General features: G+C 62.0%; 49 protein-coding genes, 1 tRNA gene, 1 other RNA gene and 1 pseudogene (2 of these 52 cut by a window edge). 25 read left to right on the forward strand and 27 right to left on the reverse strand.

The features are described from left to right. On the reverse strand, nt 1–82 hold the start of the coding sequence (gene aceE, locus NQ050_RS03805) for a pyruvate dehydrogenase (acetyl-transferring), homodimeric type (protein ID WP_257037957.1). Its footprint begins 2651 nt before the window's first position; 82 of the gene's 2733 nt are visible here — the first part of the coding sequence; the start codon lies at nt 80–82; the stop codon falls past the left edge of the window. A 166-nt stretch (nt 83–248) separates the two neighbouring features. Between aceE and NQ050_RS03810 the strand changes: the two genes are divergently transcribed. From NQ050_RS03810 to NQ050_RS03820, 3 genes are all read left to right on the forward strand, one after another. Next, nucleotides 249–674, forward strand: coding sequence for a DUF3052 domain-containing protein (locus tag NQ050_RS03810; protein WP_257037958.1), 426 nt, complete (start codon nt 249–251; stop codon nt 672–674). 91 nt (nt 675–765) lie between these two features. Further along, nucleotides 766–838 (forward strand) — tRNA-Val (locus tag NQ050_RS03815). 47 nt (nt 839–885) lie between these two features. Beyond that, nucleotides 886–1770, forward strand: coding sequence for a CobD/CbiB family cobalamin biosynthesis protein (locus NQ050_RS03820; RefSeq protein ID WP_257037959.1), 885 nt, complete (start codon nt 886–888; stop codon nt 1768–1770). On the opposite strand, the gene NQ050_RS03825 is transcribed toward NQ050_RS03820, so the two are convergent. Genes NQ050_RS03825 through NQ050_RS03835 form a run of 3 tightly spaced genes read right to left on the reverse strand, consistent with a single transcriptional unit; the run spans nt 1767 to nt 3833 of the window. Continuing rightward, nucleotides 1767–2660 carry an SURF1 family protein gene (locus NQ050_RS03825; protein WP_257037960.1) on the reverse strand — a complete coding sequence of 298 codons (894 nt, stop codon included), beginning with the start codon at nt 2658–2660 and terminating at the stop codon, nt 1767–1769. The two genes, NQ050_RS03820 and NQ050_RS03825, sit on opposite strands and share 4 nt — an antisense overlap. A 23-nt stretch (nt 2661–2683) precedes the next feature. Beyond that, a complete protein-coding gene (locus NQ050_RS03830; protein ID WP_257037961.1) occupies nt 2684–3190 on the reverse strand; it encodes a low molecular weight protein-tyrosine-phosphatase in 507 nt (168 codons plus the stop codon). Next, entirely contained in the window at nt 3171–3833 is a 663-nt protein-coding gene (locus tag NQ050_RS03835; protein WP_257037962.1) for an HAD hydrolase-like protein, read from the reverse strand. Before NQ050_RS03835 ends, NQ050_RS03830 begins: the two co-directional genes overlap by 20 nt. A gap of 496 nt (nt 3834–4329) precedes the next feature. Between NQ050_RS03835 and NQ050_RS03840 the strand changes: the two genes are divergently transcribed. From NQ050_RS03840 to NQ050_RS03865, 6 genes and pseudogenes are all read left to right on the forward strand, one after another. Continuing rightward, nucleotides 4330–5409, forward strand: coding sequence for an aminotransferase class I/II-fold pyridoxal phosphate-dependent enzyme (locus NQ050_RS03840; protein WP_257037963.1), 1080 nt, complete (start codon nt 4330–4332; stop codon nt 5407–5409). Nucleotides 5410–5417: 8 nt separating this feature from the next. Next, complete coding sequence (locus NQ050_RS03845) at nt 5418–6560, forward strand: Nif3-like dinuclear metal center hexameric protein (RefSeq protein WP_257037964.1); 1143 nt, start codon at nt 5418–5420, stop codon at nt 6558–6560. A 41-nt stretch (nt 6561–6601) separates the two neighbouring features. Continuing rightward, on the forward strand, nt 6602–7327 hold the full coding sequence (locus NQ050_RS03850; RefSeq protein ID WP_257037965.1) for a zinc ribbon domain-containing protein: 726 nt from the start codon (nt 6602–6604) through the stop codon (nt 7325–7327). Between the two features lie 9 nt (nt 7328–7336). Beyond that, complete coding sequence (locus tag NQ050_RS03855) at nt 7337–8494, forward strand: bifunctional RNase H/acid phosphatase (RefSeq protein ID WP_257037966.1); 1158 nt, start codon at nt 7337–7339, stop codon at nt 8492–8494. 9 nt (nt 8495–8503) lie between these two features. Next, an RNA gene (gene rnpB / locus NQ050_RS03860) (RNase P RNA component class A) lies at nt 8504–8907 on the forward strand. A gap of 47 nt (nt 8908–8954) precedes the next feature. Further along, nucleotides 8955–10357: pseudogene (locus tag NQ050_RS03865) on the forward strand (RNB domain-containing ribonuclease); the annotation flags it as partial. Here the strand turns inward: NQ050_RS03865 and NQ050_RS03870 are convergent. Further along, nucleotides 10354–11667, reverse strand: coding sequence for a galactokinase family protein (locus tag NQ050_RS03870; RefSeq protein ID WP_257037968.1), 1314 nt, complete (start codon nt 11665–11667; stop codon nt 10354–10356). The pseudogene NQ050_RS03865 and the gene NQ050_RS03870 sit on opposite strands and share 4 nt — an antisense overlap. Nucleotides 11668–11850: 183 nt before the next feature. Between NQ050_RS03870 and NQ050_RS03875 the strand changes: the two genes are divergently transcribed. Further along, nucleotides 11851–12030, forward strand: coding sequence for a hypothetical protein (locus tag NQ050_RS03875; protein WP_257037969.1), 180 nt, complete (start codon nt 11851–11853; stop codon nt 12028–12030). 9 nt (nt 12031–12039) lie between these two features. Here NQ050_RS03875 and NQ050_RS03880 read toward each other — a convergent pair whose 3' ends face one another. Beyond that, entirely contained in the window at nt 12040–13845 is a 1806-nt protein-coding gene (locus tag NQ050_RS03880) for a CYTH and CHAD domain-containing protein (RefSeq protein ID WP_257037970.1), read from the reverse strand. A gap of 134 nt (nt 13846–13979) precedes the next feature. Here NQ050_RS03880 and glnA (NQ050_RS03885) point away from each other — a divergent pair, with 134 nt between their 5' ends. The 3 genes from glnA (NQ050_RS03885) to NQ050_RS03895 all read left to right on the forward strand — a co-directional run bounded on the left by glnA (NQ050_RS03885) (nt 13980) and on the right by NQ050_RS03895 (nt 18923). Further along, nucleotides 13980–15320, forward strand: a complete 1341-nt coding sequence (gene glnA, locus NQ050_RS03885) for a type I glutamate--ammonia ligase (protein WP_257037971.1) — start codon at nt 13980–13982, stop codon at nt 15318–15320. Nucleotides 15321–15372: 52 nt separating this feature from the next. Continuing rightward, nucleotides 15373–18522 carry a bifunctional [glutamine synthetase] adenylyltransferase/[glutamine synthetase]-adenylyl-L-tyrosine phosphorylase gene (locus NQ050_RS03890; RefSeq protein WP_257037973.1) on the forward strand — a complete coding sequence of 1050 codons (3150 nt, stop codon included), beginning with the start codon at nt 15373–15375 and terminating at the stop codon, nt 18520–18522. Nucleotides 18523–18623: 101 nt separating this feature from the next. Then, the gene (locus NQ050_RS03895; RefSeq protein WP_257037974.1) at nt 18624–18923 is read left to right on the forward strand and encodes a hypothetical protein; all 300 of its coding nucleotides are present in this window, start codon (nt 18624–18626) and stop codon (nt 18921–18923) included. 4 nt (nt 18924–18927) lie between these two features. On the opposite strand, the gene NQ050_RS03900 is transcribed toward NQ050_RS03895, so the two are convergent. Next, the gene (locus NQ050_RS03900) at nt 18928–20157 is read right to left on the reverse strand and encodes an MFS transporter (protein WP_257037975.1); all 1230 of its coding nucleotides are present in this window, start codon (nt 20155–20157) and stop codon (nt 18928–18930) included. Between the two features lie 19 nt (nt 20158–20176). Further along, on the reverse strand, nt 20177–20869 hold the full coding sequence (locus NQ050_RS03905; RefSeq protein WP_373456429.1) for a sortase: 693 nt from the start codon (nt 20867–20869) through the stop codon (nt 20177–20179). 226 nt (nt 20870–21095) lie between these two features. Between NQ050_RS03905 and thrC the strand changes: the two genes are divergently transcribed. Then, on the forward strand, nt 21096–22538 hold the full coding sequence (gene thrC, locus NQ050_RS03910; RefSeq protein ID WP_257037978.1) for a threonine synthase: 1443 nt from the start codon (nt 21096–21098) through the stop codon (nt 22536–22538). A 374-nt stretch (nt 22539–22912) separates the two neighbouring features. Here thrC and NQ050_RS03915 read toward each other — a convergent pair whose 3' ends face one another. Continuing rightward, nucleotides 22913–23332: a hypothetical protein gene (locus tag NQ050_RS03915; protein ID WP_257037979.1), complete on the reverse strand. Its 420-nt coding sequence runs from the start codon at nt 23330–23332 to the stop codon at nt 22913–22915. A 126-nt stretch (nt 23333–23458) separates the two neighbouring features. Here NQ050_RS03915 and NQ050_RS03920 point away from each other — a divergent pair, with 126 nt between their 5' ends. Next, entirely contained in the window at nt 23459–23995 is a 537-nt protein-coding gene (locus tag NQ050_RS03920) for an NUDIX domain-containing protein (RefSeq protein ID WP_257037980.1), read from the forward strand. An 89-nt stretch (nt 23996–24084) separates the two neighbouring features. On the opposite strand, the gene NQ050_RS03925 is transcribed toward NQ050_RS03920, so the two are convergent. Further along, nucleotides 24085–25626, reverse strand: a complete 1542-nt coding sequence (locus tag NQ050_RS03925; RefSeq protein WP_257037981.1) for a glutamate synthase subunit beta — start codon at nt 25624–25626, stop codon at nt 24085–24087. Next, nucleotides 25626–30209, reverse strand: a complete 4584-nt coding sequence (gene gltB, locus NQ050_RS03930; RefSeq protein ID WP_257037982.1) for a glutamate synthase large subunit — start codon at nt 30207–30209, stop codon at nt 25626–25628. Before gltB ends, NQ050_RS03925 begins: the two co-directional genes overlap by 1 nt. Nucleotides 30210–30517: 308 nt before the next feature. Here gltB and NQ050_RS03935 point away from each other — a divergent pair, with 308 nt between their 5' ends. Then, a complete protein-coding gene (locus tag NQ050_RS03935; protein ID WP_257037983.1) occupies nt 30518–30808 on the forward strand; it encodes a putative quinol monooxygenase in 291 nt (96 codons plus the stop codon). 9 nt (nt 30809–30817) lie between these two features. Here the strand turns inward: NQ050_RS03935 and NQ050_RS03940 are convergent, their stop codons facing one another. After that, nucleotides 30818–31240, reverse strand: coding sequence for a VOC family protein (locus NQ050_RS03940; protein ID WP_257037984.1), 423 nt, complete (start codon nt 31238–31240; stop codon nt 30818–30820). A gap of 187 nt (nt 31241–31427) precedes the next feature. Between NQ050_RS03940 and NQ050_RS03945 the strand changes: the two genes are divergently transcribed. From NQ050_RS03945 to NQ050_RS03965, 5 genes are all read left to right on the forward strand, one after another. Further along, nucleotides 31428–32780 (forward strand): Na+/H+ antiporter NhaC family protein, encoded by a 1353-nt coding sequence (locus NQ050_RS03945; RefSeq protein WP_257037985.1) that lies wholly within the window; start codon nt 31428–31430, stop codon nt 32778–32780. Between the two features lie 161 nt (nt 32781–32941). Next, entirely contained in the window at nt 32942–33151 is a 210-nt protein-coding gene (locus tag NQ050_RS03950) for a CsbD family protein (protein ID WP_257037986.1), read from the forward strand. A 208-nt stretch (nt 33152–33359) separates the two neighbouring features. Continuing rightward, nucleotides 33360–34073, forward strand: a complete 714-nt coding sequence (locus tag NQ050_RS03955) for a VIT family protein (protein ID WP_257037987.1) — start codon at nt 33360–33362, stop codon at nt 34071–34073. Nucleotides 34074–34083: 10 nt separating this feature from the next. Then, nucleotides 34084–34854 carry a class A beta-lactamase-related serine hydrolase gene (locus NQ050_RS03960; RefSeq protein WP_257037988.1) on the forward strand — a complete coding sequence of 257 codons (771 nt, stop codon included), beginning with the start codon at nt 34084–34086 and terminating at the stop codon, nt 34852–34854. A gap of 122 nt (nt 34855–34976) precedes the next feature. Beyond that, nucleotides 34977–35642, forward strand: a complete 666-nt coding sequence (locus tag NQ050_RS03965; RefSeq protein ID WP_257037989.1) for a type II CAAX endopeptidase family protein — start codon at nt 34977–34979, stop codon at nt 35640–35642. On the opposite strand, the gene NQ050_RS03970 is transcribed toward NQ050_RS03965, so the two are convergent. Next, nucleotides 35643–36503 carry a DUF1206 domain-containing protein gene (locus NQ050_RS03970; RefSeq protein ID WP_257037990.1) on the reverse strand — a complete coding sequence of 287 codons (861 nt, stop codon included), beginning with the start codon at nt 36501–36503 and terminating at the stop codon, nt 35643–35645. Between the two features lie 253 nt (nt 36504–36756). Then, nucleotides 36757–38193 carry a type I glutamate--ammonia ligase gene (gene glnA, locus NQ050_RS03975; protein ID WP_257037991.1) on the reverse strand — a complete coding sequence of 479 codons (1437 nt, stop codon included), beginning with the start codon at nt 38191–38193 and terminating at the stop codon, nt 36757–36759. A gap of 220 nt (nt 38194–38413) precedes the next feature. Between glnA (NQ050_RS03975) and NQ050_RS03980 the strand changes: the two genes are divergently transcribed. Beyond that, complete coding sequence (locus tag NQ050_RS03980) at nt 38414–38887, forward strand: RDD family protein (protein ID WP_257037992.1); 474 nt, start codon at nt 38414–38416, stop codon at nt 38885–38887. Nucleotides 38888–38902: 15 nt separating this feature from the next. On the opposite strand, the gene NQ050_RS03985 is transcribed toward NQ050_RS03980, so the two are convergent. From NQ050_RS03985 to sucB, 7 genes are all read right to left on the reverse strand, one after another. Then, a complete protein-coding gene (locus tag NQ050_RS03985) occupies nt 38903–39688 on the reverse strand; it encodes a DUF4191 domain-containing protein (RefSeq protein ID WP_257037993.1) in 786 nt (261 codons plus the stop codon). 45 nt (nt 39689–39733) lie between these two features. Next, nucleotides 39734–40792 carry a lipoyl synthase gene (lipA, locus tag NQ050_RS03990; RefSeq protein ID WP_257037994.1) on the reverse strand — a complete coding sequence of 353 codons (1059 nt, stop codon included), beginning with the start codon at nt 40790–40792 and terminating at the stop codon, nt 39734–39736. Between the two features lie 31 nt (nt 40793–40823). Then, the gene (gene lipB / locus NQ050_RS03995) at nt 40824–41585 is read right to left on the reverse strand and encodes a lipoyl(octanoyl) transferase LipB (RefSeq protein ID WP_257037995.1); all 762 of its coding nucleotides are present in this window, start codon (nt 41583–41585) and stop codon (nt 40824–40826) included. Nucleotides 41586–41639: 54 nt separating this feature from the next. Further along, nucleotides 41640–42026 (reverse strand): glycine cleavage system protein GcvH, encoded by a 387-nt coding sequence (gcvH, locus tag NQ050_RS04000; protein WP_257037996.1) that lies wholly within the window; start codon nt 42024–42026, stop codon nt 41640–41642. Nucleotides 42027–42135: 109 nt separating this feature from the next. Then, nucleotides 42136–43284, reverse strand: a complete 1149-nt coding sequence (gcvT, locus tag NQ050_RS04005; RefSeq protein WP_257037997.1) for a glycine cleavage system aminomethyltransferase GcvT — start codon at nt 43282–43284, stop codon at nt 42136–42138. Nucleotides 43285–43316: 32 nt separating this feature from the next. After that, a complete protein-coding gene (gene gcvP, locus NQ050_RS04010) occupies nt 43317–46208 on the reverse strand; it encodes an aminomethyl-transferring glycine dehydrogenase (RefSeq protein WP_257037998.1) in 2892 nt (963 codons plus the stop codon). Nucleotides 46209–46455: 247 nt separating this feature from the next. After that, nucleotides 46456–48555, reverse strand: a complete 2100-nt coding sequence (sucB, locus tag NQ050_RS04015; RefSeq protein WP_257037999.1) for a 2-oxoglutarate dehydrogenase, E2 component, dihydrolipoamide succinyltransferase — start codon at nt 48553–48555, stop codon at nt 46456–46458. Nucleotides 48556–48808: 253 nt separating this feature from the next. Here sucB and NQ050_RS04020 point away from each other — a divergent pair, with 253 nt between their 5' ends. After that, nucleotides 48809–49207: an oxidoreductase gene (locus tag NQ050_RS04020; RefSeq protein WP_257038000.1), complete on the forward strand. Its 399-nt coding sequence runs from the start codon at nt 48809–48811 to the stop codon at nt 49205–49207. A gap of 13 nt (nt 49208–49220) precedes the next feature. On the opposite strand, the gene NQ050_RS04025 is transcribed toward NQ050_RS04020, so the two are convergent. After that, nucleotides 49221–50765, reverse strand: coding sequence for a leucyl aminopeptidase (locus NQ050_RS04025; RefSeq protein WP_257038001.1), 1545 nt, complete (start codon nt 50763–50765; stop codon nt 49221–49223). 173 nt (nt 50766–50938) lie between these two features. On the opposite strand from NQ050_RS04025, the gene NQ050_RS04030 reads away from it, so the two are divergent. Next, complete coding sequence (locus NQ050_RS04030) at nt 50939–52048, forward strand: branched-chain amino acid aminotransferase (protein WP_257038002.1); 1110 nt, start codon at nt 50939–50941, stop codon at nt 52046–52048. On the opposite strand, the gene NQ050_RS04035 is transcribed toward NQ050_RS04030, so the two are convergent. The 4 genes from NQ050_RS04035 to NQ050_RS04050 form a co-directional block, all read right to left on the reverse strand. Further along, entirely contained in the window at nt 52032–52862 is an 831-nt protein-coding gene (locus tag NQ050_RS04035) for an adenosylcobinamide-GDP ribazoletransferase (protein ID WP_257038003.1), read from the reverse strand. The two genes, NQ050_RS04030 and NQ050_RS04035, sit on opposite strands and share 17 nt — an antisense overlap. After that, complete coding sequence (gene cobT, locus NQ050_RS04040) at nt 52862–53923, reverse strand: nicotinate-nucleotide--dimethylbenzimidazole phosphoribosyltransferase (protein WP_257038004.1); 1062 nt, start codon at nt 53921–53923, stop codon at nt 52862–52864. Before cobT ends, NQ050_RS04035 begins: the two co-directional genes overlap by 1 nt. An 81-nt stretch (nt 53924–54004) precedes the next feature. After that, nucleotides 54005–54550 carry a bifunctional adenosylcobinamide kinase/adenosylcobinamide-phosphate guanylyltransferase gene (locus NQ050_RS04045; protein ID WP_257038054.1) on the reverse strand — a complete coding sequence of 182 codons (546 nt, stop codon included), beginning with the start codon at nt 54548–54550 and terminating at the stop codon, nt 54005–54007. Nucleotides 54551–54568: 18 nt separating this feature from the next. Beyond that, nucleotides 54569–55264, reverse strand: coding sequence for a DUF3043 domain-containing protein (locus tag NQ050_RS04050; protein WP_257038005.1), 696 nt, complete (start codon nt 55262–55264; stop codon nt 54569–54571). Nucleotides 55265–55494: 230 nt separating this feature from the next. On the opposite strand from NQ050_RS04050, the gene NQ050_RS04055 reads away from it, so the two are divergent. Beyond that, on the forward strand, nt 55495–55839 hold the full coding sequence (locus NQ050_RS04055; RefSeq protein WP_257038006.1) for an iron-sulfur cluster assembly accessory protein: 345 nt from the start codon (nt 55495–55497) through the stop codon (nt 55837–55839). A 71-nt stretch (nt 55840–55910) separates the two neighbouring features. On the opposite strand, the gene asnB is transcribed toward NQ050_RS04055, so the two are convergent. Continuing rightward, on the reverse strand, nt 55911–57671 hold the 3' portion of the coding sequence (gene asnB, locus NQ050_RS04060; protein ID WP_257038007.1) for an asparagine synthase (glutamine-hydrolyzing). 168 nt of this gene lie beyond the right edge of the window; only the last 1761 of its 1929 coding nucleotides appear in the window; its start codon lies off the right edge, out of view; it ends in the stop codon at nt 55911–55913.

The following is a 57671-nucleotide window of genomic DNA, read 5'->3' on the forward strand; positions in this document are numbered from 1 at the left end:
CGTTGAGATAAGACGCCACGCCGTCGCGGATCATCGCGAAGTTGGTGTCTCCGGTGCGCTTTCCAAAGTTGGGATCAGCCATTCCACACCTCCAAATAGTGGTTATCTGCCCGCAGGGGTGCTGAGGGCACAGTTTCGGTATCAGTTTACGCGCGCTTGAGTGGTTTCGGTGATTCCTCCCCGAATGCATGGTTTGGGGTGCAGATTGCATGGACAAGTTGGGTTGATTCCAATATTCTTCGTTGGTGATGAACGCACAACGTAACAAGGAGAAAAGTTCGGTGGAGGACCTCGCGCATCGCTTGGGTGTGCGGGAAGGTCTGCTCGTCCAGGAAGTTGGTTGGGACGAGGATGCAGATAGCTCCATCAGTGAGGCCATCGAGGACATCATCGGCTCCGAATTGCTGGATGAGGACACTGACGAGGCCTGCGACATTGTCCTGCTGTGGTGGCGCGAGGACGACGGTGACCTGGTGGACGGTCTCGTAGATGCTGTCCGTCCGCTCGCGGATGCTGGTCGAATTTGGTTGCTGACCCCTGGTGCCGGCAGGTCAGGCGCATTGGAGCCTGGCGAGATCGCGGAGTCTGCGCAGCTCGCTGGTTTGGTGCAGACCCGCGCCGAGCGTCTTGGTAATTGGCAGGGTTCCTGCCTGGTGCAGCGCTCCGGCAAGTAGTGCACAAAAACGCCCTGAACTTTCGTTTTGTGTTTCGTCTCGGTGGCGTGTTATCTTTTCTTCAGCAGTCACGCTTGCGTGGTGCTGATGCGCGCCTTTAGCTCAGCTGGGAGAGCAGCTGGTTTACACCCAGCAGGTCGGCGGTTCGAGCCCGTCAGGGCGCACAATGTGTAGCAGAAAAGCGGTCAAACCCACAGGTTTAATCCTGGGTTTGGCCGCTGATCGCGTTTTGGGCGACCCCCTCACCCCCTGGCACCCCGTGGCCCTCTACGGAGCCTACGCCGCCTGGCTGGAGCGCAAGCTGTACGCAGACACGAAGCTGCGCGGTGCTGTGTACGTCGTTGCTGCTGTGGCTCCGCCTGTGGCCGCTGCGTGCTGGGCCGCGCGCAAGGCTCCGAATGTGGCGCTGGCTGTGAGTGTGGCGGCGGCGCTCGGCGGGACCACGCTGGAGCGCACGGGGATGAAGATGGCGGCGGCGTTGGAGTCTGCGAGGGAGCAGGAGGCGCGGGAGTTGGTGCCGTGGCTATGTTCGCGCGACCCGGCGCTGTTGGACGCCGAGGGGATGGCCAGGGCTACCGTGGAATCGCTTGCGGAGAACACTTCCGACGCCGCCATCGCCCCCATCATCTGGGCGTTCGCCGGCGCGCCCGGCGTGGTGCTGCATCGCTGCGTGAATACGCTGGATGCGATGGTCGGCTACCGTAGTGAGCGCTACCAGAACTTCGGCTTCGCAGCCGCAAAACTCGACGACGCCCTCGCCTTCATCCCCGCCCGCGCCACCGCCCTCACGCACCTCGGGATCGCCACCAGCCTCGGCCGCGGCAAGCAGGCACTCCGCGCATGGCGCCACGACGCCCCCTGCCACCCCAGCCCCAACGCAGGCCCCGTGGAAGCTACGGCGGCCGCGGCCCTCGGTGTCCAGCTCGGCGGGCGCACCGAGTACTCCTATGGGGTTGAAATGCGCCCCGTCATGGGTGCTGGTAAAAGCCCCACGATTTCCGACGTGCGCAAGGCCGTGCGTCTCAGCCGCGCAGTGCAGCTCACCGTTGGTGCGGCAGTGGCTGGCGGGATGTGGATGCGAGCCAAACGGGCCTAGAAGTTATCCCTGCGGATTTCGCGGTTGCGCAGCTTATCGCTCCTGGATTTGCCGTAGCGGCTGCGGGTGGTTTGCTGTGTGACCCGCTGGGCGTCTGCTTGGGTGGGGGCTGGGGTGCTGGCGGCGTCGGAAAGCGAAAGCTCCTCCTGCTCCTCCCGCACGCGGCGGCGTTCGCGCAGCTCAGCGTAGATGAAGTAGCCCATGCCGAGCGGTGCCATGATGCCGAAGGCGATCCACTGGAATCCGTAGGAGAGGTGGTTGCCGCGGTCGAGTTTGGGGATCGGGATGGGGTTGAGGGCGCCGGGTTGGCCCTCGGCGAGCAGGAGGTAGTCCTGGCCGAGTTCGCTGCCTGTGAGCTGGGCGATTTGCTCGGTGTTGATGCCGTATACCTGGGTGTAGCCGTCGGCTTCCATGGGGGGCGTTTGCGGCAACACTTCGTTTTTGCGGGCGTGCGCCACGATGGAGACCTCGCCCCCAGGTGCCGGCGCGATCTGGGGCGCACTGCCGGCTTCATCTGGCTCGAAACCGCGGTTGACCAGCATGACTTCCCCCGAATTGAGCTCGAAGGGTACCAAGGACTGATACGCCGGCGTGGACTCCACCGGCCGCAGGCGCAGCAACGTTTCTTGGTCGCTCAGGTAGCGGCCCGTGATTTGGACGCGCATCCACTCGTTGTCGCCTTGGATGGCGCCGGTGGTGGTGAAGATTTCCGCAAAGGCCGCTGGGTCTACCTCGAAGGCGCGTTCCACGTGGTCATTGCGCTCAACGATCTGCCGATCCTTGCCGAGTTGCCACGGCGAAAGCACCGTGAACGCCAAGTAAGAAAACGCCACGACCAGCAAAATGGTGAACACCCAGCCGGGTTTGAGGAAGACCTTCAGATTCTCCATGACCGCTTAGACTCCCTAGACCCCTAGGCCTCTTGGAGGCGCTGCTCGATCCACGCCAACAATGCCGGCATGGCCGCCTCGATCTCTTTGCGTACCTGCCGGAAGCCCTCCGGGGGACCGTAGTAGGGATCCTCCACGTCTTGGCCAACGGCGTTGGGATCAAACGACTTCAACAAGCGCACCTTCTGCGGCTCAAACCCCGAACGCAGCAGTTCACGCTGGTGCCCCTGATCCATTGCGATCACAAGATCTGCCGCCTTGTCAGCCGTGCTCACCTGGGCTGCGCGGTGCCTGGAGCCGTCGTAACCTGCGAAGCGAAGCTCCTCCACAGCCCGGCGATCCGCGCCCTCCCCAACATGCCAACCGCCGAGGCCGCAGGAGCTCACGCGCACCTGGTCCTCCAGCCCGGCGTCCTCGATTTTCGATTGCAGAATCACATCACCCATCGGTGAGCGGCAAATGTTGCCGGTGCACACGAAGACCACATGCAGTTGGGAAGCGCTAGCCGAGCTAGTCACCGAGCTGGTCACGAACAATTCCTTTCAGTTCATCCATGGACTGCGCCAAAGCATACGCCTGTTCCCACTCCTGGGGATAACCGTGGCCCCAGCGCACAAGCACAGTGCGGATGCCGTGGGCAGCAGCGCCGACGACGTCGTGGTGGCGGTCACCAATCATGAGCACCGAGCCAGTGGGGCTGCTGAGTGGATTGAGCTGTTTGAGCTGGCGCAGGACGTGCGTGATGACGTCGCTTTTTGCCTCCCTGCCGACGCTGCGATCCGCACCACCGATGACATCGAACAGGTGCGCCACCCCGAGGTGCTCAAGCATTCGACGTGCGATCACTTCGCCTTTGCTCGTGGCCGTGCACAGTGTTCTCCCTTCGCGTTTCCATTGCTCAAGCGTTTCTTCCCAGCCGGGAAACAGTGCGCAATCGCGCCAGCCGGTGGAATCGTAGCTCGCGCGGAAGGCCTTGCTTGCGGCCGTTATCTGCTCGGCGGTGAAGCCGAGGGCGGCGAAACTCTCCTCGATTGGCGGGCCCGAGACGCGGCGCAGGAATTCCTCATCGGGCAACGGATGCCCTACAGCTTCCATTGACGCCTCGAACGCCGCCCGGATGCCGGGGTAAGAGTCGATGAGCGTGCCATCGACGTCAATCAGAAGGGTGCTCATGGGTTTCAAGCATAGAAGGGGTTGGTTTTCAGGACACGTTTTGGGTTTGGCCGGTGTGGTTTGGGCAAAGGTGTCCTGTTTTCCGTTGTGGTTGGGTGTGGGCGTCGGGGTTTGGGTGGGAAGGGTTGGTTTTCAGGACACGTTTGTTTCCAGCCTGCAACGGTTTCTTCAAAGGTGTCCTGTTTTCCGTTGTGGTTGGGTGTGGGCGTTGGGTTTTGGGCGGGAAGCGTAGGTTTTCAGGACACGTTTGGGGTTTGGCCGGTGTGGTTTGGGCAAAGGTGTCCTGGTTTCCGTTGTGGTTGGGTGTGGGCGTTGGGTTTTGGGCGGGAAGCGTAGGTTTTCAGGACACGTTTTGTGTTTGGCCGGTCTGGTTTCTTCAAAGGTGTCCTGGTTTCCGTCGCAATCAGCCCCAGGCCCCAACCAAACCCCAACCAAGCCCCAAGGCCCCAAGGCCCAAGCCTGAGCCTCCGCCAACCCATGCTTTAGAATCGGCGGCATGAGTTCTCCCGATAGTGTCGCGCGCATGCGGCTACATGGTGACGTCGATGCACGGGGCATGGAGCATGACTTTGCGGTAAACGTTGCGGGGTCGCAGCCGGAGTGGCTGAAGGCCGCGATGGTGGAGGCGCTGGAGGGGATCGCGGCCTATCCGGGGGCTGAGGAGTTGCGGCGGGCGGAGGCGGCGCTGGCCAGGGTACACGGTGTGGCTGCAGAGAACGTTGTGTTGTTGGCGGGGGCGTCGGAGGGCTTTGCGCGGCTGCCGCAGCTCGCCGCTGCTCGGGGGATCGCGGCGGTGGCGGTGGCGCATCCTGGGTTTTCGGAGCCGCAGCATGTGTGTGAGGAAGCCGGCATGGACGTTGAGCTGCTTGTTCTTGATCAACCCTTCGCAAGCCTGCCTACCGGTTTCAACGCAGCGGAGAAAATGGTGGTGATCGGCAACCCCACTAATCCAACCGGGGTGGTCTTTGAGGAGGCGGCGCTCGCAGGCATTGGGGCGAAATTGCTGGTGGTCGATGAGGCTTTCCTGGACATGGTGGATTCAGTCCCTTCGCTGGCCAAGCGAGCCGCGCGCGACCCCAACATTTTGGTCCTGCGCAGCCTCACGAAGACCTGGGGTATCGCGGGTCTGCGGCTTGGGTATGCGATCGGGACGCCGGAGACCCTCGCCGAGCTCATGCGCGGGCGCAGCCATTGGCCGATGGGCACCGTGCAAATAGCGGCGGCCCTGGCAGTGGCGGAGCATGGGGAGGAGGAACTCGTCGGAATCCGCACGCGGGTAGCTGCTGAGCGCCGCGAGCAGCTCGCCCGGCTTCAGGACCTCGGGTTTGCTGAGGCGAGCCCCGGTCATCCGCAGGTACCGTTTATGCTGCTGCGCACCCCGTGGCCTCCTGAGCAGGCGGAACAGGTGCGGCAGCAGTTGCGCGCCCATGGGATCAGTGTGCGTCGCTGTGACACGTTCCCGGGGCTCGGGCGCGAATATTGGCGCCTCGCGGTGCGCTCGAAGGAGCAGGTCAGCGCCCTGATCACAGCAATCACAGTAATCACAGCAATCACAGCAATCACAAACCAACAGTAGGGACCAACATGCCAACAACAACTGTCGAACACATCCGCCGCGCGCTTGAGCAGGCGTACCCGCCGCACCTAGCAGAGAGCTGGGATGCCGTGGGGTTGATTTGCGGGGACCCCGAGGCGCCCGTGCGCAAGGTTGCGTTTGCATTAGATTGCACGCTTGAGGTCGCCGAGGCGGCTGTGGCGTGCGGCGCTGACATGTTAGTGGTGCATCATCCGTTGTTGTTGCGCGGGGTGACGTCGGTAGCTGCAGATACCCCGAAGGGGCGCGTGATCCACACCCTGATACGTGCCGGCGTGGCGCTGTTCGCGGCGCACACGAACGCGGATTCGGCGCGGCCTGGGGTCAACGACCGCCTCGCGGAGCTCGTGGGCATCAGCTCCGGGCGGCCGATCATGCCCAAGCTCGATTCCCTGGAAAAATGGGGCGTGCAGGTGCCAAAGCAGCAGGCAGAGGCGTTGAAGAGGGGGCTTTTCGACGCGGGCGGGGGCAGCATTGGGAACTACAAGGAATGCGCGTTCAGCGTGGAGGGGCGCGGCGAGTTCACCCCTTTGGAGCAAGCGGATCCCACGATCGGGCAGCAGGGGCGCCATGAGGAGGTGGCTGAGGTGCGCGTGGAGTTTGTTGCGGAGCCGAAGCGCCGCAATGCAATTCTCGCTGCACTGCGCGATGCGCACCCTTACGAGGAGCCGGCGTTCGATGTGGTGGCAATGGAGCCCACCGAAGACCTGGACACCGCGTTCGGTCTCGGCCGGGTGGGGGAGTTGCCGCAGCCCATGCGCTTTGCCGACTTTGTGCAGCAGGTCGCCGACGCCTTGCCAGAGACCGCCTGGGGCGTGCGCGCTGCGGGCGACCCTGACGCTATGGTGCATCGCATCGCTGTGTCCTCCGGTTCCGGGGATGGCTTCCTCAGCGCGGCTGCCAAGCTGGGCGTGGATGTGTATGTGACCTCTGACCTGCGCCATCACCCCGTGGACGAGCACCTGCGCGCCGGGGGACCGTTCGTGGTGGACACCGCGCACTGGGCTAGCGAGTTTCCATGGACCAGCCAGGCTTCCGAGGTGGTGGCACAGGCGTGTCCTGAGGTTGAGGTGGAGGTCCTGGGGATTCGCACCGACCCGTGGACTATTTCCGCGCACCCGCGAGTACAGTAGGAACCTAGCGTTTTTGCTTGGAGAAAGGATCACTTTAGCTCATGGCACTCACTCTTGACCCAGCCACCCAGGGGCTCTTGCTCGAGCTTGCGAACTTGACCAGGGCGCAGTCTGTGAACGTAGCCCAAAAGAAGCCACAGCAAGTGGTGTTGCTGGAGCGGCTCCAGGCTAAGCTTGCGCGGGCTGAGCAGGGTGTTTCCAGTGCGCAGATGGCCGTGGATGACATGGAGCTGGAGGTGCTGCGCATCCAGGAGGATGAGCGGAAGTTGCGGCGCCGTTTGTCGGATAGCACCCAACAGTTGCGTGCGGCCACGGACCCGGAGCTGCGCCGGGACTTGCAGCATGACGTTGCTGCGGCGACCTCGCGCATCAATAATCTCACTGGTGAAATGCAGGAGGCCCACAATGAGCTGCACGCCTTGCGCCAGAATGTGGATTTCCATGGGGCAAAGCTCGATGAGGCGCGCCGCGAGGTAGAGGCGGCGCAGCGCGCGGTCGATGCCCTGGGCGCCAATGATGAAGCACAGGAGGACCCCGCGGCGCGTATTGAGGAGCTTCGCGCGGCATTGCCAGTGGAGGCGGTTGCGGCCTTTGACGAGGAGCGCGCAATCAATGGCGTGGGCGTGGCCGAGTTCAATGGGCGTTCCTGCGGCGGTTGCTTCATTGTGTTGCCGCCTGCAGACATCAGCGCCATCAAGCGCACCCCGGCGAACGAGCTGCCCCAATGCCCCGATTGTAGCTCCTACCTGGTCTTTTCACGTTCTTAAGGTGGCGCAATGAAGTTGATGATCCAAGCCGATGGCGGCTCTCGCGGCAACCCGGGGCCGGCGGGTTCGGGCAGCGTGGTCCTCGACGCCACCGGCAAACCGCTGGCCACAGTGAGCTATGTGGTGGGCCGCGCCACCAACAACGTGGCTGAGTACCATGGCCTCCTCCAGGGCCTCATCAAGGCCCGCGAGCTGGGCGGCACAGACATTGTGGTGCGCATGGACTCCAAGCTCGTGGTGGAACAGATGGCAGGCCGCTGGAAGATCAAGCACCCGGACATGAAAGAACTCGCGCTCAAGTGCCAGGAGCTGGTGCGGCAATTCAATAGCGTGGAGTTCGAGTGGGTGCCGCGCGCGAAGAACAAGCTCGCCGACGAACTCGCCAATAAAGCCATGGACGCTCTGCTCAGCGGCGCCCCCGAAGGCGTTCTGGAGAGCAGTGAGAACGGGTCTCCTTCCGACGTCCCCGCCTCCCACTCCACCGCCTCCTCGGAGGAACAACATGAAACGTGCCCAACTACCTGGAATGGGGCAACCGGTGCGCCATTGCGGTTGATCCTTCTGCGCCACGGACAAACCGAAATGAGCGCAAAGCGCCAGTACAGTGGGCGCTCCAATCCGCCGTTGAGTGAGGTAGGGGAGCAGCAGGCGAAGGCGGCGGCGAAGGTGCTGGGCGCGCGCGGTGGCATTAACGCAGTGGTGGCCTCGCCGCTCAAGCGCTGCCAACAGACCGCGCACTACGCCGCTGAGGCCTTAGGATTTGAAGCCCAGGACGTGGAAACGCTCGAGGAACTTATTGAGCTGGACTTTGGCGCCTGGGAAGGGCTGACGTTCCAACAGGCGCATGAGCGCGACCCGGAGCTGCACACGCAATGGTTGCAGGACCCAAAGGTCGCGCCGCCAGGGGGTGAGTCTTTGCAGGCGAGCTTCCGCCGGGTCAAGCGAGGGTTTGAGCAGCTCATGGAACGCCACGCAGGGAAGAACGTGCTGGTGGTAAGCCACGTCACTCCGATCAAGTCCCTGATCCGGATGGGGCTCGGTGCGCCGGCGAGCGTGTACCACAGCTTGCACTTGGACCTCGCCTCAATTTCCATTGTGGAGTTCTACCCTGACGGTCCAACGTGCGTGCGCTGTGTGAATGATACCGCTCACTTGCGGTATTCTTAGAGCTCGGAATGAGCTGGCTGGGTGATCGCGGCTGCCCGTACCTGGTGCTGATGTGCCAGGCGGGGGTCGAGGAAAGTCCGGACTCCACAGAGCAAGGTGGTTGCTAACGGCAACCCGGGGCGACCCGCGGGATAGTGCCACAGAAAGGAAACCGCCTTGGGTTTTCCCAAGGTAAGGGTGAAAGGGTGCGGTAAGAGCGCACCAGCAGGTCAGGTGACTGGCTTGGCTAGGTAAACCCCACCTGGAGCAAGGCAGAAGGGCGTACCACACGGTATGCGTGCACATGCGTTTGAGGGCTGCTCGCCCGAGGCATGAGGGTAGCTGCTTGAGGCCTCCAGCAATGGTGGCCCTAGATGGATGATCGCCGCCGCCTTCGGGAGGCACAGAATCCGGCTTATAGGCCAGCTCATTCCCGCATACCCGCGGGCAAATGTTCCGGGGTCGTGGCATGATCGTCCCCATGAAGCTCTACGCAGCCGCGCTTGATTTTGAGCCCATTGCCCAGGAGTTTGGCGTGCAGCGCCAGGTTCCGGAGGCAGCCCGCAAGGAGGCCGAACGCCTGGCGGCCGAGGGCCTGCCACCAGCAGATCGCCGCGCCGACCATACGGACATCCCCTTTGTCACCATCGACCCACCCGGCTCCAAGGATCTGGACCAGGCGGTATTCATCAAGAAGTTGCCGGATGGCTTTAAGGTGCTGTACGCGATTGCAGACGTCGCCGCGTTCGCGGAGTTCGGCCGGGCGCCTGCGGTCCGGGCCGTGTCGTTTGAGCGGGGCCAAACCATTTACTTGCCCGACGGCGCCGCCCGGCTGCACCCCGAAGCCATTTCGGAAGGCGTGGCGAGTTTGCTCCCGCAGGAGCTGCGGCCGGTGGTGCTGTGGAGCATTGACCTGGACCTTCAAGGCGAGGTGCGGGGCGTGCAGGTGGAGCGCTCCACGATTCGTTCGCGGGCGCAACTCACCTATGAGCAGGTGGAACGCTGGTTGGGGACCGATGAGCTCCCCGAGGCGATTGTGCACCTTGAGGAGGTGGGCAAGCTACGCCAGGCTTCACATTTGCGCAGGGAGGCAATCAACCTGCGGCTGCCGGCGCAGCGCGTGGAGATCACCGACGGCAAGGCGCACCTGGTGGCGGAGCCGCGCTACCGGAGCATGGACTACAACTCCGAGATTTCGCTGCTCGCGGGAATGTGCGCGGGCCAAATGATGGCTCAAGCGGGCGTTGGCGTGTTGCGTACGCTGCCCGCTGCCACTGCCGATGCGGTCCAGGAGTTCCGCGCCGAAGCCCGCGCCCTGGGAGTAGCAGGTGCGCAGGACACGCCGATCACGCAAATTATCGACGAGCTCAACGTGGATACTCCGCAAGGTCTCGCGCTGATGCGGGTGGCGCAGGGCTTGCTGCGGGGCTCGGACTACCAAAACCTCAGCACACACGGCGCCGAGCTACACGCCGGGGTGGGCGGCTTCTACAGTCACGTCACCGCGCCGCTTCGCAGGCTGATCGACCGCTACGCAACCGAGTTTTGTTTGAACATTTGTGCTGGTGCGCCTGTTCCTGAGTGGGCGCGGGAGGGGCTCGATGAGGCGATTGCCACAATGCGGCGTACCGGCCAGCTTGCCAGTGCGGTGGATCGGGCGTGCTTGGACCTCACGGAGGCGTCGGTGTTGCAGGAGTCGGTTGGTGAGATCTTCAACGCCGTGGTGCTCAGCAGCAATGGCAAGCGCGCCCACGTGCTACTGCACACCCCGCCGGTGATGGCCACTTGTGAAGGCCAGCTCGCTGCGGGCAGTCAGGTGCAGGTGCGCCTGGTGGAGGCTGACCCGCAGAGCCGAAGCGTGACGTTTACTGCTGGCCCGCCTACCCCGCCTGCTCGCTGAGCGCGACAGCGGCGGGCAACCCACTGTCCAGCACAATCAGGTTGAGCCCGTCTTCGTTGAGGTCCGCAATAAAGTTTTTCAACTGAGACTCGCGCACAAGTGCTACCACCGCGCCCGTTGCGCCGGCTTCGAGGCTGCGGGCGGTGAACGCGCCGCGGGCCTTGAGGAGTTCGGCCAGGGGCGCGTCGGCACCGCAGACCCCATACTCCGAGGCCAGCGCTGCCTGGGAGGCGTCGAGGATCGCGGGCAGTTCCTCGGGGCGCCGTGAGCGGATTGCCCGCACGGCCTTAGTTGCGCGCTGCGTTTCGGTTTCCACGAAGGTGAGCCAGTCGCGTGCCTCGTCCAGGGTGGGGGAGCCTTCGGTGCCGTGGACGGAGTGCACGGCGCTCAGCCAGTCCATGACGCGCGGGGTGGCGTCGGGTAGCAGGCGTAGGCTCTCAGCGGCGAATGCCTTGGCGGCTTCGGTGATGAATGCTTGCCGACGCGCCAGCTCGCCATGCTGTGCGGCGTAGCTCGGCGGGATCACCACCACAGGCACCAACTGTAGGAACTCAACGGGGCCTGGGGCGGGGGAGATGGAGTGGTCTGCGTAGTCAATGACGTTGAGCGAATTGCCGATGCCCCGCAGCGCTGTGGTGTAGCGGAAACGCAACTGGGAAGGCTGGAACTTCTCTGCTGGGGTGGTGGTGGCGCTTGCGCTTGCACAGGCCTCGGCGAAGCGTGCGAGTTGTGGTGGGGTGTCGGCGTCGTCCAAGTGTGCAGTCAGTGCGAGCACCACCGCTGCTTCCAGCGCGGCTTCTTCGCCGAGGCCGGCGCCCGGGGGGATGTCGCTGAGCGCGGTGATGTCAAAGCCGTGGGTTTCGCGGGAAAGCATTTGCCGGTGCACCATCGTGGCAATGAGGTTTGCGATCCTTGCCGCGGGATCTTCGCTTGTCAGCGGTGTATCCGCGTGCATTGAGGTGTCCAGCTCCGCGCGAAATGAGCCAACCTTCACGGGTTCTGGGGCAGCGGATTGCTGGGTTTGAAGCTGCTGGAAGTCACCCACGCGGTAGCAGGTCAGCGAGATTGCATCATCCAGGCGTGGGGAGAGCACCACCGCGGTGCGGAACTTGGTTTGGTAGGCGAGCACGATGCCGCCCGCGTGGTCCGTGTGCTCACCGAGCAGTGCCCACGTGCCTGGCGCGGATGCCGCGGCCTGGAAGCTGGCGAAGGCGGCCTTGTGAACCTTTTCTGCCATTTCCACGAGGTTGTAGGAGGGGTTGTGGATTGGTCCCGAATCTGGCCACACAGGCATGAATGCCACTCCTTTAATGTATTGGGGGCGCAGCGCGCAAAACAGTGTTGAGTGTAGCCGATGGCCCGGACACGGCTCCACGCGCCAAAATATTCTGCACGCACCCGGTGGCCTCTCCTACACTGGTGCCCACAACGTTTCCACACCCAACACACTCCAACACACTTCAAGGAGGCAATTGCCATGAGCGATTGGTACTACAACCCTGAAACCAAGCAGGTGGAGCAGGGCAAGGTTTCAGGTTTTGACAAGCGCATGGGCCCTTACGCATCCAAGGAAGAAGCCGAGCGCGCACTCGACATCGTGCAGCAGCGCAACGAGGCGGCTGATGCCTACGACGAGCAATACGAGGATGAAGACTAGCCCCGAAGACTAGCTCTTCTTCTTCCGCTTCTTTGCTTCCTTCGCCGCCTTCGCTGCCTTTGCTTCAGCTTTGGCCTGCTTCTTTTGCTGCTTCTTCGCGGCTTGTATTAATTGGTCGTATTGTGCCTCGATGAGTTGGAAGTCGGCAAAAGCCTCGCGCATCTGCTGCATACCCAGCTCACGGTAGTGCTGGTAGCACACGCCGTAGGCGAAGGTGTCTTCGCCGTGGCGCGCAGCGATTTTCGCCTTGCGCGCGAGCGTGTCCCGGATGGTCACGCTGTCCTGGAATTCCCCGAGTGATGTCTGCGCGCGCTTGCACACCGAGTACAGGTCCCCGATGGGCAGTTTCTTGGCGTAGCCTTCCGAGCGCGCCGCTTCGCCTACGGCCTCTGTGACGTAGCGCAGTTTTTTAATAGATTTGCGCAGGGTGTGGAAGCCCTCTTCAAAGTCGCTGACGTTGCCGCCCCAGGAACCTTTTTCAGCAGCATCCATAATGTGCGTGAAGTCAGCAATCTCAGCGAACTTCTTGGCTGCCTTCTTGTAGCTGCGTTCTAGCTTGGGGAGCAGCGCGAAGGTGGCCAGCTCAGCCACGTCAGCTTTCCCATCCGCGTCCTCGCCCCCATCCCCGTCCACAGCAACGTCAACCCCTTCAGCCTCAGCAAGGGGCGGGTCACTCAGGAAGGCCTCGAGCCAGCTCAGCAAGGTGAGGTAGCGCTCGTCGTCGAGAATACGCACCACCCTTTCATGTGCTCGCAGGTAGTCGCGCTGCAACTGTGCCCGAAGTGCGGCGCTCGCCGCGTCGTCAATCGCCGGGGTGGGGGACTGCTCGAGCCATCCCGCAACTTTGTCGCGAATGACTTCGGCGTCACGCGCCTTGCCGAGGATCGCGGCGAGCTGTTTAAGGGCTTCGTCCAGGCGACTGGTGGCACCGGGTGCGAACATGTCCGCGAATGCGCTGAGGTGACTGCGCAGCTCACGGGTAGCAACGCGCATTTGGTGAATGGAGTCCCATTCGTCGCGGCGCACCTTGGGATCCATCTGCACAATCGTTTCCACGTTCCGCGCGAGCGACTCCAGCACCGACTGCGCCGCGGGGTCCTCCAGCTCAGCCAGGCCCGGAGGGTGCGGGGCATTGCGTTCCGACGCGCCCAAGGCGGAGACCAACTTCGAGGGGCTCTGGGAGGGCACCGCTCCAGCGTTGAGCAGCGCTTCGCGCGCCTGGTTGAGGATTTCCTCGGCCACACCGAGTTCCATTGCGGCTTCGGTGGCTTCTGCCTCCAATTCACGCCATTCGGTGGTGCTGCCTCCGGGGAGGTAGGAAGTGGCGGTGACGTGGTCGTCGCTAATCTCCGCGATTGCTTGGCCTTGGGTGTTTTCCAGCACAATCTCGTGGCGCTCATTGTCCACCCTGGCGATAGGCACCAACTCCAGGCCTCGCACGATAGCGCGGACATTGGCGCGCACCACGTCCGGCACCTCGTATTTGCTGCTCTGCGCCGCGCTGAGTACGGCGTCGCTGTCCAGCTCGTCCTGCAGCGGGGTGTGCAGCTCCAGGCGCCCCATGTTGTGCGGCAACTTCACATGCCAGCCGGAGTCTTTGCCGCCCAGGCGCCGGCGCAGCGTGATCTTGTTTCTGGTGAGGCGCAGATCCTTGGTGTCGAAGTACAGCGCTGAAAGGTGGTGGACAACCGGCGTTGCCACCTGGGCCACACCTTCGAGCTGGGTGAAATCCGGCAGGTCGGCGTGCGGATCCGCCGGGTTGGGAGCGAACTTCAGCTCGAGCTCAACGTGCTGGGACTGTGCGTTGGTGGCCATACAACAGTTCTAGCATTGCCCCCTGATTCCGGCTAGAGAACAAGGAGACAAAACTGGGGCAAGAATAGGGTAATTTTCGCAGGCTAGCCCCCAAATTGCGGTGCGTGTCCGAGGTGTTGCCTATCGTTGTGGGTATGAATTCACAACAGGAATACGTGCTGCGCACCATTGAGGAACGAGATATCAAGTTTGTGCGCCTGTGGTTTACAGACATTTTGGGCAGATTGAAGTCCGTTTCCGTAGCCCCGGCTGAACTGGAAAGTGCCTTTGAAGAGGGCATTGGCTTTGACGGTTCCTCGATTGAGGGCTTCTCCCGCGTGTCTGAGGCAGACACGATTGCCATGCCGGATCCCTCCACATTCCAGATCTTGCCCTTTGATGATGACGATTCGCCTCTGCAAACCGCCCGGATGTTCTGTGACATCCTCACGCCCGATGGCCAGCCTTCCTATTCAGACCCCCGGCAGGTGCTGCGCCGCCAAGCCTCCTTGGCGGCAGACGAAGGCTTTGAGTGCCACGTCTCCCCAGAAATCGAGTTCTACCTGGTGAAGTCCCTGGATACTGACGGCCAGCCGCCCATCCCTACAGACAACGGCGGCTATTTTGACCAGGCAACCCAGAACGCAGCACCCTTCTTCCGCAGGCAAGCCATGCTCGCCCTGGAATCCATGGGCATCCCGGTAGAGTTCTCCCACCACGAAACCTCCCCCGGCCAGCAGGAGATCGACCTCCGCTACGCCGACGTCCTCACCATGGCGGATTCCGTGATGACCTTCCGTTATGTGATGAAGCAAATCGCCATGCACAACGGGGTGAGCGCCACCTTCATGCCTAAACCATTCCAGCAATACGCTGGGTCGGCCATGCACACCCACATGTCCTTGTTTGAAGGAGACATCAACTCCTTCCATGACCCCGACGAGGAATTCAGCCTCTCCACCACCGCAAAGCAGTTTGTAGCAGGTATCTTGGCACATTCCTCCGAAATCGTGGCCGTGACCAACCAATGGACCAACTCCTACAAACGCATCCTCTTTGGCAATGAGGCCCCCACCTCCGCCACCTGGGGTGTATCCAATCGCTCCGCGCTGGTACGCATCCCCACCTATCGCCTTGGCAAGGCGGAGTCGCGCCGGGTGGAGGTGCGTTTGCCGGACAGCGCCTGCAACCCCTACCTTGCCTTTGCTGTGCTCCTCGGCGCCGGTTTGAAGGGCATTAAGGAGGGCTATGAAGTTCCAGAGCCCGCCGAAGAAGACGTAGCTCTGCTCTCCGTGCGCGAACGCCGCGCACTGGGCTATCAAGACTTGCCCACCAGCCTGGACCAGGCGCTGCGCAAGATGGAGCAATCAGAATTCATGGCGGAGGTCCTCGGCGAGCACGTCTTTGAGTATTTCCTACGCAACAAGTGGCGTGAGTGGCACGACTACCAGCAGCAAATCACCCCTTGGGAATTGGCAACCAACTTGGACTATTAAGGGTTGTCGAGGCCTGGAGAGGGTGAGAGAGTTTGCAGTCAGGAGCAGCACAATGAGCAATCACAGCAACAGCGCGCGCACAACACTGCCCACCATTGGCGCGTTGGGCCTCAACGGTATGCACGCACACCAGGACCTGGAGTGGCTGGGGTGGTGGAACACAGAAAGCATTGACTTGCTCTGGGGCCTCACCGGCGTAGGTGACCCAGACCTCGCCCTCAACACCCTCATCCGCCTCATGCAAACCGTGGATGACGCCGAACGCGCCGAGCTCGACGCTCAGCTCCGCAGCGACCTCACCTTCCGAGTCCGCCTGTTTTCCCTCCTCGGTGGGTCCGCAACCTTGGGCGACCACCTTGTGGCCAATCCACACCTGTGGCGGGAAATCAGCAAACCCATCCCCACCCGAGCGGATATGTTCAAAGAGTTGCTCAGCGCCATCGAGGCGGAGCCCGCGGGGGAAGTGGTTCCCGAAGGGGAAGCAGAGGGAGAAGGGGTAGGTGCCCAAGAACCAGATCCAGACCCCAACCCAGATCCAGCATCCGCAGACCTCCGCAGCCACGGCACATACCGCGCCGGGCCTTCCCGATCCGGCGCTGAGGCCGAGCAGGTTCTGCGCAAGACCTACCGCAACCTGCTGTTGCGCATCGCCGCAGTGGACTTGGCCGGCACGTACCTTGACGATCCCCGCCGCCAAGGCCAGCCCGCCGTGGGCTTCCGGGTTGTCACCAACGCCCTCGCGGACCTCGCCGATGCGGCGCTCACCAGCGCCTTGGCCGTGGCCGTGCGCACCGTCTATGGGGACGCACCAATCGACTCTCGTCTCGCGGTCATCGCCATGGGCAAGTGCGGCGCGAGGGAACTCAACTACATCTCGGACGTGGACGTTATCTTCGTTGCCGAGCCAGTAACCGCACGCGGCACCAGGCTGGCCGGTGAGTTCATTCGCATCGGCTGCAACGCCTTCTTTGAAGTGGATGCGGCACTGCGCCCAGAGGGCAAGCACGGCGCGCTCACAAGAACTCTGGAATCCCACGTCACCTACTACAAACGCTGGGCAGACACCTGGGAGTTCCAAGCTCTGCTCAAGGCCCGCCCGATGACCGGGTATATGCCCCTGGGCCAGGCCTATCACCAAGCCATCGGCCCCATGGTGTGGGAAGCCAGCCAGCGAGAATCCTTCGTAGACGACGTCCAAGCCATGCGCCGCCGCGTCCTGGACAACGTGCCAGAAAAGCTCAAAATACGGGAGCTGAAACTGGGCGAGGGCGGCCTGCGCGACGTCGAATTCGCCGTGCAACTCCTGCAGCTCGTCCATGGGCGTTCCGACGAAACCCTGCGGGTTCTAGCCACAGTGGATGCACTTGAGGCTTTGGTGGCTGGCGGTTACGTCGGCCGCGAAGACGGCTCTGAACTGGTGCGCGCATATGAATTTCTGCGTCTGCTGGAACACCGTCTCCAACTCCAAAAGGTCAAGCGCACACATACGCTTCCGCAAGAGTCCGATGCGAAGAATCTTCGGTGGTTGGCCCGCGCCTCCGGAATGAAGAGTTCCAAACTGGCGTCTTCTGAGCAGGCTTTGGATGACACCCTTCGCAAGGTCCGCCTGCAAATCTCAAGCCTGCACCGAAAGCTGTTCTATCGCCCACTGCTCAACTCGGTGGTGAACTTCGATGCCGGCACCATCAACCTCAGCCCCGAGGCGGCGAAGCTGCAACTGAAAGCCCTGCGCTACCGCTTCCCCGACCGTGCGTTTGAGCACCTCAAGGCTCTTGCGGCAGGCAGTGGGCGAAAGGCTAAAATCCAGGCGCTCCTGCTGCCAATCCTCATGGAGTGGCTGGCAAACACGGCTGACCCAGACGCAGGCTTGCTCAACTACCGCAAGCTCTCCGAGGCGGCCGAGGACCGCACATGGTTCCTGCGCATGCTGCGTGATGAGGGAATCGTGGCCCAACGCCTCATGACTATTTTGGGCAACTCTCCATACGCTGCTGACCTGTTCATTTCCACCCCGGACGTGGTCAAGTTACTCGGCGACGGCGCCACCGGCCCCAAACTTCTGGAACGCTCCTCAGACACGATCACCAAATCCCTGGTGGCCGCCGCCGGTAGGCAAAACGACCCCACGAAGGCGATTAACGTGGCTCGCTCGCTGCGCAGAAACGAGCTTGCCCGCGTGGCCGCGGCTGACCTGCTGAGCCTGATGGGCACCCGTGAGGTCTGCGAAAGCCTGTCCAACGTGTGGAACGCGGTGTTGGAGGCCGCAATCCGGGCGGAGGTCAAAGCCTCGCTGAAGGAACTCGGCGTGGACAAACCACTGGCGCGTATTGCCGTGATTGGCATGGGCCGCCTAGGGGGCGCGGAACTTGGCTATGGCTCGGACGCCGACGTGATGTTCGTGTGCGATCCCGCTGAAGGTGTTGACGAAAACGATGCCGTGAAGTGGGCCATCAGTGTGTGCGAGGGCCTGCGCACCCGCCTGGCCACGCCTTCGGGCGACCCACCACTGGAAGTGGACTTGGGCCTGCGTCCTGAGGGGCGTTCGGGTGCGGCGGTGCGCACGCTGGAGTCCTACAAGCAGTACTACGAACGCTGGGGCGAAATCTGGGAAATCCAGGCATTGCTTCGCGCCACTGACGTTGCAGGCGACCGCGACCTCGGCGTGCGATTCCTCAAGATGATCGACACCTTCCGCTACCCAGCCCAAGGCACCAGCGCGGCCACCATCAAAGAGGTGCGCCGCATGAAAGCTCGCGTGGACAACGAGCGCCTTCCCCGTGGCGCCGACCGCAACACGCACACCAAGCTGGGCAGGGGAGCACTCACAGACATTGAATGGACGGTGCAACTGCTCACCCTGGAACACGCCCACGAGTACCCCCAACTGCAGAACACTTCAACTTTGGAGGTCCTGGAGGCAATCGGTGAGGCCGGAATCCTGCCTGCCACCCAAGTGGACATCCTTACCGAGGCCTGGCTCACCGCCACCGAGGCCCGCAACTCCATTGTGTTGGTGCGCGGAAAGCGCGTGGATCAACTCCCACAGCCAGGCCCCCAATTGGCCGCGGTAGCTGGCGCTGCCGGTTGGGACCCAAACCAGTCCCAAGAATTCCTGGACCACTACCTCAAGGTCACCCGCCGCGCCCGTAAAGTGGTGGACCAGGTGTTCTGGGGAGAAGAGGTATCGCCCCACGAATACTAGAAATACCAGGGTGAAATGGGGGAGATCCCCCAGTGACGGCAGGCAGCACCGCGCCTAGCCTTGGAAAGGGTACGCAGCCCGCCCACCACGAAGGAAGCACAATGGCTATCGAACTCTCATTGGATCTCTCCCAGGCAACCCTTGCTGACCTGCAAACCTTCATCCAGGCGGTGGAGGCCACCGGCACACCGGGGAGCACCGAACTCCACCTCGAAGGTGCAACCCTGCGCATCGCAGCAAACCCAACGAATCCCGATAAAACAGCACATTCTACGAACACCGCGCACAGCGCTCGCAAACCCAGCTCAGACCGTGGTTTCCAACCTGATGGACAATCCCTGCAGTGGCTGCTCGACCGCGTGCTAGAGGTGCGAAACTCAGTGAACAACCCTCCTCACTAGCCACTCATTTAGCCCAAGAGCCGCGCCTTCCGGTTTCTCCGGCTCTGGCCACCACATACCCGGCCATGCCAGCCACAATCACGGCGCCCACAGCGAGCCAGGCGAATCGGAAGTCCGGCCAGGAGTAGGTGCCTGCGGGGTTGTGCTGCACCAGCAGCCACCCGAGCGCCTGTGAGCCGATCACGGTGGCAGTGAACCCACCCATGTTCGCCAACCCGGTGGCGGTGGCCAGCACGGGGAGGGGCATGCGTTCGCGGACGGTGTCAAAGCCAAAACTGGAAGCCGGCACCAACATCGCGAGCACGATCAGCATGAAGGTCACCGCCGCCACGCCGCGTGGGCTGTCGGTGGCGAAAAACCACAGCAACAACACCAAGCTGGCGCCAGCGGCGAGCACTGCAACGTCGCCGCGACGAACCCCCGCGCGGGAGGAAATCCAGCCATGCACTGGGGCGGCGAGCGCGCCAGCGAACGTCTGGACGCTGAAAGCGAAGGCGACGTCGGCAGGTGCCAACCCCATGCCGAGTTTCATCAACGGCGCACCCCACAGCAGCAGGAAGATGGCGCTCGGCGCAACACCCACCCAGTGGACGAAGAAGGCCTGCCACACTACCCGGGACCGCACCACCTGCCGCAGGTTCGCCTTCAAGTGAGCGAGCATCCGCTGCCCGCTGGCTGAAGGCGTGTGCGAGGTTGTGATGAGCAACCCCGCCGCGAAAGCGTTAATGATGCCCACCGCGCCGAGCCCCACGAACGCCTGTGGCCACCCGCCCCACGGCGCCTGCAGAACCAAGAAGAAGGGTATCGCAGAAAGCACCTGCCCGAACTGCCCCAATGCGGTGGTGAACTGCAGGAATACGGGTGCTCGTTTGGCGGGGATCCATTCGGGGATGATGCGCAGGACGGAGAGGAACGCGGTGGCGTCACCCATGCCGATGGGCACGCGGGCGGCGAGCGCCCATCCGTAGCTCGGCGCGAAGCCGAGGAGAATTTGGCCGAGGCCCATGATGAGTGCGCCAATGAGTAGCATCTTTTTGGGGCCGAAGCGGTCGATGGCAAGGCCCATCGGGATTTGGGAAGCCGCGTACACGCCGATTTGCAAGGTGGTGAACACCGCCAGCGCGTTGGCATCCACCTGGAAGCGGTCCATTGCTGCCACCCCGGCTACGCCGAAGCTGGTGCGGCCCGTGATTGCCAGGATGTAGACGCAGGTGGCGGCGAACCAAATGGTCACCGCCTTCCTACTCAGGCGATCAGGCGTTGCGCTCATCAGCGAGGTGGCCGTGGACGATCACGTTGAAGCCAAGGTCGGCGGAGCCGTCGGTAGAGCAGGCGATGAGCACGATGCGCCCGGGGATGTGCTCGTCTACCAGCCAGGCGTCGTCGATGGCCTCGTACTTGTCAATCAGGTACGTGCCGTCCACGATCCACTCGCGCGCATTGCCGCTGGCATCCGCCATGGTGATCCGCGAGCCGTTGAGCACCGCGGTAGGGTAGCGCGACACCTGTACACCGCCCACGCCACTAATCACTTCCGGGGCGTTGAAGTTCACGTTCGCCGTGGCCAGCTCCGAAATCGGGTTGAATACCAGCGGTGCCTGCCCCCAGGCGTGCCCCAGCACATAGGTGGTGCCGGCCTCGGCGGTGGTGGGCGATTGTCCCCAGCCTTCCACCCAGCGCACCATCGTGTCCTGCGGCCCTGCCGGGTTCAGCGGGAGCACATAGGGCATGGAGTCATAGGTTGCGTTGGTGATTGCCGCAGGGCCGTCCATTCGGAATGTCCCCACGCCCACCGGCGCCTGCCCCTCGTTCACATGCGGCGCGGCAGAGGTGGTAGGTGCCAGAGAGGTTGTGCTGGTCGGCGCGGTACTCGTTGCAGGCGCCGGAGCTTCCTCCGCGAAAGAGCATCCGACGAGGCCAGCACAGCCCACAACGCACACCGCCACACCTGCCGCACCCTTGGCCCACACCTTCTTGGGCTGCTCTGCGGAGGTGAGTTGCTCACTACGGAGGCGGGGCAGGTGCACGGTGAACTCTTTTCGGTGGAGAAGTGGAGAACATTAAGGACAAGAGAAGTTGGTTCAAAACTAAGAGTATAAGCGCTTCGCCTCCGCAACACCCCTGCCTGCTTGGGGTGTGCTGCGCTGGCGTGCATCTATTAAGGTGGATCGGGTGAAATACATTTCTACTCGCGATTCCCAAGCAACTCCTGCGAATTTTACAGACATTTTGCTCGGTGGCCTGGCACCCGACGGCGGCCTGTACCTGCCGGAGGAATACCCGCAGTTGGATGACGCCACGCTGAATCGTTGGCGCGAATTGCTCGCGAGTAGTGGCAGCTCAGGTTATGCCAAGCTCGCCGCGGAGGTGCTCAAGCTGTTTGTCACGGACATCCCGGAGGCAGATCTTGAGGCGATTGCTGCGCGCGCGTACACCACGGAGAAGTTCTCGAGCGCTGAAATTGTGCCGGTGACCAGGCTCAACGACCAACTTTACATCGGCCACCTCTCCGAAGGCCCAACCGCTGCCTTCAAAGACATGGCCATGCAGCTCCTGGGCGAGCTGTTCGAATACGAGCTTGCCCGCCGCGGTGCCACGCTGAATATCCTGGGCGCTACCAGCGGCGACACCGGCTCCTCCGCGGAATACGCCATGCGCGGGCGCGAGGGCATCAAGGTGTTCATGCTCACCCCAAAGGATCGCATGACTCCCTTCCAGCAGGCGCAAATGTTTGGCCTGGATGACCCGAACATCTTCAACATCGCCCTGGACGGCGTGTTCGACGACTGCCAGGACGTAGTAAAGGCCGTCTCCGCGGACGCAGAGTTCAAGGCACGCAACAGCATCGGCGCGGTGAACTCCATCAACTGGGCGCGCCTCATGGCGCAGGTGGTGTACTACATCAACTGCTGGCTGAAGGTGACGGACTCCAATGAGCAGAAGGTGAGCTTCAGCGTCCCAACTGGCAACTTCGGCGACATTTGTGCAGGTCACATTGCCAAGCAAATGGGCCTGCCGATCGACCGCCTCATCGTGGCCACCAACGAAAACGACGTGCTGGACGAATTCTTCCGCACCGGCCACTATCGCGTGCGCACCTCCGCCCAAACCTTCGAAACCTCCAGCCCCTCAATGGACATCTCCAGGGCCTCCAACTTCGAACGCTTCATCTTCGACCTCCTCGGCCGCGACGCCTCCCGCACCGCCGATCTCTTCGGCACCCAGGTCAAGCAGGGTGGCTTCTCGCTTTCCGACGACACCGCCTTCCCCGCCGCCGCACAGCAATACGGCTTCCTCTCCGGTTCATCCACCCACGCCGACCGGCTTGCCACCATCAAGGCAATCAAGGACGAGTTCGGCGTCTTGGTGGACCCTCACACCGCCGACGGCATCAAAGTTGCCCAAAGCTGGCTCGACGAGGTGGACACCCCAATCGTCTGCCTGGAAACTGCCCTGCCAGTTAAGTTCGCCGACACCATCCAAGAAGCCATCGGTTCATTCCCCGAGGTACCCGAGCGTTTCAAGGACATCCTCGACGGCCCCCGCATCGTCAAGGACATGCCCAACGACGCCGAGGCCGTCAAGCGCTACATCGAGGAATCCATTTCCGGCTAGTTCGCGCTTGGTTTGTGCGTAGACCGCGGTTTTGACGCGGGTAGGTTTTCAGGACACCTTCGGACCCGGCAGTGCGTGGGATAGAAAAAGGTGTCCTGGTTTCCGTCGCTGGTAGGTGGCGGAGGTTGGCGTGCATACCCCAGGGTAGGTTTTCAGGACACCTTTGCACTCGGCAGTGCGCGGAAGAGAAAAAGGTGTCCTAGTTTCTGTCGTTGGTAGTTGGCGGAAGTTGGCGTGCATGCCCCAGGGTAGGTTTTCAGGACACCTTTGCACTCGGCAGTGCCCGGAAGAGAAAAAGGTGTCCTGGTTTCCGTCGCTCGCACAAAACCGTCGCGCCACCCAGCCCCTTGACCAACCGCTGACCAAGCGCTGACCTACTGCTTCCTCTTCGTGCCCCAGATGAGAAGCGCGAGCACGGAGGCCACAAAGCCGCCTGTGACGAGCCAGGTCGCGGGGGAGTGGAAGATCCAGTAGCCCTTGAGGGAGTACCACCATACGTTGGCGTCGGGAAATTGTTGGTTGATGTAGGTGGGGATGAACAAGGTGATGAAGCCGGTGCTCAGCAGCCCGAGCCAGCCGAGGAGGCCGGCGATGGGGCGCGTCGCGTGTACACCAAATGCAGTGGCGAGTGCAGCGAGGAAGCCCACGGCGCCACAAAGGATGCCAAAAACGGAGAGCACGGTAATCCACCAGACATTGGCGTCGATGGGGTTGCCAATAAAGATGTAGTAATGATCAACTTCGTGCTGGTGATCTAGGGAGAACCCAGGGATTTGAATGTCTGTTGGGACCATGGGTTTAGAATACCGGCTCCCCTCGCCGCCCCAAGCGCTGCGCGTGTGAAGCTCAACACGGCAGGTGCGCATCAGGCGTTAGGATGGATTCGGTCAAAACCCCAAAGAGAAACGAAGGATCGCCCTATGCCCACCCCCGATTTTGTGCTGAAGCTGCGTGAGAAGGTGGGCAATGACCCGCTGTTGTTGCCAGGGGTGACGGCGGTGGTGCTCCAAGACGTGCCTCCAGGTGCGCCGATTTCTGAGGTGCCCAAGGTGCTGTTGGTGAAGCGCGCAGACAACGGCGAGTGGACCCCGGTGACGGGAATCGTTGACCCCGGTGAGGAGCCGCACGCCGCCGCAGTGCGCGAGGTCCTGGAGGAAACCGGGGTAAACGTGCAGGTGGAGGCGCTGCTCGGGGTGGGGGCGGTGGGCCCAGTGGAGTACCCGAACGGCGACGTCACCTTCTACATGGACACCGCCGTGCGCTGCAGCGTCATCGGGGACCCCACCGCCCGCGTCGGTGATGATGAATCCACTGATGTCGGTTGGTTCTCCGTGATGCAGATGCCACCGATGAAGCCCCGCTTCCGCCTCGTCATCGGCGACGCCGTCGCAAACCTCCGCCGCCCCGCAGGCTTCGCCCCGCGCCTCGGTTTCCAGAAGCGCGATCGCTTGCGCTGAATTGCCGACGCGCTCAAGGCCTAAGGTTTCCCAAGGCCCCAGGCGCGGCGAGGCCCAAGCGCGGCGAGGCTAGCCCCAACGCCAGTGAGCTAAATGCTCAGCGGTTGGGTGTGCGGAGTGACGGCGACGGGGAGTGCTGTTTCACCCATGAGGTCGGCGTCCACGGCTGCTGCCGCAGCGCGGCCTTCGGCGATGGCCCACACGATCAGTGATTGGCCGCGGCCGTTGTCGCCGGCTACGTACACTTTTGGCTTGAACCCTGGGAACAGGGGCTTGACCTGGGCGCGGTATTCGGAATCGCGGACCATGCGGCCGCGTTCATCGAAGGCAACGCCGAGTTCGTGGATTACACCGGAGCGCTCGGCACCGCTGAAGCCCAGGGCGATGAGCACCAGGTCGGCGTCGATCTCGAAGTCGGTGTCCTCCATGGGCACGCGCTTGCCATCTACCACCTTGACCTCGTTGCCGCGCAGGGAGGTCACGCGGCCGTTTTCGCCGTGGAAGGAGACGGTGTTCACGTTGTAGATGCGCTCGCCCAGGGCGTCGCCGGGTGCGCGCTTGGCCAGGCCCAGGGCTTCGATCTCTGCTGCGGATTCGTCACCGGTGATCACGTACTCGCCCTCTTCGTGGGCGGTGGCGGTGCGGTAGAGCAGTGGGTACATCGGCCATGGGGTGGAGGCGGCGCGGTGCTTCGGTGCGCGAGGGCGGATGTCGAACTGGGTCACGCTCGCTGCGCCTTGGCGCAGCGCGGTGCCAAAGCAGTCGGTGCCGGTGTCGCCGCCGCCGATGATGACCACCTTCTTGCCCTTGGCGTCGATCACTGGCACGTCTTCATCGCCTTCGCACACGCGGTTTTGGAGGGTGAGGTATTCCATCGCGGGGTAGATTCCCTCAAGCTCGCGGCCTTCAACAGGCAGGTCGCGGGCCACGGGGGTGCCGGTTGCCAGCACTACGGCGTTGTATCCGGCAAGGTCCGCCGCGGTGGGGGAGACGCCGGTGCGGAACTCGGTGCCTTCCGCCTGCATCTGCTCAAGGCGGCGGTCAATCCACTTGTTTTCCATCTTGTACTCGGGCACACCGTAGCGCATGAGCCCGCCGATGCGATCGTCGCGCTCAAATACTGTCACCTTGTGTCCAGCGCGGGTCAGTTGCTGCGCCGCGGCGAGGCCAGCGGGCCCGGAGCCCACCACTGCCACCTTCATGCCTGTGTCGAGGGATGGCTTGATCGGGGTCACCCAGCCTTCCTCGAACCCGCGCTCGGCGATGGCCAGCTCAACGTTCTTGATAGTGACGGCGTCGTCGGAAATGCCGAGCACGCAGGCGCCTTCGCAGGGGGCGGGGCACAGGCGGCCGGTAAATTCGGGGAAGTTGTTGGTGGCGTGGAGGCGGTCGAATGCTTCCTGCCAGCGGTCTTGGCGCACGAGGTCATTCCACTCGGGGATGATGTTGCCCAGCGGGCAGCCTTCGTGGCAGAAGGGCACGCCGCAGTCCATGCAGCGGGTTGCCTGCTGCTCGATTTGGCCGCTTGGGGCCTGCTCGTACACTTCGCGCCAGTCCATCAAGCGCAGAGGCACAGGGCGGTGTGCCGGCTCGGCGCGGTCAAACTTTTGAAAACCGTGTGGATCAGCCATTAGTTCACTGCCTCCATGATTGCTTCGTTGACGTCGCGGCCCTCGCGGGTTGCCACGTCGATGACATCCAGCACCTTTCGGTACGGCGCTGGCAGGATCTTGATGAATTGTTGCGGCTGCACCGTGGTGGTTGCCCCGGTGCGGCGAGCGTGCTCGGCCAGGATGTGCTCCAGGAACTCGATGTCAGTGTCCGTGAGTTCTTCCACGCCGTTGGCCACGTCCTTGTTCAGGCGTTCTGTCACCTTTCCGGTGTCTAGCAGGTAGGCCACGCCACCGGACATGCCGGCACCGAAGTTCTCACCGACCTCACCGATCACCACAACCTTGCCGCCGGTCATGTACTCGCAGCCGTGGTTGCCAATACCTTCAACTACCGCCGTTGCGCCGGAGTTGCGCACGCAGAAACGCTCGCCGACGGCACCGCGGATGAACAGCTCGCCACTGGTTGCGCCATAGCCCACCACGTTGCCCGCGATGATGTCCGGGTTGTGCTTGAGCTGCTTTGGCGCGTCCGCGCTTGGGCGCACCACGATGCGTCCGCCGGAGAGACCCTTGCCCACGAAGTCGTTGGCGTCGCCTTCCAGGTCCAGCGTCATGCCGCGAGGGATGAAAGCACCAAAGGAGTTGCCTGCGGAACCGGTGAAGGAAAGGTGCAGAGTGTCCTCCGGCAGGCCCTGGGCGCCCGCGGCGCGGGTCACCCTCGAGCCGGTCATAGTACCCACGGAGCGGTTCACATTGGTGATGGGGTAGTGCAGGGAAATGGTGGGGTTTTCACCCGCAGCCATCCACTGCGGCGCATTCGCGGAGTTCTTGGCCGCGGCGGCGTCGATGGTGAGCTGGGTGTCCGCGATGATCTGGTGATCCAGGGCCTTTTCCAGGCCATGTTCCTGCGTCCTGGTGCAGCGCAGGTTTTGGTTGCGGAAGTGCGGGGACTCCACACGGTGGAAGATCGGGCTGAGGTCCAGCTTGCCCGCGCGTGCGGTTGCGGTTTCCTCAGCCATCTTGAGCACCTGGGCCTGGCCCACGGCTTCGTCGATGGAGCGGAAGCCCAGTTCAGCCAGGTATTCACGCACTTCCTCGGCGATGAAGGTAAAGAAGTTCACCACATGCTCCGCCCGGCCCGTGAACTTCTTCCGCAGCTCAGGGTTCTGGGTGGCAATACCCACGGGGCAGGTGTCCAGGTGGCATACGCGCATCATGATGCAGCCCTCAACCACCAGCGGAGCGGTGGCAAAGCCGAACTCTTCTGCGCCGAGGAGGGCTGCAATCACCACGTCGCGGCCGGTCTTCAACTGGCCGTCGCACTGCACGCGGATTCGGTCACGCAGGCCGTTGAGCAGCAGGGTCTGCTGGGTTTCCGCAAGGCCAAGCTCCCAAGGGCCACCAGCGTGCTTCAAGGAGGTCAGCGGGGAAGCGCCGGTGCCGCCGTCATGCCCAGACACAAGAACCACGTCAGCGTGTGCCTTGGAAACACCCGCAGCCACGGCGCCGATGCCCTGCTCCGCAACGAGCTTCACGTGGATGCGGGCGTCGGGGTTAGCGTTCTTGAGGTCGTGGATGAGCTGGGCCAGGTCCTCAATGGAGTAGATGTCGTGGTGTGGCGGCGGGGAGATCAGTCCCACGCCTGGGGTGGTGATGCGCACCTCGGCGACCCAAGGGTAGACCTTGTTCGGTGGCAACTGGCCACCCTCGCCTGGCTTTGCGCCCTGGGCCATCTTGATCTGAATGTCCGTGCAGTTGGAGAGGTAGTGGCTGGTCACACCAAAGCGGCCGGAGGCCACCTGCTTGATGGCGGAGCGCTTCCAGTCACCGTTTGGCTCCACGGCAAAGCGCTTTGCATCCTCGCCGCCCTCGCCGGAGTTGGACATAGCACCGAGGCGGTTCATGGCGATTGCCAGCACCTCGTGGGCCTCGGCGGAGATAGAGCCGTAACTCATGGCGCCGGTGGAGAAGCGCTTGACGATGTCCGCCACTGGCTCCACCTCGTCCACGGAAATTGGCTCGCGGTCGGGGGCGAACTCAAAGAGGCCGCGGATAGTGGCCAGGCGCTTGGACTGGTCATCCACCTTCTGGGTGTACTCCTTGAAGATGGCGTACTGGCCAGTCTTGGTGGCGTGCTGCAGCTTGAAGATGGTCTCTGGATTGAAAAGGTGGTATTCACCCTCGCGGCGCCACTTGTATTCACCACCCAAGTCCAGTGCGCGGTGCGCGTGCTCTTCGGGGCGCGGCAGGAAGGCGCTGCGATGGCGGGCCTCCACGTCTGCGGCAACATCTTCCAAGTCGATACCGGAGATTGGGGAGGGGATGCCACCGAAGTATTCATCCAGGAGGTCCTGGTGGAGGCCGGTGACGTCGGCAAGCTGCGCGCCGCGGTAGGAAGCGACGGTGGCGATACCCATCTTGGACATCACCTTGAGCACGCCGGAGGTGGCGGCGGTGATGTAGTTGGTGCAGGCCTGGTCCAGGGTGAGCTCGCCGAGTTGGCCGGCCATGCGCAGCTCGTCGATGGTTTCAAAGGCCATGTAGGGGTTGATTACGTCTGCGCCGAAGCTGATGAGCATGGCCAGGTGGTGAACTTCGCGGGCGTCGCCGGACTCGATCACCAGGGAGGCGTGGGTGCGGGTGCGCTCGGCCACCAGGTGTTGGTGCACCGCGGAAGTGAGCAGCAGAGATGGGATCGGTGCGTAGCGTTCGTCGGATTCGCGGTCCGAGATCACGATGATGGTCTTGCCCTCGGCAATCGCCTTGGATACTTCACGGCGCACGCGGGCGATGGCCTCGCGCATGCCGGCGCCGTGGTGTGCCACGGGGTAAAGGCCGGAGATTACCGCTGCGCCGAATGCTGGCCACTGGTCGTCGTCATTGGCGTGGATCAGTGTTGCCAGCTCGTGGTTGTCAATCACGGGACGATCCAGGTGGATACGTCGGGCTGCCTCAGCGTCTGGGTGCAGCACGTCGGACTGCGCGCCCAGCAGCGTGAACATGGAGGTCACGGGCTTTTCGCGGATGGAGTCCAGCGGGGGGTTGGTCACCTGGGCAAAGCGCTGCGCGAAGAAGTCGTAGAGCATGCGCGGGCGCGCGGACAGGGCAGCGATCGGGGTGTCGGAGCCCATGGAGCCGATTGCCTCGGCGGCGTCCAGCGCCATGGGGCGCACGATGAGGTCCACGTCTTCTTCCGTGATGCCAAAGACGCGCTGGCGCAGGACGGCGCGGTTGTGCGGCATGTAGTCGTAGCGGGTCTGCGGGAGGTGTTCGAGGTGCACAAAGTTCTCGCGGATCCACTCACCGTATGGTGCGGCGGTGGCCAGTTCACGCTTGATTTCTTCATCCTCGATGATGCGGCCCGCGGCGGTGTCCACTAAGAACATGCGGCCAGGCTGCACGCGGGTGCGCTTGACGACGTGCTTCGGGTCAATATCCAGCACACCCGCTTCGGATGCCATCACAACAAGGCCATCATCGGTGATCCAGATGCGTCCGGGGCGCAGGCCGTTGCGGTCCAGGGTGGCGCCAACCAGGGTGCCGTCGGTAAATGCCACGGCTGCGGGGCCATCCCAGGGTTCCATGAGGCAGGAGTGGTACTCGTAGAAGTCGCGGAGCTTCGGGTCGATGTTGTCCGCGTGCTCCCAGGCCTGCGGGATCATCATCATGACTGCGTGCGGGAGGTCGCGGCCGCCAAGGTGGAGCAGTTCGAGGGCCTCATCCAAACGCGCGGTATCCGAGCCAGTTGGGGTGCAGATGGGCAGTACGCGATCCAGGGGCCCTAGCTTTTCGGACTGAATGAGCGATTCGCGTGCGCGCATCCAGTTTTCGTTGCCGCGCACGGTGTTGATCTCACCGTTGTGCGCCACCAGGCGGTAGGGGTGCGCAAGCGGCCAGGCGGGGAAGGTGTTGGTGGAGAAGCGGGAGTGCACCAGCGCGATTGCGGTTTCCATGCGTTGATCGCGCAGGTCAGGGTAGAACGCCGCCAACTGAGGGGTGGTGAGCATGCCCTTGTACACGATGGTGCGCGCGGAAAGGGAGGGGAAGTACACAGTGTCTTCGCCGTTTTTGGTGCCCAGCTCGCGCTCGCAGCGCTTGCGCACGAAGAACATCACGCGGTCTAGGTCGATGCCGGAGAGCTGGTTGCCTTCGGTGTCGGTGGCCGTGATGAAGACCTGTTCGAAGTGCGGCATGGCGTCGAGTGCCATTTCGCCGAGGTCAGACGGGTCAATGGGGACCTCGCGCCAGCCGAGAACTTCGGCGCCCTCCTCGCGGGCGATGGCTTCGATCTCGCGCTTGGCGTCCAGCATGGCCATGCGGGCCTTTGGTAGGAAGGCGATGCCGGTGGCGTAGGAACCCTGGGCGGGCAGCTTGAAGTCCACGACGGAACGGTAGAGGCGGTCGGGGATTTGCAGGAGGATTCCTGCGCCGTCGCCGGTGTTCTTCTCTGCGCCGGCGGCACCACGGTGGTCAAGGTTCACGAGTGCCTGGATGGCCTTGTCCACGAGGCTGCGCGTTGCGCGTCCATACATGTCTGCAACGAACGCAACGCCACACGCGTCCTTCTCAAACGAAGGGTTGTACAAGCCCTGTTTGTTCATGATCACCTCTTGGATTCTGTTGGTCAGTACATGCAGATCATCGAGTTACACTGGGCCACTCTCTGGGCCACTCTTGGCTACTCTGCGTCAATCTATAACTCAACAGGTTTCCAATACTGCGGTAAAGTGAGGTAACCCTAAAACTGCTGGCCAATAGAAAGTTACCGTGATCTATTTCACAAGATAATACCTTTTGGAGAACAGTTTTAGTGAATAAATCTCCAGCCGTCCTCCCGGGCTACGATTGCCACCCAAACGGGCACGGGAATTTTATTCACGGGCACACGGAATGAGGAAAGGCCCCCAAAATGCAAGAAAGCAGCACGAACATTGCCGTCCGAGGCCAGCTTGTCTGCGCAAACGAACAAGAGGCTGCGGCGGTGCTTTTCAACCTCCCCGAGCACACGCGGCTTACCCGAGCTGAACCGGGCTGCCTCAAGTTTGTGGTGACCCAAAGCGCAGATCCGCTGGTCTTTGAAGTAGAGGAGCGGTTTCTCGATCAAGAGGCCTTTGACGCCCACCAGGCACGCCTGCGCGGCACCACATGGTGGGAGGCAACCCAGAATATCCACCGCTCCTATGAGGTCACCGAAGCGTAAAACGCGCGGTTAGCGCGCAGCGATGATGTTGATCATCCAGCGGGTGCCGAACTTGTCGGTGAGCATGCCAAAAGAATCGCCCCAGGGTGCCTGCGCGAGCTCCACCTGCACGGTCTCAGCGATTTCCTTCAGGCTGTTCCAGTGAGCGGTGAGGGTCTCGCCATCTTCGGCTGCGGAACCAGTGAGGGACAGCGGCGTATCGTCACCTGGGGTGACGTCCATCTCCTCAGGAACATCTGAGGCAAACAGCACAGGCTTGCCGTCGATACGCAGCTCGGAGTGCATGATCAGTTCCGCGATGCTGGCGTCATTGCCCGGCATGTCGCCGAAGGTCATGAACTGCACTTCGCCGCCGAGAATCCGCTGGTAGGCCTCCATGGCCTCGCGTGCAGCGCCGGTGAAGTTGCGGTATGGGGTCAGATTTACAGTCATGCGCATGAGCTTGGGTCAAAGAGTGTGCGCTGAATATTTTGGGAATCAAAAGAGCGTCCGTGGCGTGAGATTCACCACGTCAAAATGCGGGAACATGCAGTTTAGGGCAAGTTTCGACGCCGCCAAGCGCCGCTCGTTCCCCAGGTGAGTTTCGCGGGCATGCGGTCAGGTGCGTAACTTATCTTGGGTGAATGCTGTCCTTCTTGCCGTGCTGGTCATGCTCATCCTGGCCCTCGCACGAGTCCACGTAGTCCTTGCCCTATTCATCGGTGCCCTCGTTGGTGGCCTTGCCAGTGGAATCGGTTTGGAGTCCACCATGGTGGCCTTCCAAGACGGCCTTTCCGGCGGTGCCAAGATTGCCCTCTCCTACGCCCTGCTCGGCGCCTTCGCAATGGCTGTAGCCAGCGCCGGCCTGCCCAAGTTGCTCGCCGAGGCCATCATGAACCGCATCGGCGTGGACGACCCCACCACCCAGCGTCGCACCGTTGCCGCCACCAAGTGGCTGCTCGTGCTCGGTGTGCTGGCTATGTCCATCATGAGCCAGAACCTCATCCCGGTGCACATCGCCTTCATCCCGCTGCTGATCCCGCCGCTGCTGGGCGTGATGAACCGTCTGCACCTGGACCGCCGAATGATCGCCTGCGTGCTGGCCTTTGGCCTGGTGACCACTTACATGTGGATCCCGCTTGGCTTCGGTTCAATCTTCCTCAATGACATCCTCCTGGCCAACATCGAGGCCGCTGGTCTGAGCACCGCTGGCCTCAACATCTTGCAGGTTATGGCGATCCCCGCGCTGGGTATGTTCCTCGGTCTTCTCATCGCCGTGTTCATCTCCTACCGCAAGCCGCGCACCTATGAGGACCGTGCGGTGGGCGTGCAGTCCGGTGAGGATGAGCCGGTTTCGCGCTACAAGCTCATCATCTCGCTCGTGGCGATCGTGGCGGTGTTCGTGGTCCAGATGGTGCTGCAGGCGCAGGACTCTGAAGCCGATGGTCTGCTCATCGGCTCCCTGATTGGCCTTGCCATCATGCTGGGCACAGGTGCCGTGAGCTGGCGGGAGGCCGATGACGTGTTCAGTCAAGGCATGAAGATGATGGCCCTGATCGGCTTCATCATGATCACCGCCCAGGGCTTCGCCTCGGTGATGCGTGAGACCGGCGAGGTGGAGTCGCTCGTGAATGCCTCCGCTGACCTGATTGGCCAAAACCAGGCCTTGGGCGCGTTCGTGATGCTGCTTGTGGGTTTGATCGTCACCATGGGCATCGGCTCCTCCTTCTCCACGCTGCCGATCATCACCACCATTTACGTCCCGCTGTGTATGGCTCTCGGTTTTAGCCCGGCCGCAACTGTGGCAATCATCGGTGCCGCAGGCGCCCTCGGCGACGCCGGCTCTCCAGCCTCCGATTCCACCCTCGGCCCCACTGCCGGCCTCAACGCAGACGGCCAACACGACCACATCCGTGACTCCGTCATCCCTACCTTCCTCCACTTCAACATCCCGTTGCTGGTGTTCGGCTGGGTCGCAGCGATGGTCCTCTAGCGCAGTCGCGTTCATTGCTCAGGTCACAATTGCGTTACGCTTTGCCGCATTCCGTGCCAAGCAGAACTTTTGCCTCTACCGTGGGCGAGGAAGTGCGAAAGTGCGCACACCGCATCGCACGAATTGTCTAACGCAGAAGCCAACGAAGAAGGAGCAAGCAAATGTCTGATCTCAACAACAAGCTCGAAGACCTCGGCGGCAAGGCAAAGGAATCTTTCGGCGAGGCAACCGGCAACGAAAAGCTTGCCGACGAAGGCCGCGCCGACCAGACCAAGGCGGACATCAAGGACGCAGTCTCCAACGCCGGCGAGAAGCTCGAGCAGGCGAAGGACAAGGTCCTCGGCGCCTTCCAGAAGGACGAAGAGAAGTAAGAGAGGATTCAGCGATCCTCAATCTGAAAACCCACCTCCCGCTGAAGGAGGTGGGTTTTTCCGTTGCTGCTTTTCCCCAAAAACTAAGCCTGAACTTGGTTTTTGTAGCCTTACTTTGCTTTCCAAATGCCCCGTATTGTGGAAACCTTGGTGCTAAAGAGAGCCCAATCTTCGAGGCTTTTCCATCTTCCACCGCTAAGGGACTGTCATGGCACTCGCAGGAACCAAAGAGCAGGGCTTTGAGCCGCACGCACAAGGCATGAATTCAAAACTGAACTGGATCCGTGCCGGGGTACTCGGAGCCAACGACGGTATCGTGTCCGTCGCCGCGCTGCTGATCGCGGTGATCGCCGCCGGTTCGGATCGTGGCGCCACCCTGACCGCGGGTATGGCTGCCCTGGTGGCCGGTGCAATTTCCATGGCGCTTGGTGAATACGTAAGCGTTTCCGCCCAGCGCGACTCCGAGCGCAGCCTGGTGGAGCTGGAGCGCTTCGAGCTCGAGCATTACAAGGAAGAGGAGATCCACGAGCTGGCGGAGATTCTGGAGAAGCTCGGTATGGAGGCAGAAACCGCAGCTAGGGGTGCGCGGGAGATCCAAAACAATGATCCGCTGGCGGCCCACCTGCAATTGGAACTGGGTATTGATGAAGAAGAACTCACCAGTCCCATCGCGGCCGCAATTTCTTCCGCGATTTCCTTCACCCTGGGCGCCCTGCTGCCGCTGCTCGCCGCAATGTTTGCTCCCGCGGACACCAAGGTCTTCGTGGTGGCGGCGTGCACGCTCATCGCGCTGGGCTGCACTGGTTACCTCTCCGCGGTCCTGGCAAAGACGCCGCGAGCCCGTTCGAGCCTTCGCCTCGTCGTGGGTGGCACCTTGGGTTTGATTCTTACGTACTTCGCCGGATCGATGTTTGGCGTCTAATCTGGGGCAGATGAACCGCCTCAAGCCCTGGCTCCGGCCCAAAGTTGCCGGGCTGTATATCGCAGCAGCGCTCGCCGTTGCTGCGTGCTCGCCTGCTCAGGAGTCCACGCTGAGCGCCACGCACGAGGACTTCGGCGCGCAAGCCCCTGAACTGTTCACCACGGCGGATTCCGCAGACTATGCATCTATCGTTGCGGCCCCTGACCCGCGCACGATCATTTCCATCGTGGAAGACGACGGCCAAGTAGCCACCACCGAGGGCGCAACCGAACCGATCCCAGCCCTCTCACAGGCAAAACTCTTCCTCGGAGCTTGGGTGCTCTTCCATGTGGAAGGCAGCGAGGATCAAGTGCTGCAGATGCTGCGCTACTCAGATGATGCGATTGCCGACGAGCTCGACGCCACATATCCCGAGGCGATCCCTGCCGTGATCGAGCGTTACGGGCTGGGGGATACTTCCTATAACGGATACTGGGGCAATACGGTCACTACCACCAATGACCTGGCTCGATTCATCCACCTGGTGCAAGATGATGCCACCGGGCAGGCAATCTTGGAGGCGCTGAGTCAAGTGAGCCCCATCGCCGCCGACGGCTACCCCCAGGACTTCGGCACCGCCCAACTGCCCGGCGTGCTGGGCACGAAGTTCGGTTGGTCTGACGACCTCAGCGCTCATTCCACCGCCTCTATCGCCGATGGCTATGTGATCGTCGCCTACACCTACGGCACTCCCGAGGAGCTCACCGAGGACGTCCTGAGGTCCGTCGCGATCACTCAGTAGAGTAGGGGTGCCACGTAGCACACAGGAAAGGCAACGCTTTGTACCACAACCCTTACCTTCTCCAACCAGGACCGCAGCAACCCCAACCTTCTGCTGCACCTCCCCAGCTGCCTTGGGGGAAGGTGACGCTGTGGGCGTCGTTAAGCTTCGCGGCGATTGCCGCGGTGACCGTGGGCGTTGTGGTTCTGACCAGGCTCGCGTTTGGTGACGTGGGCGATCCGCTGACCGTGGTCGCGCTGGTGCTCTTTGCGATGCCCACGCTGATGCTCGGGGCGATGCTGGTGATTCTGCGCGTGTTTGAGCTGCGGCTTTCTGATGTCGGCTATCACAAACCCACAGCCCGCCTGCTGCACCTGCTGTGGCAGTACCCGCTCATCCTGGCGTGCATGGTGGCGGTGCAGGGCGTGGTGACCTCACTGGCCAGCGACGACGCCACCACCTCCAACACCGAAACCATCGCCGAACTGGCTGTTGTCCATCCCGCCTTGCTGCTGCTCGCCTTCGTGGGCATTGCGATAGCCACGCCGCTGTTTGAGGAAATCTGGATCCGCGGCATGCTCATGAACTGGCTGAAACTTCGCTGGGGCACCACCGCGGCGGTCTTCGTGAGCGCCCTCGTATTCGCCGTGCTGCACGGCATGATTTGGCTGGTCCCAGGCCTGTTCGTGGCCGGCGTAGGCTACGGCCTGCTGCGCGTGTTCCACCGTAACCTCTGGGCCAGCACCATCGCGCACGCCATTCAAAACACCATCGCCTTCACCGCCGCCATCACGCTGCTGAGCGTCTAGTTACATCTGCACGTAGCGCGCCCGCGCAATCGAATACAGGCCGTAAAGCGCTAGGCCGGCACCAACGGCACACAACACGACGCTGCCAAGGCGCTGCTCACCCAACGTCCGCAGCGCGACATCAAGACCGCCCGCCTGCTCAGGATCTGACTGCAACCCGGCGATCACCACCAGCACCCCCGCAATCGCGAAGGCGATGCCCCTGGCAACATACCCCGCGACTCCCGCAACTGTGATCGCCGCACCCACATGGCCACTACTCGACCCATGCTCCAAATCCTTCACGAAACCCCGCGTGGCGCCCTTCCACACGTTGTACACACCGACCCCGAGCACCACCAGCCCTGCCAACACCACCACCGCAGCGCCCCAACTATAAGAGAGCAGGGTGGCCGTGGTGCTCGTGGCCGTCTCCTCATCGGAGGCACCGCCGCCCGACGCAAACTTCCCCGTTGTCAGCGCCAACGAAAGGAACACCACCGCGAGTGCCGCACCCTTGGCCCTCTGTGATGCCTTCGCGCCTACGAACACCTCCGTCAGCCGCCACAACGCCAACGCAACCAACGCAACAACCGCCACCCACAGCAGCGCCCGACCGCCCGGTGCCTGCGCGATCATCGCCAACGCACCGGTGTTGGAGGCCTCATGGGCTGAGCTGGTTGGGGCTGTTGAAGTAGGAGCTGCGATTCGAAAGGCAATCCAGCCGATCACAATATGCAGCATGCCCATCACCACGAACCCCACGCGCGCCATCGCTTGGAGTGCGGGATGCTTGTTTGCTTTCTGTGCTGCCTGACCGGCCGCCTGCGACGCCGTGCTCGCGAGGTCCTTGGCCCGCCTGCCGCCTTCCTTCGGATTCATGCCCACCATCGTAGTTGGGCGGGGTGCTTGGCTGGGGACGAAGCAGGGTTGGTTTTCAGGACACCTTCGGTGGCTTGGTGCAACGGTTTGGGCAAAGGTGTCCTGGTTTCCGTCGCAATGGTGTCGGCCGCTTCAGGATGCAGACAAAGCAAAACCCCCTGGACAGCCGCTACATGTGAGAAGCAGACGGGCGTCCAGGGGGAAACCAGCCCGAGCCAGCCATAGCCGGCTACCAGGGTCAGTGCCCTAGGGTTTAGCAGTCGAAGTAGAGCTCGAACTCCTGTGGGGTTGGGCGCAGGCGCACTGGGGTGATTTCGTTGTCGTACTTGAGCTTGATGTAGGTATCAATCAAGTCTTCGGTGAACACGTCGTTGTCGGTGAGGAACTCGTGATCCTCCTCCAGTGCCTTGAGGGACTCAACCAGGGAGGTTGGTGCCTGTGGGATGGAGGCTGCTTCCTCTGGGGGCAGCTCGTAGAGGTCCTTGTCCACTGGTGCGTGTGGCTCGATGCGGTTCTTGATGCCGTCGAGGCCGGCGAGCATCATGGCAGCGAAGCCGAAGTAGGGGTTGCCCGATGGGTCTGGTGCGCGGAACTCGATGCGCTTTGCCTTTGGGTTGGAGCCGGTGATTGGGATACGCACGGCTGCGGAGCGGTTGCGCTGCGAGTACACCAGGTTAATTGGGGCCTCGAAGCCTGGGACCAGACGGTGGTAGGAGTTCAGGGTTGGGTTGGTGAACGCCAACACAGCGCCTGCGTGGTGGAGGATACCGCCGATGTAGTAGCGGGCGATGTCGGAAAGGCCTGCGTAGCCAGCCTCATCGTGGAACAGTGGCACGCCGTCCTTCCAGAGGGACTGGTGTGCGTGCATACCGGAGCCATTGTCGCCAGCCAGTGGCTTTGGCATGAAGGTGGCAACCTGGCCGTTCTGGAATGCGGTGTTCTTGATGATGTACTTGAAGGTCTGCAGGTCGTCGGCTGCGTGGAGCAGGGTGTTGAACTTGTAGTTGATCTCCTGCTGGCCGCCGGTGCCCACCTCGTGGTGGAAGCGCTCGATCTCGAAGCCTGCGTTGAGCAGGTTGCGGGTCATCTCGTCGCGGATTTCCAGGGTCTGGTCGTATGGTGGCACTGGGAAGTAGCCGCCCTTGATGCGGGTCTTCGCGCCCAGATTCGGGGTACCGTCGATGTTGAATTCCTTGCCGCGGTTCCACCAGCCCTCGTTGGAGTCCACCTCGTAGAAGCCGGCGTTCATCTCGGTGGAGTAGCGGACCTTGTCAAAGAGGTAGAACTCGGCTTCGGGGCCGAAGAAGCAGGTGTCGGCGATGCCGGTTGCGCTGAGGTACTGCTCGGCCTTGCGGGCAACGTTGCGTGGGTCGCGGGAGAAAGGCTCGCGGGTGAAGGGGTCGTGGACAAAGAACTTGATGTTGAGGGTCTTTGCTTTGCGGAATGGGTCAACAACCGCGGTGGCGAGGTCTGGCAGGAGGTTCATGTCAGACTCGTCGATGGTGGTGAAGCCGCGGACGGAGGAGCCGTCGAATGCGAGGCCTTCCTCGATGGCGTCTTCGTCGAGCATGTGTGCAGGGATGGAGAAGTGCTGCTCAATGCCTGGGACGTCGGTGAAGCGGACGTCGACGAACTCTACATTCTCATCCTTGATGTACTTGATGACATCTTCAGCGGTCTTGAATGCCACGATTGTCTCCTAAAAGTAAAAAGCATTGGCCGCGCCGCTTTGGGGCTGGCCAACTTGATGGTTGCCACGATTCCCACGTGAGTGATTGCATTGTAACTCATTTTCTATCGAGCTATCAAAAAAATCACCGAGCCTCCCGAAACTCCCAGTTCAACCCCCGTAAACCTGTGGGCCTTGGGTGCGTCGAAAAGCCTTGGGAAGTTGGGTAAAGTGAGAACCCATGAGCAAACCTAAACGCAGTTGGCTTGACGGCCCGCAGATCCCCGCACAGTTCGACCAAGGCCAGCCTTCACGTTGGCCGGGTGAGGCGCTGGGGCTGCCGAAGGAGGGTCCGGGTTCGCTGGCGTCGGTGATGCGTCGTGCGTGCGGCGTGGCCATCGACTGGGTCATCTGCCTGGGCTTTGCCTACCTCATCCACGCGTTCACGGGGGCGCTCGGCGGGGTGTCCACCATCGTGTACATGCTGTTCATTATCCTGGGCATCGTGAGCGTCACACTGTTCGCACGCACACCCGGCCAGGCTTTGCTGGGGATGGGGGTGGCGCGTATCGACGTGCCCAGCGCCCGCGTTGGGTTCTGGCGGGCGTGTGCGCGCACCGTGGGTACGGCGCTGATTTTCCCTGCAGTACTGGTTGATGCCGATGGCCGCGGAATTCATGACCGGGCCACCGGCACCTCTACTGTTCGTGGCTAATGAGCCTCGTGGAGTCTAGCCCCGCTTATTGCGCTCGTTGACGCGGCGGGCGCGGCGATTCATGCCGGAGACCCTGGCGCCCTTTGGAATTGGACCCTTGGGCAGTGCGGCACCGGCGCCGGCACCGGGGAGGTTGTCCATCGCTTCGATGCGTGCGGCGATGGTGTAGACCTCATCTTTCTTGTAGTTGCGAGGCATCTTCATGAGCGTGGATTGCAGCTTTTTCAGAGGAACGTCGCCTTCCTCGGTGCCCACGTGGATGACCTCAACGGGGACACCTGGTGCGAGCTTCTTCAGGCGGTTGCGCTGCTTCGCGATGAGTGGCTTGAGGTGGTTCTTGTCGCCTTCGCCAACCAGGATCACGCCGGGCACGCCCACCACGCGGTGGAGCACGTCCATCTGTGGGGTCATGTCCAGGCCGGTCTTGGTGCGCCAGGCAACGCCGAAGCCGGAGCGCAGGTTATCCAGCGCCCAGCCCGCGGCACCCACTTGGCCTTCGGCTTGGCTATAGACGGCATTTTGCATGCGGCGGGAGAACACCCACATTGCGATGGTGGCACCCAGCACGGCGCCGAGGATCAGCATGAACCAGCGGCCACCCCAGAAGGTGCCGATGCCGAAGAACACCAACGCCGTACCTAAAACGCAGGCCAGCATGATGGGGACCAGCGCTTTGTCCTGCTTGCGCTGAATCTGGAACGCCTGCCACACCTGCGACCAAGTATTGCGGCGGCTGGCACGCTTCTGTGCGCGCTCCTCTTTCTTTGCGGCTTTTTCAGCCTGTTTCTTCGCATCTGCCATGGCTACAACCTTAGCCTTTTGCTCACGCACTCACGCAATTGCCACTTATCCGCGCCCGGCGGTGGAGGCAACCACTGGGGTCTCCTCGGAGGGGCCGTACTTTTCCAGCAGGGTGGACGCCTCTTGGGCGGTGCTTCCCTGGGATGTTTGGGCGAGGTGCTTGAGGTGCTCCGGCAGTTGCTCGCCGCGCGCCTCGAGTGCCTCCGCGTAAAGCTTGCCTGCGCGGTAGGAGGAGCGCACCAATGGGCCGGACATCACGGCGCCGAAGCCGAGTTCGTAGGCGTAGTCTCGGTGCTCGATGAACTCTTCTGGCTTCACCCAACGTTCGATGGGGTGGAACAGGGGGCCGGGGCGCAGATATTGGGTGATGGTGATGATGTCGCACCCTGCGGAGCGCAAGTCGCGCAGTGCGGACTGCACCTCCTCAACCGTTTCACCCATGCCCAGGATGAGGTTGGATTTGGTAACCAGACCGAAGTCACGGGCCTGCCGGATCACGTCCAGGGAGCGCTCGTAGCGGAACGCCGGGCGGATTCGCTTGAAGATCCTCGGCACGGTTTCCAGGTTGTGCGCAAACACTTCTGGGCGGGCCTCGAACACCTCTTGGAGAAGGTCGGGCTTTCCGGAGAAGTCCGGGGTGAGGTTTTCCACGCCCGTGTGTGGGTTGAGCTCGTGGATTTTACGGACCACCTCGGCGTAGAGCCAGGCGCCCTCGTCTTCCAAGTCGTCGCGAGTCACACCGGTGATGGTGGAGTAGTTCAGTTGCATTTCACGAACCGACTCAGCAACCCTGCGTGGTTCGTCGGTATCCAATGGTTCCGGCTTAGCGGTGTTGATTTGGCAGAAGTCGCAGCGCCTGGAGCAGTTTGCACCGCCAATGAGGAAGGTTGCTTCCCTCGATTCCCAACACTCGTGGATGTTGGGGCAGCCAGCTTCTTGGCACACGGTGTGCAGGCTGGCACCAGAGACTTTCTTCTTCATGTCCTGGTATTCGGGGCCCGTTTTCACGGAGGTGCGAATCCAGCGAGGCTTACTCTCGATTGGGGTTTCGGAGTTGCGCGCTTCCACGCGCAAGAGCTTGCGTCCTTCAGGTCCTTGAGTCACGGTATGCACCCTACCTATTGTTTCTGGCTTTCTAAACACCCTGCTTTTTGCGCAGGCCTTTTGTGGGGTCGGGGGCGGAGTCAAAGCTGTGGTCCGCCACCTGGAGTTCACCGGAAAGGGTGCGCAAGAGTGTGTTGACCACTGGGGCGGACATCTCTTCCACGGTGACTTCACGCCCAAGCTCATCGCTCAGCGTGGTCACTCCTGCGTCCGTGATGCCGCAGGGGATGATGTGCTGGTAGAACTCGAGCGTATTGTTACAGTTCAACGCCAAGCCGTGCATTGTAATTCCCCGGGTAATTCGGATGCCCAGAGCTGCGACTTTGCGGTGCGGCGCCCCGTGTTTGCCGGGCACCCACACGCCTGAGCGGCCGTCCACGCGCCCTGCGTCAGGGATGCCGGCCTGCCGGACCACGTGGATGAGGGCTTCCTCGATCCGCCGGACGTAGTCCACAACGTCGATCGGTTGCGCGAGTTTGATGATGGGGTACACCACGAGCTGCCCGGGCCCGTGCCAGGTAATCCTGCCGCCACGGTCAACGGTGATCACTTCGAGGCCGTTGGTGGGCATGTCCTCGGGCTGGGTGCGTTTGCCCGCGGTGTAGATACTGGGGTGATGGAGGACCAGGATTTGGTCCCCGATTTCCCCCGCCGCCCGCTTGGCTGCCAAGTCCGCTTGCAGGTCCCATGCCTCCTGGTATCCCACCTCGCCGAGGTTGTGGATTTCAGGAGGCGCGGTCTGTTCCCGGATGGAGAGTTCCTTGGGGAAGAAGGGGTCGCGTGGAGCTGTCATATCAACCAACATACTCCTGCTACTTGTTTCCGCCGCGCGGGCTGTGAGACGAGGCTAGACGCCGTTTGCCTCTGCGTACTCTTCGGCGGTCATGAGCTCGCCTACGGACTCCACGGAGACTTCGAACAGCCAGCCCTCGCCGAATGGGTCGTTGTTGATCACGGCGTAGTCGTCGTGCACTGCCTCGTTGACGGCGGTGACGGTGCCGGTGACGGGGGAGTAGAGGTCGGAAACGCTCTTGGTGGATTCCACTTCGCCGCAGGTTTCCCCGGCTTCTACGGTGTCACCAACGGCGGGTAGTTCTGCGAAGACTACCTCGCCCAGGCGGTCGGCGGCCACGGAGGTGATGCCTACCTTGACGGTGCTACCGGCTGCTTCTTCGGCGGTTGCGTTGATCCACTCGTGGTCTTCGGAGTAGGCAAAGTTCTCAGGAAGGGACATGCGACGTGCTACCTTTCATCAATTTTCTTCAAATCTTGTTCCGTTGCGCCACGAGGCTGGAACCTTTTGGCGCAACGGGTTGGTGCTGCAAGCAATGATAACGCTTGTGCTACTTGCTGCGGGAGTAAAACGGCAGTGCTACCACGGTGAACGGGTATTGCTTGCCGCGGATGTCGGCGATCAGCTCGGTGCCGGGCTCACTGAGCGCGCGGTCAACGTAGGCGAGCGCCACCGGAATGCCCAAGGTCGGGGAGGGCTGTCCCGACGTCACCGTACCCACCACCTGGCCATCTTGATTCAGCAGATCCGCGCCTGCGCGTGCTGCGCGGCGCTGCTCGGAGGTGAGGCCAACGAGCACGCGGGCGCTTTCTGGTGCTTGTTCGAGGGCGAGCTTGCCTACCCAGTCACCTTCCTTCTTCTTGCCAATGAGTACTCCGAGGCCGGCATCGAAGGGGGTGTGGTCCAGGCTGAGTTCATTGCCGTACAGCGGCATGCCGGCCTCCAGGCGTAGGGAGTCGCGTGCAGCGAGGCCCGCTGGCTTCAGACCGAACTCTTCTGCCTGTCCAGCGGTGTAGATTGCCTGCCAAAGGTCTGGGGCGTCCGCGTTGCCGATGTAGAGCTCAAAGCCGTCTTCACCGGTGTATCCAGTGCGGGCCAACAGCACGTCGTGGCCTGCGATGTGTGCGGGGGCGCAGGCGTAGTAGCCCATGTCCGTGATGGTTGCGTGGTGGGCTTCCGGTGCGAGGGTGAGCAGCAGCGCCTCCGCCTGTGGCCCTTGCACGGCGATGAGTGCGGTCTCTGCGGATTCGTCTGCTACCTGCACGTCGTTGCCCTGTGCGCGGAAGTCTGCGGCGCGCTCGTTGAATGCAGCGAATACAGTCTCCGCGTTGCCCGCGTTTGGGATCACTAGGTATTCCTGCTCACCGAGGCGGTAGGAGATGAGGTCGTCGATGATCCCACCTTGCTCGTTGACGATCATCGAGTACTTCGCCTTGTGCACCTTGATGCTGGAAAGTTGTGAGATCAGCGCGTAGTCCAGGAACTCACCGGCCTGGGCGCCGGTGACCCTGATTTCACCCATGTGGGAGAGATCAAAAAGCCCTACCGTGGTGCGAACTGCGCGGTGTTCCTCCAGCTCGGAGCCGTACTTGAGTGGCATGTCCCACTGTCCGAAGGGGGTGAAGGTAGCGCCGAGGGCCTCGTGTTCTTGGTGCAAGGGGGAGCGGCGCAGCGCTCCCTGGGATGCAACGTCAGTCATGTGGATACCTTTCAAAGTTGGGGCGTCTGGGCCTACACTGGGTCGTTTTCGTGGTACTCGAATGCCTCCGGTGGAGGGCAGGAGCAGGCGAAGTTCCGGTCACCGTATGCCTCATCAAGGCGGCGCACCGGTGGGAAGTACTTGGTGTGGTGCAGCCCGGGCACGGGGAACGCGGCTTTGGAGCGGGGGAAGGCGTATGGCCATTCATCAGCCGAGACGGAGTCGGCGGTGAATGGGGCGTGGGCCAACACGGAATCGTCGTGCGCGATTTCCCCGCGTTCAATTTCCGCAATCTCTGCGCGGATTGTGCGCATTGCCTCGATGAAACGGTCCAATTCCGCCAAGTCTTCAGATTCGGTGGGTTCCACCATGAGGGTGCCTGCGACGGGGAAGGAGAGTGTTGGCGCGTGGAAGCCGAAGTCGATGAGGCGCTTGGCTACGTCGGCGGCGCTCACTCCGGTTGCGTCAGTCAGTGCGCGCAGGTCCAGGATGCACTCGTGTGCAACCAAGTCCTGTGCGCCGGTGTAGAGGACTGGGAAGGAGTCGCGTAGCTCATGGGCTAGATAGTTGGCGCCCAAGATTGCACTGGCGGTGGCTTGAGCGAGGCCTTCGCCGCCCATCATTGCGATGTAGGACCAGGAAATGGGAAGCACGCCTGCGGAACCGTAGAGGGTGGAGGAGATCGGGACACCAGAGTCCGCGCCGATTGCCGTTGTTGGGTCGGTGGCTACCGGGTCCGCGGGCAGGAATGGCACCAGGTGTTCGGCCACTGCCACTGGCCCCACGCCTGGGCCGCCACCACCGTGCGGAATGGTGAAGGTCTTGTGCAGGTTGAGGTGGGAGACGTCGCCACCAAAGTGTCCTGGGCGGGCGATTCCTGCCAGAGCATTCAGGTTTGCGCCATCGATGTAGACCTGTCCGCCGGCCTCATGCACTTTTGCGCACACCTGGCGCACGGTGTCCTCATACACACCGTGGGTGGAGGGGTAGGTGATCATGATGCCAGCTACGTGCTCGCCGTGTTTTTCCAACTTGGCATCGAGGTCGGCCACATCAATGGAGCCATCGGCGGCGGTTGCAACCACAACTACCTTCAGGTTGGCTAAGGTGGCGCTGGCTGCGTTGGTGCCGTGCGCGGACTGCGGGATAAGCACGATGTCGCGGTTATGGTCACCGCGGGAGAGGTGATAGCGGCGGATTGCCAGTAGTCCTGCGAGTTCGCCCTGGGAACCCGCGTTTGGCTGCACCGACACCTTTGCGTAGCCGGTGATCTGGGCAAGCCAGCCTTCCAGTTCCTCAATGAGGAGCTGCCAGCCCTTGGTCTGGCTCGCGGGGGCGTATGGGTGGATGTTGGCGAACTCTGGCCAGGTGATGGGTTCCATACCCGCGGTTGGGTTGAGTTTCATGGTGCAGGAGCCCAGCGGGATCATGGTGCGATCCAATGCGAGGTCTTTATCCGCGAGCTTGCGCAGGTAGCGCAGCATCTGAGTTTCCGAGTGCACGGAAGTAAAGATCGGGTGGGTGAGTGTGGCCTCGGTGCGGGCGAGCGTCTCGGGGATGAAGGAGCGCTCAGCGGCTGCACGCACATCCTCCACCTCAACCTTGGCGCCAAAGGCAGCGGCGAGGGTGACCACGTCTTGCTCATTCGCGGACTCACCAAAGGCCACGGAAACTTTGTCTGCGCCGATTGGGCGCACCAGGTAGCCCTGCTCGGCCAAGGCGTCGGTGATTTCCTGAGCCTTGCCGGGGGTCAGTACGGTGACCGTGTCAAAGAAGTCTTCATGCGCCAGCGAGAAGTCGCTGGACTTCAACGCCTGAGCAAAGGCACCGGCCAGCCCGTGCACGTGCAGAGCAATCCGCTTCAGGCCTTCGGGGCCATGCCACACCGCATACATGGAGGCGCACACTGCCAGCAATGCCTGGGCAGTACAGATATTCGAGGTAGCGCGTTCGCGTCGGATGTGCTGCTCGCGGGTTTGTAGAGCCAGGCGATACGCCGGGTAGCCCGCGGCATCCACGGAGACGCCCACGATCCTGCCGGGTAGTTGGCGCTTCAACTTGTCATGCACGCTCATGAAAGCCGCGTGAGGGCCACCAAAGAACAGCGGCACGCCGAAACGCTGGGAAGAACCAACCGCGATATCTGCGCCGAGCGCGCCGGGGGAGGTGAGAAGTTGGAGCGCGAGGAGGTCGGTGACCACGGTGGCAAGGCCGCCGCGGGAGTGGATGTCCTCGATAAGTGGGCGGATATCCATGAGGTCGCCCTCGGTGCCGGGGTAGGCCAGCACTACGCCAATGAGGTCATCGCCAACAAGGCCCTGGCTGAGGTCCGCGATTTCCACTTCGTGTTCAGTTGCGCGGGCCCGCTCCGCAGCCACTGCCAACACTTGTGGGTGGAGGCGCTGGTCAAGCACCACCCGGTGGCCTTTCTTGTTGGTGCGTGCCATGAGCCCCACGGCTTCTGCGACAGCCGAGGCTTCATCGAGGAGGGAAGCATTTGCTACCTCGAGTCCGGTGAGCTCCGCCACCATGGTCTGGAAGTTGAGGAGGGCCTCAAGACGGCCTTGGGAAATCTCCGGTTGATACGGGGTGTAGGCGGTGTACCACGCGGGGTTTTCCACAACATTCCTGCGAATTACTGGGGGAGTGTTGGTGGCATAGAATCCCTGGCCGTAAAACGCCTTGAGCACCACGTTCTGCTTGGCGTAATTACGCAGCTTTGCCAGAGACTCCTCTTCGCTCAAAGCCTCGCCCAGGTATGGGGCCTTGGCATCTTTGATGTCCGCTGGGACTGCAGCGGCTACCAGGTCCTGCAGGCTGGAAAAGCCAATGCGTTTGAGCATCACCTCCTGCTCTGTGCGGTCAGGGCCGATGTGCCGGCTGAGGTAGCTTGCTGATGCTGCTGATGCTGAGGAAAGCGACATGAGTTGTTCCGCTCCAAATGGGTGTACGGGTCTTTTGGTTTCTGCACGCGATTATAGGACTAACCCCGGACATGCCACATCGATAATCACCCCTGTTTGTTCCACAATCGGATGTTGGTATGAAAAGCCCATGAAAAAGGCGCCACCCCCAGGGATTGGTTCGAACATGTGTTCTCAATCCCCGGGGGTGGCGCGCACGGCCCCAGGCCCTAGGCCCAAGGCTCCAGGCTCCAGGCCCTAAATCACCCTAGAGCTCGAGCTCATCGGCAAAGTTGCCGGTCTCCAGGCGATCCTTGATCGTGGTTGTGAAACGGCCTGCGTCGGCACCATCAACTACCTGGTGATCGTAGGTGAATGGCAGGTAGCACATCTGGCGGATGGCAATTGCGTCTGCACCGTTCTCAGAGACCACTACAGCACGCTTTTGGATTGCTGCGGTGCCGAGGATGCCGGCCTGTGGTGGCACCAAGATTGGGGTGTCGGACAGTGCACCTTCGGAGCCGATGTTGGTGATCGTGAAAGTTGCGCCGGTGAGGTCGTTTGGCTTGAGCTTGTTGTTGCGTGCCTTGTCAGCGAGCTCAACAATGGCCTTGGCGATCTCCACGAGGCTCAGCTCCTGCGCCTTGTGGATCACAGGGGTGAGCAGGCCGCGTGGGGTATCCACGGCGATGGCCACGTTCACGTCTGCGTGGTAGGTCATCTCCTTGGTCTCTGCGTTGTAGGACGCGTTGACGTTCGGGTGGGAGACCAGTGCTTCGATGGTGGCCTTCACGAAGAACGGCAGGAAGGTGAGGTTTACGCCGTGCTTCTCCTGGAAGGCAGGCTTGTTGGCCTTGCGTAGTTCCGCGATCTTGGTCATGTCCACTTCCTGCAGGTGGGTGAGCTGTGCAGAAGTCTGCAAAGCCTCCACCATCTTGGCAGCAGTGATCTCGCGGATACGGTTCACCTTCTGGGTGGTGCCAATCAGCTCAGCCTTTGCAGGGTCCACGGACTTGGTAGACCAGTTGGCGCGAGGGTTCGCAGTCTGGGTACCGGAGGAAGCAGCAGCGCTTGCGGTTGGGGCCTCGCCTTCGCCAGCTGCAGCCAGCACATCCTGCTTACGGATACGGCCACCAACGCCGGTGCCCTTCACGGTGGAAAGATCCACGCCGTGCTTGTCAGCGAGCTTGCGGACCAGTGGCGTGACGTAAGGCAGGTTCTCGCCGGAAGGCTGGGACGCTGCAGGCTTTGCAGCAGGCTTTTCTGCAGGCTTCTCCGCTGGCTCTTCCGTCTTCGGTTCCTCGGTTTCGGCCGCAGGTGCTTCCGCTTCGGCTTCGGCTTCCGCTGGGGCTGGGGCTGGGGCTGGAGCACTTTCGACGTCACCATCTCCCGGCTCACCAACGCGTGCAATAACCTCGCCTACGTCTACGGTGTCGTCTTCCTTGTAAAGGATCTCCAGGATGGTTCCGGCCACTGGGGATGGCACCTCGGTGTCTACCTTGTCGGTGGAAACCTCGAGAAGGGCTTCGTCCACCTCAACGGTGTCGCCAACGGATTTCAGCCACTGGGTGATGGTGCCTTCGGTGACGGACTCGCCGAGCTCAGGCATCACAACATCGGTGGACTTACCAGCGCCAGCACCAGAAGCGGAGGCAGCAGCCTTGGGTTCTTCCTGCTTTGCCTCTTCCTTCTTCGGCTCCTCAGCCTTTTCAGCCTCGACCTTTTCAGCCTTTTCAGCCTCAGGCTTCGCAGCAGCACCACCCTGACCTGGCTCACCGATGATGGCGATGACCTCGCCCACGTCTACGGTGTCGTCTTCCTTGTAGAGGATTTCGAGGATGGTTCCGGCCACTGGGGATGGCACCTCGGTGTCTACCTTGTCGGTGGAAACCTCGAGCAGGGCCTCGTCTACCTCCACGGTGTCGCCAACGGACTTCAGCCACTGGGTGATCGTGCCCTCGGTGACGGACTCGCCGAGCTCAGGCATCACGACGTCGGTGGAATTCCCGGAAGAAGCAGGCGACGCAGCAGCTTCCGCAGGCTCTTCTGCTTCGGCTGGCTCAGCAGACTCGGCTGGCTCAGCGGACTCACTTTTGGTTTCCTCCGCCGCGGTTGTGTCACCGCCTTCCCCTGGCTCACCGATGATGGCGATGATCTCGCCCACGTCTACGGTGTCGTCTTCTTGGAAACGGATTTCGAGGATGGTGCCGGCTACTGGAGATGGCACCTCGGTGTCTACCTTGTCGGTGGAAACCTCGAGCAGGGCTTCGTCTACCTCAACGGTGTCGCCAACGGACTTCAGCCACTGGGTGATCGTGCCCTCGGTTACGGATTCGCCCAGCTCGGGCATCACAACGGAGTGTGCCATTGTTGTTTTAACTCCTAGTAAGTCACGCGATTTGCTTTGTATCACTAGAGACTACCGCCACAAGTTGGGAATGTGGCAATTAATACGCCGCGGTGTGGGGCGAATCGGGTAGTCCAAAAGGTTCGTACTCCCAAAGGGTAGCGCTTCCCCCGGATGCCTGCTTGATATTTCCCTCTTTTGCCCCCGCCTCTGTGATGCGGTGTCGGGAGCTACGGCTGCCTCACCCCGCAAAGATGTGGCTAGAATTGGGGCCGTGTTTCATCTCTTTGGCCGCAAAACGCCGCGATCCAACTTGAAGCCCGCCCGGGGTCCAGGGGAGACCGTGCGCGAGCATGATCTGGCCTACCTGAAGGCTTGGGTTCGTGATCATGCGTTGGTGGAGGCGTACATTGAGCCGGAGACACTGGTCAATGAGATGTCCGTGGTATTGGTGGATGCCTCGGGCGAGTTTACGCGACGCAGGATTGGTGGCCCGAAGGGCATTGATGTCATCGCCCGCACCCTCGGTGTTCCGGTCTATGACGTTGAGGAGACCGGCTACCCGCAGCGAATGCGCACCAAGATCGAGCGGGATCGCATCTTGCGTAAGCGTGCTGAACAAGCGCAACGCCGCCGCGAGTTTGAGCAACGTCGCAGCGGCGAGGAGTTCTAGGGCCAGTCAGGCCCTACTTTTTGGGGGCATTTTCGACGTCACCAGCGAGCTGGCTGAGCAGTTCTATAAACGTGCGCACTGGCACACCAGTACCCCTGCCTGGGGTGTATCCCCATGGGCTGCTGGTGTTGAACGCCGGGCCAGCGATGTCCAAGTGTGCCCACTTGATGCCTTTGCCTACAAATGCCTGGAGGTACGCCGCCGCGGCCATCATGCCGCCGTAGCGGCTGGTGCCGATATTGCGCAGGTCCGCAACGGGGGATTTCATGTCTTGCGCGATTTCCTCAGGGATCGGCATTGGCCACGCGCCTTCACCCACGGCGTTGCCCACGGCGGCAATCTTGTCGCGGAAGTCCTCCGCACCCATCACGCCGGTAGTCCGGGTGCCCAGGGCGATCATTTGTGCGCCGGTCAGCGTGGCCACGTCCACGAGGTAGTCGGGGGCGTCTTCGCTCGCGCGGGCCATGGCGTCGGCCAGAACCAGGCGGCCCTCGGCGTCAGTGTTCAGAATCTCGGAAGTGGTGCCGCCGTAGTGAGTGATCACGTCGCCTGGGCGGTATGCCTCGCCGTCGGGCATGTTTTCTGCAAGTGGAATGGTCGCGGTCACGTTCACGCCGAGTCCAAGGCGGGCTGCGGCGATAACGGTGGCCACCACAGCGGCGGAGCCGCCCATGTCAGAAATCATGTGGTCCATGGTGGCGGCCGGCTTAATGGAAATGCCGCCGGTGTCAAAGGTGATGCCCTTGCCCACCAGTGCAACCTTCGGTGCTTTCTTTGCCCGCTTGGCGGGGGAGTAGCTCATGCGCACCAGGCGAGGCTTGCGGGCAGAGCCAGTGCCCACGGCCAAGATGCCACCGAAGCCCTGCTTCTTCAGTGCCTTTTCGTCCAGCACCTCCACATCCACTCCGTGTTCCTTGCCGAGGGCCTGGATGAACTCCGCGTAGCTGGCGGGGTAGAGGTGCGAGGAAGGGGTGTTCACTAGGTCGCGTGCGGTGGCCACTGCCTGCACGGTGATGCGTGCGCGGGAGAATTCTTCCTTATCACGGGCAAGTTTTTCCTTGTCACCAGTAACCAAGAAGGTCACCTTTTCCACCGGGGCATCGTGTACTGATTCAGCGCTTTTTTGACCCACGTAGTGGTATGCGCCAAGGCCAATGCCTTCCACTGCAGCCGCGAGGCCAAAACTTCCCAATGTGGTGAGCACATGGTTGGTGCCCTTCAGAGCGCGGGCGGCGGCGCCGGCTGCGCGGCGAAGGGCTTCGTCGTCAAGCTCCTCATCCGAGCCCAAGCCAACGGCGGCGATGAAGTCTGCCTCCACACCCTCAACGGAGGGGATTCGCGTGACTTCCTGTGCTTTGCCCGTGGCGCCTACCGCGCTGAGCAGTTCCCAGACGGCGATGGCGGTTTCCTCGTCGAAGAACTCCGGCGCCGCGAGCTCAAGGCCGTCCTCGCCCTTGAAAACGGGGATGAGCAATGCGGTGAGATCCTGCGGCAGTTTCTTGGTGGAGGTCACCAGCGCCAGCTCGGTGGCAACGCCGGTGGCTGGAAGTACCCCCATCGCAACATTTGCGGATTTTGTGGATGAAGAAGCTTGACTCAACGCAATGATCCTTTCTGCTAAACACAAGAACACAAGAATGCGGTTCCGGGTGTGGAACGCAGCCTTGAGGCAAGCCTACTGAAATGTGGCAAGTTGATCTTCTGTCGCGCTACAGGTGTACGTTTATTTGCATGACTTCACTTCCCTTTTCTGTAGAACGCACATCCTCCCCAACACCACCGGAGCGCCTGGCGGAAATCCTGGCCAACCCCGGGTTTGGCCAGTACTTCACGGACCACATGGTGTGCATCGAGTGGTCGGAGGAGAAGGGGTGGCATGATGCGAAAGTTCGCCCCTACGCTCCGCTAAGCCTTGACCCTTCCACTTCGGTGTTCCATTACGGCCAGGCGATCTTTGAAGGTATTAAGGCATACCGCCAAGAAGATGGCTCCATTAAGACGTTCCGCCCGGAGGCGAATGCACAGCGCCTGCAGCGTTCAGCAGCGCGAATCAGGATGCCGGAGCTTCCGGAGGAGCTGTTTATTGAGTCCCTGCGCCAGTTGGTGGAGATCGACCAAGCGTGGGTGCCTGCGGCTGGCGGGGAGGAGTCCCTCTACCTGCGCCCATTCATGATTTCCACGGAGTCTACGCTGGGCGTGCACCCTTCGAATTCCTACACCTACATGGTGATTGCCTCCCCGGCGGGCGCATACTTCTCCGGCGGCGTCAAGCCTGTTTCCGTGTGGTTGTGCGAGGATTATGTGCGCGCTGCTCCGGGCGGCACGGGTGACGCGAAGTTTGCCGGAAACTACGCCGCCAGTTTGCTCGCCCAGGCTCAGGCAGCGGAGAAGGGCTGCGATCAGGTGGTTTGGCTGGACGCCATCCAGCACAAGTTCGTGGAAGAGATGGGCGGGATGAACCTGTTCTTTGTGCTCGGCGAGGGTGCGGATGCGCACGTGGTCACCCCAGAGCTTTCCGGCTCCCTCCTGCCTGGCATCACCAGGGATTCCCTCCTCCAGGTTGCCCGTGACCGCGGCTACACCACCGAGGAGCGCCGCATCGACATCGCCGAGTGGGAGCAAAAAGCCACCAGCGGCGAAATGAGCGAGACCTTCGCCTGTGGCACCGCCGCCGTGATCACCCCAGTGGGCCGAGCGCTCTCCAACCACGGCGAGTTTTCGATCCACGGCGGCGAGGCCGGCCCAATCACCATGGAACTGCGCGAAATCCTCACAGGCATTCAGCGCGGCTCTGTGGAAGACACCCACGGCTGGATGCACACCCTTATACCTGCGCAATAACTCCAGCTACTACGGCCATGAGCAGCCACGCGGCGGTACCACACAGATGCATGATGAATCCCGTGGTATCGCCGTTCAGGCCCTCAAAACGGCGGTCACAGTGCCGCGCGAGCAGCACAGCCAGACCCAGCACAGCGAGGCCACAACCAAGCGTGCCGACGCCCCCAGCGCCCGCACCCATCACCAAAGCCAGGGGAGTTGCCGCGGCAAGGTAGGCCAGAGACCAAGCCACGATCCACCATGTCTTGACCGTGCCTACCATCAGGGCGCCGAACCCTTTGGGGGACATGGGGTGAAAGCGCGCGTGGCAGTTCACCATCGCGGCGATCCGGGCCAACACCACCGGCGCCCACATCATCCACCACCAGCCCAGATCGAGCAGGGCTACCATGCCGGCGATTTGTGCCAGCAGTGAAAGCAGTGCTGAAGCCATGCCGATCAGCCCCGTTGCGGGGTCGGCCAAGATCTCCCTCGCGCGGGCGGGCGGGGCGTAGGAACCTAGGGCGTCGGCTACGTCGGCAAGCCCATCAAGATGCATGAACCTGCTGAACAGCTCCATGAACGCGGTGATGAGCACCGCCGTGAGCAGTGCGGGCGTGTCTAGGAAGGCTGCGGCGCCCGCGATCGTGGTTGCTCCAAGACCGTGTGCGATTCCGGCCACAGGCAGGCTGGCTAGCACTCGGGCGCCCGTGGTGCGGTCAAAGGCCGTGGCGCCGTGCAAGGGCAAAATGGTGGTCCAACTCAGCGCAGTGGCGGGGCCCTCCAGGATGGCTGGGCCGTGCTCGCCTTCTACAAACCCGGCTTTGCCAGACACTACATCCGGCCTTCTGGCACCGCATTTTTGCCGGAAACCTGGGCGGATTCAAAGGTGGCCATGTCATTCATGATGTCCGCACCCATTTTCACCAAAGGCACTGCCGCAGCCGCACCGGATCCTTCACCCAAGCGCAAGCCCAGGGTGAGCAGCGGGGTGAGGCCCAGGTATTCCAGCGCGAATTGGTGTGCGGGTTCCGCAGACTGGTGGCCCGCCTGCATCCAACGGCGCGCGCCCGGCGCCATCTGTTCTGCGAGCAGTGCGCTTGCAGTGACCACCACGCCGTCCAACAGCACTGGGGTGCGGCGCACCGCTGCTTGGGCGATGAACGCCGCCATTGCCGCAAGTTCCGGGCTGGTGACCATGCGCATCATGGTGAGTACGTCGCCGCGGTGTTTGCGGGCGCGGAACATGGCGTCGCGTACCGCTTCCACTTTGCGTTTCCACCCTTCGTCGTCCACGCCAGAACCTCTGCCGGTCACTACCACTGGCTCCTGGTTGGTGAGCAAGCCAATGATCACGGCAGAGGGAGTGGTGTTTCCAATGCCCAGGTCACCGCCCATGAGGAGGTCAGCGCCAGAATCAATTTCCTGGTCGGCAATACGCTTGCCAATCTCGATGGCTCGGATGAGTTGTTCCTCTGTCATGGCGTCCTCGCGGTCAATCGACCCGCAAGATTTGCTCACGCGCTCATCCCCCCAGGCGTCGTGGTTGAGGGAGATGTCCGCCACTCGCACGCCCGTGCCGGACTGGTTAGCAATGACGTTGACTCCCGCCCCACCTTGGCGAATGTTCTCCGCCATCTGAATAGAAACCTCAATGGGGTAGGGGGAGACGTTCTTCGTTGCAATACCGTGGTCACCGGCGAACACCACCAGCCGCGGCCGGGTGATCTTGCGTGGCGGCACTTGGTCCTGGCACGCGGAAAGCCACACCCCCAGATCCTCCAGGCGGGCCAGCGAACCCGTGGGTTTGGTGAGGTTGAGCTGGAATTGCCGAGCTTGCTTCTCCGCCTCCTGACTGGGGCGTTCGACCTTTGGGAAAAAATCTGAAGGCTGCATGAAACGGTGCGCTCCAAAACGTGAAGTAACGAAGAACTTGAGAACGTCTCTACTTTAGCGCCTGAAAAGTCCGACGGATCATTAGGGACTCTTCAGCGTGAGGGTTTGGCCCGCCACCACCAGCAGCACCCGGTCACAATGTTGCGCGACCAATTGGTTCAGTGCGCCCAGTTCATCCCGAAACAGCCTGCCAGCAGGGTGTTCCGGGATCACCCCCATCCCAACCTCTGGAGACACAATGGTGAGGGAAGATTCACACTTGGCAATTCCCCGTACCACTTGCTCAAAGAGTTCAGAAAATTGGCCCCGCTGGCCCTCCCAACCCACCAGGTCCAATTTGTGGGTGAGCCAGGTGCCCAGGTCATCCACAAACAGGTGGTTACCGTGGGCAGGGATGGGTGAGTTCAGGGCGTCGATGAGGTCCGTGTGTTCGTCGAGCACCCAATTGGCTGGCCTGCGCGCGGCATGCCTAGCGATTCTCGCCGCGAAGTCGGCGTCGAACTGCCCCCCGCCTTCCGACGGATACGGCCGGGCGGTGGCAAGGTAGGTGCAGCCACTTTCCGGCACCAACGATTCGGCGAATTGAGATTTGCCGCTGCGGGCACCGCCGAGCACCAACGTATGCAGGGGGCGCTGGCTCATGGGTTAGGAGACCTCGTCGCCAAGGTTCACCCGTGGCTTCGGGGTGCGCCAACGGCGAGGCTGGGTGGCGCGGCCATAGGCGTAGAAGCCCATAGCGAAGCCCTTTTCCTGTGTGTTGGGGAACTTCTGGCGGGTTGCCGCTGCAGCGCGACGGCCAAGGATGATGCCTTCAATGAAGAACAAAAGGATAAGACCCATAGCGACCATGGACACCACAGAGGCGAATGTGGGCGCCCACTGCCCGATGAGCATCACGATGAGCAAGCCCATGGCCACTGGCATCACCATGTTGTTGAGGTAGCGGCGGGAATCCACAAAGTCGCGGATGAAGGCGCGCTCCGGGCCCTTATCGCGGGGCAGGAGGTATTGCTCTTCGCCGCGATCCATTGCGGCTTGTGCCTCGCGCTGCTTGGAGCGGCGGCGTTCCTTTTCGGCGCGCTTGTATTCCTTCCACTGCTCACTGCTCATTGAGGCCTTGAGCTCCTTGCGGCGCTTGCGCACATCACCATAGGACTCACCGGGGGAGAAGCGGGACTCAAACGTGCCTGGCTGCGCCTGCGCCTGCTTGCGGCTTGGCGTGGCCTTGCCCTTCTTGGGGGTGTAGGCCTTTGAAGTCTCTTGTGAATTTCCGGAAGTAGAAGAATCCGATGACGTTTGGGACACGCTCTTGCCTCGCTCGTTGTCTGCTCGCTCGTTCAATACTTAATTTCCTCGCACTATAGGCTACAAGTTTCCTGCCCCAGATTGGGAATCTGCACGGGAAGCAGATTGGGAATAACTCGAAGCGTTTGTTGGTTGCAGCCCCTAGGTGTTGCCCATACACACTCTTGTGGGCAACATGTCCGATGGCGCGGTAGACTCGCACCACATAATTCTTTTTTCAGTTTTCAATTTCGGAGCACCAGATCACCTGGCAAAAGGAGCACAGAATGACTGCACCGTCTACGAACACCGGCGTTATCCTTACCGACGCAGCAGCTCAGAAGGCAAAGTCCTTGCTTGACCAAGAGGGCCGCGACGATCTTGCACTCCGCATCGCCGTGCAGCCCGGTGGTTGCGCAGGTCTGCGTTACCAGTTGTACTTTGACGACCGCACCCTGGATGGGGACAAAGAGGACCTCGTTGGCGGCGTCCGCCTGGTGGTAGACAAGATGAGCGTCCCTTACCTCACCGGCGCACGCATTGACTTCGCGGACACCATCGAGTCCCAGGGCTTCACCATCGATAACCCGAATGCCGGCAGCTCCTGCGCCTGCGGTGACTCCTTCAACTAAGCCCAAAAACAGCAACGCCCCCTTCAGACCCCAATTCCATGGGGCCTCAAGGGGGCGTCGGTATGTATCTGCTACAGCCGCACTGGGTAGTCGCGTTGCTCAATCTGGGGATCGATGCGGTTTTCCACAAAGATGCCGTGCCACACCATGAACGCGAGCACGGTCCATAGGCGCCGGGAGTGGTCGGAGGTGCCGTCGCGGTGCTCGTTGAGCATTGCCAGCACTGCTGCCTTGTCAAAGATTTCCTCGGTGCCGGACTCATTGATGGTGTCTTGTGCCCATCCAAACAGTTCGTCCCCGGCCAGCCAGTGCCGCATTGGCACGGGGAAGCCCAGCTTCTTGCGGTGCAACACGTGCGCTGGGACGATCTGTTCCATGGCCTTCCGCAGGGCGTACTTGGTAGTGCCGTTGGCGATCTTGAGGTCGTGAGGCAAGGTCTCCGCCACTTTGAACACTTCCTTGTCCAGGAATGGCACGCGCAGCTCCAGCGAGTGCGCCATGTTAATCTTGTCCGCCTTCACCAGGATGTCACCACGCATCCAGGTGAATAGGTCAAGGTGCTGCATTCGGGCCACGGGGTCCATGTGCTTGGACTGGGCGTAGATCGGTGCGGTGACCTCGCGGTGGTCCCACTCACGCTTAGCCCAGGGGATTACGCGTTGCATCTGCTCAAAGTTAAAGGAACGAGCATTGCCGTAGTAGCGCTCCTCCATGGTCATCGAGCCGCGCTCCAACAACGACTTTCCGCGCATACCTTCCGGGAACACCTTGGCAATCTGGCCCAAACCGCGGCGCAGTGGGGAGGGGATCTTCTCAAAGGGTGCGAGGGAGAGTGGTTCCTTATAAATGGTGTAGCCGCCAAAGAGTTCGTCAGCACCCTCGCCGGAGAGCACCACTTTTACCCGCTTACGGGCCTCCTGCGCCACGAAATACAGTGGCACCAGTGAGGGGTCGGCTACCGGGTCATCCAGGTACCACATGATTTTGGGGATGGCGTTGGCGTATTCCTCGGGGGAAACGATCTTTACCACGTGCTCCACGCCGATCGCCTCGGCGGATTCCGCAGCGACGTCCACCTCGGAGTAGCCCTCGCGCTCAAAACCGGTGGTGAAGGTGATGAGGTTTGGGTTGTGGCGTTTTGCCAGGGTGGCAATTGCGGTGGAATCAATGCCACCGGAGAGGAAGGACCCCACGGTGACGTCGGCACGCATGTGCTTTTCCACGCTGTCCTCCAGCGCGCGTGCGATCCTGTCAAAGACGTCCTGCTCGGCGCCCTTGGGAACGGGCTGCGCGGGGAACTGCGGGCGGAAGTAGCGCGTCTGCTGCACCTTCGAACCTGGACCAGGCTTCACGATCGCGTAGCAGCCCGACTCCAAGCGCCGCACCTGCGCATGCAGACTCTCCGGCTCCGGGACATACTGCAGGTCCACGTAGTGCTCGATTGCGCGTTGGTCAAGCTCCAGGCCCAGACCAATTTCCTCCGCCATGGAGAGGATGCACTTCTTTTCGCTGGCAAAGACCGTGCCGGCATCGGTGGTGGCGTAATACAGCGGCTTGATGCCAAATTGGTCCCGGGCAAGAAACAGTGTCTGTTCCTTGGAGTCCCAGATGGCCACGCCGAACATGCCGCGCAGGTGTCGCACAACGTCTGGGCCCCAATGGTGGAAGCCCACTACGATTGGCTCGCCATCACCGGAAGTATTAAAGGTATAGCCAGCTTCCTGGAGCTGCTGGCGCAACTCGATGTAGTTGTAGATTTCCCCGTTGAAGGTCATCGCGTAGCGGTCGGGTTCGCCGCTCGGACCCCAGCGCAGCGGCTGGTGTGAATGCTC

Source organism: Corynebacterium sp. 122RC1 (genome assembly GCF_024580955.1).
Lineage (GTDB): Bacteria > Actinomycetota > Actinomycetes > Mycobacteriales > Mycobacteriaceae > Corynebacterium > Corynebacterium kozikiae.

Coding starts and splice junctions, on each gene's coding strand:
- NQ050_RS04030 (WP_257038002.1), top strand. CDS start 50,939: ATGACTTCACTTCCCTTTTCTGTAGAACGCACATCCTCCCCAACACCA.
- NQ050_RS03940 (WP_257037984.1), bottom strand. CDS start 31,240: ATGACTGTAAATCTGACCCCATACCGCAACTTCACCGGCGCTGCACGC.
- NQ050_RS03875 (WP_257037969.1), top strand. CDS start 11,851: ATGAGCGATTGGTACTACAACCCTGAAACCAAGCAGGTGGAGCAGGGC.
- NQ050_RS03845 (WP_257037964.1), top strand. CDS start 5,418: ATGCCAACAACAACTGTCGAACACATCCGCCGCGCGCTTGAGCAGGCG.
- NQ050_RS03970 (WP_257037990.1), bottom strand. CDS start 36,503: ATGAATCCGAAGGAAGGCGGCAGGCGGGCCAAGGACCTCGCGAGCACG.
- NQ050_RS03935 (WP_257037983.1), top strand. CDS start 30,518: ATGCAAGAAAGCAGCACGAACATTGCCGTCCGAGGCCAGCTTGTCTGC.
- gcvT (WP_257037997.1), bottom strand. CDS start 43,284: ATGACTGACGTTGCATCCCAGGGAGCGCTGCGCCGCTCCCCCTTGCAC.
- glnA (WP_257037971.1), top strand. CDS start 13,980: ATGAATTCACAACAGGAATACGTGCTGCGCACCATTGAGGAACGAGAT.
- NQ050_RS03980 (WP_257037992.1), top strand. CDS start 38,414: ATGAGCAAACCTAAACGCAGTTGGCTTGACGGCCCGCAGATCCCCGCA.
- NQ050_RS03850 (WP_257037965.1), top strand. CDS start 6,602: ATGGCACTCACTCTTGACCCAGCCACCCAGGGGCTCTTGCTCGAGCTT.
- NQ050_RS03955 (WP_257037987.1), top strand. CDS start 33,360: ATGGCACTCGCAGGAACCAAAGAGCAGGGCTTTGAGCCGCACGCACAA.
- NQ050_RS03960 (WP_257037988.1), top strand. CDS start 34,084: ATGAACCGCCTCAAGCCCTGGCTCCGGCCCAAAGTTGCCGGGCTGTAT.
- cobT (WP_257038004.1), bottom strand. CDS start 53,923: ATGCAGCCTTCAGATTTTTTCCCAAAGGTCGAACGCCCCAGTCAGGAG.
- NQ050_RS03855 (WP_257037966.1), top strand. CDS start 7,337: ATGAAGTTGATGATCCAAGCCGATGGCGGCTCTCGCGGCAACCCGGGG.
- lipB (WP_257037995.1), bottom strand. CDS start 41,585: ATGACAGCTCCACGCGACCCCTTCTTCCCCAAGGAACTCTCCATCCGG.
- NQ050_RS03825 (WP_257037960.1), bottom strand. CDS start 2,660: ATGGAGAATCTGAAGGTCTTCCTCAAACCCGGCTGGGTGTTCACCATT.
- NQ050_RS03985 (WP_257037993.1), bottom strand. CDS start 39,688: ATGGCAGATGCGAAGAAACAGGCTGAAAAAGCCGCAAAGAAAGAGGAG.
- NQ050_RS04025 (WP_257038001.1), bottom strand. CDS start 50,765: ATGGGGGTACTTCCAGCCACCGGCGTTGCCACCGAGCTGGCGCTGGTG.
- sucB (WP_257037999.1), bottom strand. CDS start 48,555: ATGGCACACTCCGTTGTGATGCCCGAGCTGGGCGAATCCGTAACCGAG.
- NQ050_RS03950 (WP_257037986.1), top strand. CDS start 32,942: ATGTCTGATCTCAACAACAAGCTCGAAGACCTCGGCGGCAAGGCAAAG.
- NQ050_RS03870 (WP_257037968.1), bottom strand. CDS start 11,667: ATGCCTGTGTGGCCAGATTCGGGACCAATCCACAACCCCTCCTACAAC.
- NQ050_RS03835 (WP_257037962.1), bottom strand. CDS start 3,833: ATGAGCACCCTTCTGATTGACGTCGATGGCACGCTCATCGACTCTTAC.
- NQ050_RS03890 (WP_257037973.1), top strand. CDS start 15,373: ATGAGCAATCACAGCAACAGCGCGCGCACAACACTGCCCACCATTGGC.
- NQ050_RS03880 (WP_257037970.1), bottom strand. CDS start 13,845: ATGGCCACCAACGCACAGTCCCAGCACGTTGAGCTCGAGCTGAAGTTC.
- NQ050_RS03895 (WP_257037974.1), top strand. CDS start 18,624: ATGGCTATCGAACTCTCATTGGATCTCTCCCAGGCAACCCTTGCTGAC.
- NQ050_RS03920 (WP_257037980.1), top strand. CDS start 23,459: ATGCCCACCCCCGATTTTGTGCTGAAGCTGCGTGAGAAGGTGGGCAAT.
- gcvP (WP_257037998.1), bottom strand. CDS start 46,208: ATGTCGCTTTCCTCAGCATCAGCAGCATCAGCAAGCTACCTCAGCCGG.
- NQ050_RS03915 (WP_257037979.1), bottom strand. CDS start 23,332: ATGGTCCCAACAGACATTCAAATCCCTGGGTTCTCCCTAGATCACCAG.
- gcvH (WP_257037996.1), bottom strand. CDS start 42,026: ATGTCCCTTCCTGAGAACTTTGCCTACTCCGAAGACCACGAGTGGATC.
- NQ050_RS03810 (WP_257037958.1), top strand. CDS start 249: ATGAACGCACAACGTAACAAGGAGAAAAGTTCGGTGGAGGACCTCGCG.
- gltB (WP_257037982.1), bottom strand. CDS start 30,209: ATGAACAAACAGGGCTTGTACAACCCTTCGTTTGAGAAGGACGCGTGT.
- NQ050_RS03840 (WP_257037963.1), top strand. CDS start 4,330: ATGAGTTCTCCCGATAGTGTCGCGCGCATGCGGCTACATGGTGACGTC.
- NQ050_RS03925 (WP_257037981.1), bottom strand. CDS start 25,626: ATGGCTGATCCACACGGTTTTCAAAAGTTTGACCGCGCCGAGCCGGCA.
- NQ050_RS04055 (WP_257038006.1), top strand. CDS start 55,495: ATGACTGCACCGTCTACGAACACCGGCGTTATCCTTACCGACGCAGCA.